At 39.8% G+C, this 57,671-nt stretch carries 43 protein-coding genes (1 of these 43 running past the window's edge); 24 read left to right on the forward strand and 19 right to left on the reverse strand.

The genetic code is table 11. From position 1 onward, the window contains the following. Positions 1-45: 45 nt before the first annotated feature. Positions 46-1,188 carry a fatty acid desaturase gene (locus tag F0226_RS12060; protein ID WP_171735870.1) on the reverse strand — a complete coding sequence of 381 codons (1,143 nt, stop codon included), beginning with the start codon at positions 1,186-1,188 and terminating at the stop codon, positions 46-48. Positions 1,189-1,352: 164 nt separating this feature from the next. Between F0226_RS12060 and F0226_RS12065 the strand changes: the two genes are divergently transcribed. Further along, positions 1,353-1,901 carry a GNAT family N-acetyltransferase gene (locus F0226_RS12065; RefSeq protein WP_171735871.1) on the forward strand — a complete coding sequence of 183 codons (549 nt, stop codon included), beginning with the start codon at positions 1,353-1,355 and terminating at the stop codon, positions 1,899-1,901. A gap of 145 nt (positions 1,902-2,046) precedes the next feature. On the opposite strand, the gene ylqF is transcribed toward F0226_RS12065, so the two are convergent. The 5 genes from ylqF to F0226_RS12090 form a co-directional block, all read right to left on the reverse strand. Continuing rightward, positions 2,047-2,982, reverse strand: coding sequence for a ribosome biogenesis GTPase YlqF (gene ylqF, locus F0226_RS12070; RefSeq protein ID WP_171735872.1), 936 nt, complete (start codon positions 2,980-2,982; stop codon positions 2,047-2,049). A gap of 343 nt (positions 2,983-3,325) precedes the next feature. Then, a complete protein-coding gene (locus F0226_RS12075; RefSeq protein WP_171735873.1) occupies positions 3,326-4,486 on the reverse strand; it encodes a DUF3500 domain-containing protein in 1,161 nt (386 codons plus the stop codon). Positions 4,487-4,957: 471 nt separating this feature from the next. Continuing rightward, positions 4,958-5,614: a class I SAM-dependent methyltransferase gene (locus F0226_RS12080; protein ID WP_171735874.1), complete on the reverse strand. Its 657-nt coding sequence runs from the start codon at positions 5,612-5,614 to the stop codon at positions 4,958-4,960. Then, positions 5,614-6,480, reverse strand: coding sequence for an ABC transporter substrate-binding protein (locus F0226_RS12085; protein ID WP_171735875.1), 867 nt, complete (start codon positions 6,478-6,480; stop codon positions 5,614-5,616). The genes F0226_RS12080 and F0226_RS12085 overlap by 1 nt, the downstream gene beginning before the upstream one ends. A gap of 48 nt (positions 6,481-6,528) precedes the next feature. Continuing rightward, the gene (locus F0226_RS12090) at positions 6,529-8,595 is read right to left on the reverse strand and encodes a TonB-dependent receptor (protein WP_171735876.1); all 2,067 of its coding nucleotides are present in this window, start codon (positions 8,593-8,595) and stop codon (positions 6,529-6,531) included. A 265-nt stretch (positions 8,596-8,860) separates the two neighbouring features. Between F0226_RS12090 and F0226_RS12095 the strand changes: the two genes are divergently transcribed. Beyond that, entirely contained in the window at positions 8,861-17,803 is an 8,943-nt protein-coding gene (locus tag F0226_RS12095) for a CHAT domain-containing protein (protein ID WP_171735877.1), read from the forward strand. A 144-nt stretch (positions 17,804-17,947) separates the two neighbouring features. Continuing rightward, positions 17,948-18,616, forward strand: coding sequence for a hypothetical protein (locus tag F0226_RS12100; protein WP_171735878.1), 669 nt, complete (start codon positions 17,948-17,950; stop codon positions 18,614-18,616). A gap of 157 nt (positions 18,617-18,773) precedes the next feature. On the opposite strand, the gene F0226_RS12105 is transcribed toward F0226_RS12100, so the two are convergent. After that, positions 18,774-20,426, reverse strand: coding sequence for an alpha/beta hydrolase (locus F0226_RS12105; RefSeq protein WP_171735879.1), 1,653 nt, complete (start codon positions 20,424-20,426; stop codon positions 18,774-18,776). A 205-nt stretch (positions 20,427-20,631) separates the two neighbouring features. Between F0226_RS12105 and F0226_RS12110 the strand changes: the two genes are divergently transcribed. The 5 genes from F0226_RS12110 to F0226_RS12130 all read left to right on the forward strand — a co-directional run bounded on the left by F0226_RS12110 (position 20,632) and on the right by F0226_RS12130 (position 29,791). Beyond that, a complete protein-coding gene (locus F0226_RS12110) occupies positions 20,632-22,686 on the forward strand; it encodes a caspase family protein (RefSeq protein WP_171735880.1) in 2,055 nt (684 codons plus the stop codon). A 79-nt stretch (positions 22,687-22,765) separates the two neighbouring features. Next, positions 22,766-24,121, forward strand: a complete 1,356-nt coding sequence (locus F0226_RS12115; RefSeq protein WP_171735881.1) for a CHASE2 domain-containing protein — start codon at positions 22,766-22,768, stop codon at positions 24,119-24,121. Beyond that, entirely contained in the window at positions 24,121-24,513 is a 393-nt protein-coding gene (locus tag F0226_RS12120) for a hypothetical protein (protein ID WP_171735882.1), read from the forward strand. The genes F0226_RS12115 and F0226_RS12120 overlap by 1 nt, the downstream gene beginning before the upstream one ends. Before the next feature lie 156 nt (positions 24,514-24,669). After that, on the forward strand, positions 24,670-28,821 hold the full coding sequence (locus F0226_RS22745) for a caspase family protein (protein WP_171735883.1): 4,152 nt from the start codon (positions 24,670-24,672) through the stop codon (positions 28,819-28,821). Between the two features lie 274 nt (positions 28,822-29,095). Then, complete coding sequence (locus F0226_RS12130; RefSeq protein WP_171735884.1) at positions 29,096-29,791, forward strand: VC0807 family protein; 696 nt, start codon at positions 29,096-29,098, stop codon at positions 29,789-29,791. Between the two features lie 120 nt (positions 29,792-29,911). Here the strand turns inward: F0226_RS12130 and F0226_RS12135 are convergent, their stop codons facing one another. Beyond that, positions 29,912-30,151, reverse strand: coding sequence for a PAS factor family protein (locus F0226_RS12135; protein WP_171735885.1), 240 nt, complete (start codon positions 30,149-30,151; stop codon positions 29,912-29,914). Between the two features lie 337 nt (positions 30,152-30,488). Between F0226_RS12135 and F0226_RS12140 the strand changes: the two genes are divergently transcribed. The 5 genes from F0226_RS12140 to F0226_RS12160 all read left to right on the forward strand — a co-directional run bounded on the left by F0226_RS12140 (position 30,489) and on the right by F0226_RS12160 (position 34,563). Next, entirely contained in the window at positions 30,489-31,007 is a 519-nt protein-coding gene (locus F0226_RS12140; RefSeq protein WP_171735886.1) for a TetR/AcrR family transcriptional regulator, read from the forward strand. Between the two features lie 51 nt (positions 31,008-31,058). Beyond that, positions 31,059-32,111 (forward strand): alcohol dehydrogenase family protein, encoded by a 1,053-nt coding sequence (locus tag F0226_RS12145; protein ID WP_171735887.1) that lies wholly within the window; start codon positions 31,059-31,061, stop codon positions 32,109-32,111. 240 nt (positions 32,112-32,351) lie between these two features. Further along, a complete protein-coding gene (locus F0226_RS12150; RefSeq protein WP_171735888.1) occupies positions 32,352-32,774 on the forward strand; it encodes an organic hydroperoxide resistance protein in 423 nt (140 codons plus the stop codon). Between the two features lie 323 nt (positions 32,775-33,097). Next, complete coding sequence (locus F0226_RS12155) at positions 33,098-33,865, forward strand: ribonuclease H family protein (RefSeq protein WP_171735889.1); 768 nt, start codon at positions 33,098-33,100, stop codon at positions 33,863-33,865. Positions 33,866-33,870: 5 nt separating this feature from the next. Then, positions 33,871-34,563 carry a pseudouridine synthase gene (locus tag F0226_RS12160; RefSeq protein ID WP_171735890.1) on the forward strand — a complete coding sequence of 231 codons (693 nt, stop codon included), beginning with the start codon at positions 33,871-33,873 and terminating at the stop codon, positions 34,561-34,563. Positions 34,564-34,716: 153 nt separating this feature from the next. On the opposite strand, the gene F0226_RS12165 is transcribed toward F0226_RS12160, so the two are convergent. Continuing rightward, positions 34,717-35,607 (reverse strand): EamA family transporter, encoded by an 891-nt coding sequence (locus F0226_RS12165; protein WP_171735891.1) that lies wholly within the window; start codon positions 35,605-35,607, stop codon positions 34,717-34,719. A gap of 136 nt (positions 35,608-35,743) precedes the next feature. On the opposite strand from F0226_RS12165, the gene F0226_RS12170 reads away from it, so the two are divergent. Then, positions 35,744-36,226, forward strand: a complete 483-nt coding sequence (locus F0226_RS12170; RefSeq protein WP_171735892.1) for a MarR family transcriptional regulator — start codon at positions 35,744-35,746, stop codon at positions 36,224-36,226. A gap of 51 nt (positions 36,227-36,277) precedes the next feature. On the opposite strand, the gene F0226_RS12175 is transcribed toward F0226_RS12170, so the two are convergent. From F0226_RS12175 to F0226_RS12190, 4 genes are all read right to left on the reverse strand, one after another. After that, complete coding sequence (locus tag F0226_RS12175) at positions 36,278-38,254, reverse strand: diguanylate cyclase (protein WP_171735893.1); 1,977 nt, start codon at positions 38,252-38,254, stop codon at positions 36,278-36,280. Further along, positions 38,251-39,417, reverse strand: coding sequence for an extracellular solute-binding protein (locus tag F0226_RS12180; RefSeq protein ID WP_171735894.1), 1,167 nt, complete (start codon positions 39,415-39,417; stop codon positions 38,251-38,253). Before F0226_RS12180 ends, F0226_RS12175 begins: the two co-directional genes overlap by 4 nt. A gap of 237 nt (positions 39,418-39,654) precedes the next feature. Next, the gene (locus F0226_RS12185; protein WP_171735895.1) at positions 39,655-40,530 is read right to left on the reverse strand and encodes an AEC family transporter; all 876 of its coding nucleotides are present in this window, start codon (positions 40,528-40,530) and stop codon (positions 39,655-39,657) included. A 142-nt stretch (positions 40,531-40,672) separates the two neighbouring features. Beyond that, positions 40,673-41,668 (reverse strand): homocysteine S-methyltransferase family protein, encoded by a 996-nt coding sequence (locus tag F0226_RS12190; protein WP_171735896.1) that lies wholly within the window; start codon positions 41,666-41,668, stop codon positions 40,673-40,675. A 232-nt stretch (positions 41,669-41,900) separates the two neighbouring features. On the opposite strand from F0226_RS12190, the gene F0226_RS12195 reads away from it, so the two are divergent. Together F0226_RS12195 and F0226_RS12200 are read left to right on the forward strand one after the other, a co-directional pair. Further along, positions 41,901-42,176: a nitrogenase-stabilizing/protective protein NifW gene (locus F0226_RS12195; RefSeq protein WP_171735941.1), complete on the forward strand. Its 276-nt coding sequence runs from the start codon at positions 41,901-41,903 to the stop codon at positions 42,174-42,176. Positions 42,177-42,601: 425 nt separating this feature from the next. Then, a complete protein-coding gene (locus F0226_RS12200; protein ID WP_171735897.1) occupies positions 42,602-45,766 on the forward strand; it encodes a glycosyl hydrolase family 18 protein in 3,165 nt (1,054 codons plus the stop codon). Positions 45,767-45,920: 154 nt separating this feature from the next. Here F0226_RS12200 and F0226_RS12205 read toward each other — a convergent pair whose 3' ends face one another. Further along, entirely contained in the window at positions 45,921-46,175 is a 255-nt protein-coding gene (locus tag F0226_RS12205) for a YgjV family protein (protein ID WP_171735898.1), read from the reverse strand. A gap of 348 nt (positions 46,176-46,523) precedes the next feature. Between F0226_RS12205 and F0226_RS12210 the strand changes: the two genes are divergently transcribed. From F0226_RS12210 to F0226_RS12235, 6 genes are all read left to right on the forward strand, one after another. Then, entirely contained in the window at positions 46,524-47,081 is a 558-nt protein-coding gene (locus F0226_RS12210; RefSeq protein ID WP_253820816.1) for a DUF4136 domain-containing protein, read from the forward strand. A gap of 433 nt (positions 47,082-47,514) precedes the next feature. Next, positions 47,515-47,907 carry a hypothetical protein gene (locus F0226_RS12215; protein WP_171735900.1) on the forward strand — a complete coding sequence of 131 codons (393 nt, stop codon included), beginning with the start codon at positions 47,515-47,517 and terminating at the stop codon, positions 47,905-47,907. Positions 47,908-48,220: 313 nt separating this feature from the next. Beyond that, complete coding sequence (locus tag F0226_RS12220; RefSeq protein WP_171735901.1) at positions 48,221-48,619, forward strand: hypothetical protein; 399 nt, start codon at positions 48,221-48,223, stop codon at positions 48,617-48,619. A 483-nt stretch (positions 48,620-49,102) separates the two neighbouring features. Continuing rightward, positions 49,103-50,023 (forward strand): permease, encoded by a 921-nt coding sequence (locus F0226_RS12225; RefSeq protein WP_171735902.1) that lies wholly within the window; start codon positions 49,103-49,105, stop codon positions 50,021-50,023. A 53-nt stretch (positions 50,024-50,076) separates the two neighbouring features. Then, entirely contained in the window at positions 50,077-50,469 is a 393-nt protein-coding gene (locus F0226_RS12230) for a metalloregulator ArsR/SmtB family transcription factor (protein ID WP_171735903.1), read from the forward strand. 65 nt (positions 50,470-50,534) lie between these two features. Further along, positions 50,535-50,924 carry a pentapeptide repeat-containing protein gene (locus tag F0226_RS12235; RefSeq protein WP_345776517.1) on the forward strand — a complete coding sequence of 130 codons (390 nt, stop codon included), beginning with the start codon at positions 50,535-50,537 and terminating at the stop codon, positions 50,922-50,924. Positions 50,925-51,080: 156 nt separating this feature from the next. Here F0226_RS12235 and F0226_RS22525 read toward each other — a convergent pair whose 3' ends face one another. Next, positions 51,081-53,240, reverse strand: coding sequence for an HD domain-containing phosphohydrolase (locus F0226_RS22525; protein ID WP_253820812.1), 2,160 nt, complete (start codon positions 53,238-53,240; stop codon positions 51,081-51,083). After that, positions 53,227-54,009, reverse strand: coding sequence for a transporter substrate-binding domain-containing protein (locus tag F0226_RS12245; RefSeq protein ID WP_171735905.1), 783 nt, complete (start codon positions 54,007-54,009; stop codon positions 53,227-53,229). The genes F0226_RS22525 and F0226_RS12245 overlap by 14 nt, the downstream gene beginning before the upstream one ends. Before the next feature lie 182 nt (positions 54,010-54,191). Between F0226_RS12245 and F0226_RS22670 the strand changes: the two genes are divergently transcribed. Further along, complete coding sequence (locus tag F0226_RS22670) at positions 54,192-54,707, forward strand: type II secretion system protein (RefSeq protein ID WP_171735906.1); 516 nt, start codon at positions 54,192-54,194, stop codon at positions 54,705-54,707. A 300-nt stretch (positions 54,708-55,007) separates the two neighbouring features. Here F0226_RS22670 and F0226_RS22750 read toward each other — a convergent pair whose 3' ends face one another. Both F0226_RS22750 and F0226_RS12260 read right to left on the reverse strand, forming a co-directional pair. Beyond that, on the reverse strand, positions 55,008-56,108 hold the full coding sequence (locus tag F0226_RS22750; RefSeq protein WP_171735907.1) for a GGDEF domain-containing protein: 1,101 nt from the start codon (positions 56,106-56,108) through the stop codon (positions 55,008-55,010). A gap of 9 nt (positions 56,109-56,117) precedes the next feature. Further along, the gene (locus F0226_RS12260; protein WP_171735908.1) at positions 56,118-56,603 is read right to left on the reverse strand and encodes a hypothetical protein; all 486 of its coding nucleotides are present in this window, start codon (positions 56,601-56,603) and stop codon (positions 56,118-56,120) included. 324 nt (positions 56,604-56,927) lie between these two features. On the opposite strand from F0226_RS12260, the gene F0226_RS12265 reads away from it, so the two are divergent. After that, a complete protein-coding gene (locus F0226_RS12265; RefSeq protein WP_171735909.1) occupies positions 56,928-57,386 on the forward strand; it encodes a TetR/AcrR family transcriptional regulator in 459 nt (152 codons plus the stop codon). A 220-nt stretch (positions 57,387-57,606) separates the two neighbouring features. Here F0226_RS12265 and F0226_RS12270 read toward each other — a convergent pair whose 3' ends face one another. Further along, positions 57,607-57,671, reverse strand: the 3' end of a protein-coding gene (locus F0226_RS12270; protein WP_171735910.1) for a LysR family transcriptional regulator. The gene runs 859 nt beyond the window's last position; 65 of the gene's 924 nt are visible here — the last part of the coding sequence; its start codon lies beyond the right edge, outside the window; its stop codon occupies positions 57,607-57,609.

Consider the following 57,671-nt stretch of genomic DNA (forward strand, 5'->3'; position numbering starts at 1 on the left):
CCTTAAAATAAGAGGCTTAATAATATTTGTTTGTAATAAATGTATTTACGCGTATTGTTCTACTGTCATAGCCCAATTCTTTTTTTGTTGCTCAAAGTTCATTTTTATTTGTTGATAACGAACTTTTAGTAATGAATGCTCGTACTTTTTAACGACATCATCACGTTTACTTTCTAGTAGTTGTTTCTTAACCGCGTAATACTCATTCATGTTGGAAACCAGCGCATCAAACTCTAGTTGAAGCTTTTCTGCTATTTGTTGCTTGTCTGCTCGGTGCATGATTTTTTCTTGGGTCACTTTGAGTAACATAGATGCTTCAGCTTTTTCAATTCGAGCTTGAGGCGTCACTCTTAACTTAGAAGCAAGCCCAACTAATGAAGAAAGCTTAATAACCCATTTGGTCGGATCATATTGCCACCAATAAATGCCATTTCGGTAATCATTCTCGAAGATATGATGAAAATTATGGTAACCCTCACCAAAAGTTAAGAATGCCAGAATCCCGTTATCTCTAGCCGTATTTTTATCTGTGAAAGGTTGGCTGCCCCAGATGTGAGCTAAAGAGTTAATGAAGAAAGTTGTATGGTGGTTTAGCACTAAACGCACCGCACCGACGATGAGAAGCATGCCAATCACGTCGCCATGAATAATACCTAAACCAATCGGAACACCAAAATTCATGATTAATGCGAGTGGAACATAATATTTATGTTGCCACATTAGAATTTTATCTTTCTTTAAGTCACGGCAGTTTGCGTAGTCGCTGGTTGCAGCTGTTTTATAGTTACGTAGCATCCAACCAATATGTGAATACCAGAATCCACGTTTTGCTGAATATGGGTCTTTGTCGTTGTTGTCAACATGCTTGTGATGAACTCTATGATCAGAAGACCAATGTAATGCACTGTTCTGCAGAGCAAAGGCACCACCTAAAGCAAATATGAATCGCAAACTTGAATGAGCTTCAAATGCTTTATGTGACCACAAACGGTGGTAACCAGTGGTGATGGAAAGGTTACAGAAGCTAAAGCATATCGCAAGCCATATCCAGTGCTCCATGCCATAGCCATTAAAGTATCCATAGATAGGCGCAGCAACCACTGCAAGTAACATACTGAAAGAAAATACAAAAATGTTAAGCCAAATTAACGGTGGCCTTTCCGTAGGTTGTTCATGAGCAGTCTTCATACAAAATTCCATTGAGCTTACAACTGTTCGCTAGAATATCAGCGTACACGTGTAAGTCAATATTGAAATTGTAAACTGTGATTAGTATGTTTTGCTTCAAATACCTGTATAGTTAGTATTAAATGTAGAATGAAGCAATAAATGGAAGTAGTAAGGGCTAATAAATGGAAATTAGAGTAGCTGAATATAAAGATTACGAGCGAATTGCACAGTTACACGCAGACAGTTGGAAAAAGTATTACCGTGGTATTTTGGATGATGAATACCTAGATAATGATGTGTTAGATGATCGATCCGTCATTTGGCAAACGCGCTTGATAAACCCTCCATTTAATCAACATGTTTTATTGATTGAAGAAGGTGGGTTGTTAATTGGTTTTTTGTGCGCGTTTGGTAACCACAGCTTTGAGCGTGGAACATTTATTGACGCATTGCATGTTGATAGCAACTTCCATGGCAGAGGGGCAGGGAAACGCCTTTTAGCAGAACTGACAGATTGGTTACAGCATTACTTTAATGATTCTGGTTTGTATTTAGAAGTGATGTCGGCGAATACTCAAGCGGTAGAGTTTTACCAATCTATTGGTGGTAAAGAAGAGTTAGAGCAAGTTTGGAACGCGCCTTGCGGAAGTAAAGTGAATGAGAAAGTGTACTCATGGGCATCACCGAGTGATTTAGCATCTAAAACCAAACAGGTTGAACTCTCTCAATAGTTAAATTTCGAGTAAGTGACTTTCAAGGTGACTCGTAAGCAGTAACCATGAGTCGTAATTGGTAACATTGATAAAAAAAAACCCGCAACTGAATAAGTTGCGGGGCTTTATTATTTGAATCCGGTAAGCACCTAAAAAAGATAACTTATCGTTTGTTCTTTAAGTAGCGTTTACGACGTTCTTCTTTCTTCTTGATTTGTTGTTCAGCCTTTAGCGCAGCAGCTTTTTCAACTTCAACCAATTCATGGGTAATCATCTCTGGCAGTTCTAGCGTTACTTTGCCTAAAGTACCGTTGCGAAGCTCATGAAGTAAAATTTCAGAACACTTGTGAATGTCTATATGACCACCTGCACGAAGTGCACCACGCTTACGACCAATTGCTTCCATTAATTCAATGTCAGATTCTGGCAGTTCTTCAATTTGGTAGCGTTCTTGAAGTAGGTGAGGGTATTGTTTTGCTAAATACTCGACTGTGTAAAATGCTACTTCATCGTATTCCATCGCCGTGTCCTTAACCGCGCCTGTTGCTGCTAAACGGAAGCCACTGTGAGGGTTTTCAACTTTAGGCCAAAGGATTCCTGGAGTATCGGAAAGGATTACGCCATTTTGCAGGTTGATACGTTGCTGGCGACGAGTTACCGCAGGTTGGTTACCTGTTACCGCAATTGTACGCCCAGCCAAACAGTTGATGATGGTCGATTTACCCACGTTAGGGATACCCATAATCATTGTGCGAATGTTCTTGCCCATCTGTTCACGGTGTGGTGCTAGCTTACGCACTAACTCCATGACGTGGTTGACTTCGTCTTTATTGCTGGTGGTAATTGCAATCGCCTTAACGCCTTGCTCTTTCTCGAAGTGCTCAATCCACATTTGTGTCAATTCAGGATCAGCAAGATCACGCTTATTAAGAACCTTAACAACAGGCTTATCGGCTTTGATATCCGCAATCATCGGGTTTTCAGAACTAAATGGAATTCGTGCATCTAGTACTTCAATAATGACATCAATTTTTGGGATAACTTCTTCGATTTCTTTTCGGGCTTTATGCATGTGGCCCGGAAACCATTGAATAGACATAGAGATAAACCTTGATAAATATATTTGCTGCACATTGTAAGGGTTCAATGGAAGCTGTAAAGGCATATATGTTGGCGTGTTTAGTTTATTTAATTGGTAAAAGGAAGCTTAAATGGCTTGGTGCGAGATTTTTCTGTTTTGGTAAGCATCCTATACATTAAGTAACTCAAGATAAGTTGCTATGAATTACATGATAATATAACTACTTAAACTTGTTTTGTAGCAGAAGTCTATGTATCTAAAAACAGAGGTAGATGCCCGCTCGTTATTTGAAAAATAAAGAACAGAACAGAACAGAACAAAACAGAGTCAGTAGGTAATTCCACTGACTCTATGATTTAACTTATAGTTTTTCAGGTCTTACCCCTTTCGTGTGGTGTTCACTGATATGGGTTTTCAACCAATTTTCGCCATAGTCATTTGAAGGATCTCGAACTATGGTATGTGGGTGTGTGTTCCAATCGAATCCTGTTCGTTGATCAACAAAATCAATGAGAATACTAGGGCTATTAACTCTAAAAAATACTTGCTCACTCCCATCGCTAGGACCCATCCACATGAAGTAGATGTTTTCCCAACCATCATTTTTAATTTTTTCTAGTTGGCTATCTGCTACATCGTGATCAGCGTTATGTACATACTCTTCGATAAGAATCCAAAGAAGCTCTTTTTGTTGAGCGTTGAGTTGATCTCCTCTGATCCCTCTTTTTTGTATTTCGCTGTCTTTGCTTCCAGGACCAAAGAAGTCTTTAGCTCCATATTTTGTGAAAGGAACCGTGTCATTAATAATTGCTATTGATTTTTGCTTAGGATCTAAGTTGTTAAGTAACTCGTAGCCTCGGCGTCGCTCTTGTGGCAAAAATTGATAACCAGCTTCAGCACCTTCGCTAATTACTGCTGGATCTGAACCATAGAACATAGGAACGAAAGTAGCTTTGCCATCGACAACAGTAAAGTTGGCGGCTAAGTGGTGACCTGTAAGCATGTAACCCCACTTACTTTCGCTTCTAGGATCGCCATAAAAGGAAACCCAGTAGTTGTTTGCTCCTAGACTTTGGTTTTTATTAAAAAATTTCTCTGAAGTTAACTCGCGATTTTCGCCTTCTTTCTTTAGCTGATTGTCACCTTGAATCGCGGCCCAGATTTTATAATAACCTTGAGAGCTGGTTGAGGAGATCAGAAGCTGATGTAATTGGTGGCGTTGTTCTATAGAGAGCCTACCAATAGGCAATCCATTTCTCGCTTGTGAATCAACAGGTGCGTTTGTCCAATAAGTTCGGTTGCTACTGTCACTGAACTTATACAATATGTCGCTTAATTGCTCGTTACTTAAAGCTTCAAGCAATTTGCTTGCTTCCATTGTCATCTGGTTTGAGCTACTGACACTTGTAGGTAGTGTATGTTCATGAACATGGTCAGAATGAGCTAATACACTGGTAGTGAAACCAGTGCTTACAAATGCAGTTACTAGTAGGGCACACTTGATTGGATTTAACTTCATCATTTTCTCTCAGTTGGGTTTGTTAAAATCTACTGAGAATTTTATAAATTACAGTGTGTATTTTTTGTCGAATTCATAACTATTGTGAATAAAAGGATGTGTGGATGATAAATAGATGTGAATTGTAGTGCTTGCTCTATGATATTTCCTCCATACAAAGCGAATAACACGAGGGTGTGATCAATTCGTTCATACCCTGAAATATGCTCACTGCCTAATACATAGCTTGGGTAAAGATGCATTTAAGGACCGTTACAAGTTACAAAAAGCAATTCTCTTTATTTTTAATCTGGAGCGATAAAGAGGCAGTTTGATGAGAAGTTCAATGTTTTACAGCAGTAAAGAAAGTGGCGATGATTGCCACCTTCTTTAATTGTAAACTCAAACATGTGTCGTAAGTATTAAACGATGAAAGTAACAGCCTCCTATCTGAATGAAGGCTGTAATGGTGAAATATAAAAGAGCTAAGCCTTGTTATTGTTTAACAATAAAAAGCATTCCGTCGCCAATAGGGAGAAGTGTTGATACCACGCGATCATCAGCGGCGACTTTATCGTTTAATAAACGTAGTGCTGAAATGTCGTTGTCGTTACGCTCAGGTTGAGCAACCGTCCCTTTCCAAAGAACATTATCAACAATTATGGTCCCGCCAGGTTTTAGAAGTTTATAAGCCATCTCAAAATACGCGTCGTAGTTGATTTTATCTGCATCAATAAAAGCGAGATCAAATGATTCAGAATTATCCATTTGGATTAGAGTCGACAATGTTTCGGTAGCTTCACCTAGTAACAGCGATATTTTATTTTGAACTCCCGCTTGTCTCCAAAAGTTTTGAGCGATGGCTGTCCATTCTTCACTGATGTCGCAAGCAAAAATATGTGCGTCATCAGCGATAGATCTTGCTATTACAGTTGAGCTATAGCCGGTGAAAACACCAACTTCTAAAATCTTCTTTGGTTTAGTTAATGCCACCAATGTACGTAAGAACTGAGCTTGGTCGCTTGATATCATCATACGACGACCTGTTTTTTGATAGGTCTCTAATCTAAGGTTCTCTAGTAACTCGTCATCCTGATTATTATGATCAGAGACATATTGATTTAGTGCAGCATTAAAATTTAGATATTTCATTAGTTTGTACCGTATATTTCATGGAACAGCTTTTTAGCTGTTTTGGGTGTGTTGATTCCAAGGTTTGTGTGAGAAATTGGAATCGTTGTAATTCGTTTGTTTATTCCTGCTGGTGTTGCTGAAATTGCAGGGATACTGAAAAACCTTTCCTTTCCATTTTCGCCAGACAATGCTTTGTCGACCGTAATGATCACATCTGGGTTAATGATTATTATTGATTCTGGTGTCATCGGCTTTATGCCATCAAAACTCGCCGGGTTAACTATGCCAGCCATATTGAGAAGAAAGTCGATGGGTGTTTTTTGTCCTGCGATTAGAAGGGAGTCTTTGCCATAAAGAAAAATTGCTTTCATGTAGGGTAGACTTCTCGTCTGTTTTAATATCGATAGTTCCTCTAGGTCGCTTTCTAAACCTTTAATTAGCGCTTCCCCTTGTTGAGGCAAGTCTAATAAATATGAGATTTCGTGGATTTGTGTATTTAACTCACTCATATTACTCGCTTGCTTAACAATGAGTACTTTGGTTCCTGCTCGTTCTAGTTGGTAGTTCAACGTTGGGTTTAAATATTTATCGTCGCTGATAAAAATGGTGGGTCTAAGAGATATAATTCCTTCAATAGATAGGTGGCTAGGGTGACCTAATGTTGCTATGGCTTTTGCCTGTGGCGGTGATGAGCTGGTTTTATCTGCACCGACAATTTGCTTTCCAGCACCTAGGGCAAATAAAATTTCAGTGATGTTACTTCCAGATGAGACAATACGCGCATTAGTGCTTGCGTTTTTGTTCGCACTTGGACTCGCCTGCGCTTTTGCATTAGCAATAGGCAATAGCGTGCAAAAAAATAATAAACATATGATTTTTTTCATTTGTATGTACCGATAGGTTTGTGCCCAAATAGGGCACAAACGCATTAGCTAAAATTGATAGGACAAGTCGATGTTTAGGCTTCGGCCTTCTTCGTAATATTCAGCTTTCGTATCTGCTTGGCTGTTGTTTTGGATGGCATAGGCTTCATCAAATACATTTGTCACAGACATAGAAAGCACCATGTCTTTAAGGTTTGAAGGAATGTACTCTGCATAAAGATCAACCGTTGTCCATGACGGCACACTTTGGCGCTCATCTTCAGGGATTGGAACAAGTTCACCGCCGCTTTCTATTGAAGCTGTCGGTACTCGGTGGCGTTCAAGGGCATGTGTGACGGTGCCACCGAGTAACCATTCGTTACTTATTTGATTGTTGAGGCTAAAGGTAAACTTATCCGACGGCATGTCAGATAAATAAAGCCCTGTTTGTGTATCTTCACCAACTGTCATCGCGTATGCGGCTGACGCATCCCAATTGCCGTAGAAATACTGGGTTAACAGTTCGCCACCGCGTAAACGTATTTTGTCTCGGTTTACTTTGACACCATCTTTGTAATTGGTGTCGGTATAATCTGTACCGATGTAGTCTTTAATATCGTTTTGGAAAACATTTACTTTCACAAGAAGACCATCATTCGTTGCGAACGCAGAATCCTTCTCAAACGTAATTCCGACTTCTTTGTTCTGAGAACGTTCAGACTTGAGATTCGGGTTCGGCTTAAACCCACGTCCAGATGTGAAAAGTTGAGATATTTGTGGTGCGGTTAATGCTTCGTCATAAGCAACAAATAATGCGAGTTGATCGGTGAATTGCTGATTTACCCTTATCCCTGTTGACCATTGGTTTTCAGCTCTGCCATCGCGTAGTAAAGCTTCACCTTCAAACTCGGCATTTTTTGATTCAACATAAAATTCATCATAGCGAATGCTTGGAGTGACAGTTAAACCATTGCCAATAGTCATTTGAGCATTTAACCATGTCGCCAGTAGATGAGATTGCGCTGAAGGTTCACTTTGCGCAGACTCATCAACCCAGTCGCCATTTTCTAAAGTGTTAATTTTACCGGTGTGAGTTGTGAAGTGACCTGATAGACCGTAGTGAAATAGAGTTTCTTCAAATAGTTGATTTGATAAAGTGTTGTTTGTAAGAATAAACCCGTACGAATCATCGGTAACATCTTGGATATCTGAAGCGACAGCTTCCGAAATATCAGTGTATTCAACCGTGTAATTATCTACTTGGTTGATATAAGCGTTTGCGTGAAGATCTAGCCAATCATTATTAAAGGGGTTGTTACTGTATGCCAGCACAGCATTAGTGTAGTCACGGGTGTTAAGTCCGTAATCTTGGCGAACTTGATTCCATTCTGAACTGTCTAAATAGACACTCAATTCGAGTCGTTGTGTGTCTGTTAGATCATAACCTGACTTGAATAAATAAGATTGATTTTCTCCCTCTGTTTTGTAATAGCGGTCTTCTCCATTAGGCGAATACCCACCGCCGATACTGTATGGTTCGCGTGTGCTATCTAACACTGAAAATAGCCAGTCAAACTTGTCACTGGCGCCATAGAGTGACGCTGAAAGGTTGGTTTGCTCATTATTAGTACGGTAGCCACTTCTCACCATTCCCCCAAATGACTGATCAGTTTTTAAAAGGTCGAGTGCTGATAGAAACTCTAGTTTTATTGCACCAGCCGCTGCACCCGATGATGTGCCATTAGTCACGGTTGCACTTTTCAAAAAGCTAGGAGCAATCGCCCAACTTCCTTTTTTGGAGTGAGAATAGCTTTGTCTTGCTCCATCAATTGAGACGTTGGCATGGTGTTGATCTAAGCCACGAATAGATAAACTTTTAACGGAAGATGTTGGCCCTCCGATAACTTCAATATTGGGGGAGTTTTTGAAAACATCAGTAATGGATTGAGCATTATCGTTTCGAATTTGATCGTCACTAAGAATGCTAATTGATTGAGTGGTTTCAGATTCATTCATGATCCTTGAACCAAGAACGGTGATTTTCTCCAAGTAAAGCATTGGGTTATTTGTTTCAGCGGCAGCAGTACCTGCTGCTAGTGCGGTGGTAATTGCGAGCGAAATATGGCTAATCTTCATAGCAGACCTTAATGTTAATGGTTATCATTTCGGTTGATGCTAATTTTCGAAGTGTGGAAAAAATGTCTAAATTAATAATAAATTTATAAATTGTGCCAATTGGTAGCCATTAGGGTATGGCTTGAGGCTATATTAATTCATCGTGAGCGGAGCGTTTATCTCTCAATTATCACGTATGTTTTGATGCTTTGAATTAACAGTATTGCTGAGTAGCTATTACAATTATTTGCAAAGGAATAATAATAGCTAGAAGGTTAGGTAAAGTATGTTGAGTTGGTTCAGGGCTTTACTCGGAGGATTACTGTATGTGTCCTTAACTATCACATCAGTGCATGCGCAATGGTTAGACGACCTTTACGACGGTAATATTCTCAGTGCAGAGCAAGCAATTATCGCAGGCGCTGATGTTAATGCCTATGATCCCACCTTTGAAACATTCCCCATTTTTGTCGCACTATATTCAGAGCGAATTGACTCTATAGAAATGCTTCACCACCACGGGGCAAACCTAGAGCAAGAAGACGAATATGGTCGAACGGCGATGTTCGCAGCATTAGAAAAAGGAGACTTGCTAGCCGCTCAAATGCTACAAAAATTGGGCGCATCCATTACCCCTAGAGAATCCAATGGAGTGACTGCCTTTCATTATGGAGTGCTTTCAGGTCGAGCAGATATTGTTGAATGGGTAATGTCTGAAGGTGTTGATGTTAACCAAGCGGCCAATGACAATTGGAACGTAATTGATAGCATTTTCATGCTGGAAATGGAGGAGGTTGATCCGCAAATAGGGGAACTCATCCATAGGGCTGGGCTATCTTCTAAAACTCGTTCAGAAGAAGGGTATTCACTTTTAGATTGGGCAATTTCTTATGAGCATGACGATCTCGCTTTAAAATTACTCGTGCAAGGCTATACACCTTATGAAGTGATTGAAGGTACCTCATTAGTTGATTGGGCAGTGGACAGTTCCCCAGTGGTTGCGAATGCAATTCTCCAACTATTGATTGATGATGCATCAAGAAAACAGCCATATCATGATTCAAATTACATGCGTTATCAGCAATTAAGATACAGTGCGAGGCTCAATAATATTGACGTTTTCAACGATCAATTTGACCCTCTTCTTATTGATGAAGTTGACGCCTTTGGCAATTCGTTGCTTCAGATTGCAACGTCATATCAATCAAAAGAAATTCTCGGAATTTTAATCAACAACGGGGCTGATCTAAATATTGAATCCGAGCAGTTAGACTCAAGTATTAACCTTGCATTCTACGGATCTCAGTCTTTTGCTAAATTCTTCACTGAGCAGTGTATTGCAAATGATCGTAGCGATGAATATATACACTTGGGGAGAAATGCTATCGCATTCAATTTCCCCAATATTTTTTATGAACTACTTCCCCTAATTAAGCCAGAAGAGCTACGTGAACTCGATCTCGACATGTTCTCATACGAAGAAGATATGCTAGCCATTTGGGTTGAAAGTGCATTGGTTCATAAAAATGCCCAGCAAAGTATTAACTTGCTTCGTCAATATTTACCAAACCTAGAACAAGACAATCTATTTATTGAAGCATTGAAGAAAACGGACGTTTCAACATTAAATTCGCTAGAACACAATGAATACCTAGCCCGGTTATTGGCAATGGATGTTGATTCACTATCAGAAAGAAATCAGGATTCATACCAACAAAATATTTCATTTCTGACTGAAAATATTGATCAGAAATTAAGCGTAGAAGAGATTAATAGGTTGGCAGAAAACCTTCTTTATAGCGGGCATTATTCAACAGTCATAGATTTACTTAAGGTGCACCAGCCACAAGATCCAACTTATTGGTTACTTAGTTTATTCGAGAGTGAACCGGAAGAGGACAAACAACACTTATATGATGAAATAGCGAATCAGTTAGTGACTTCTGGAGCACAATTGATAACCGAAGATATCGATGACTCCAGCCCATTGATATTGGGTTTTGGGCATGTTTCTGATTTGATTTGGGAAGGATGGCTTAGCCAAGTCGACCTCGCCAAGTTGACAGAAAACGACAGCGCTTCATTGATACGTACCGCGATAGAGAAAAGTAACACAGCAATCGCCAAGCTTATTGAACAAAAAAAGTTGGTATATCAACCGAGTTGGAATGAGCTACTTTGGCGTGCGATTGATAAAAAACAATACCCGCTAGCATTCAGTCTTTGGAGCCAAGGTGCTTATAGTGAGTCTTGGGACAGTTTTGGCATCCCGCTTATAACCAAATTATATTTAAGCTCTAATGATATTGCTTTCGAGCGTTGGGTGGCTGCAAGCCCAGTGGCTATCGAAGTGCTTGCTTTTGCTCCAGACCATCAGGAAAAATCGTTGCTTAGCTACGTGCTCAAAAACAATGATAGCGATTCATATCAAATACTTGTCGATAATGGATTGCAGATGTCTGTCGAGGTTGTTGGTGAAATTGCACAATACTCATCAGCTAACATGGTACTGGAACATCTGCCAAAATTGTCCAAAAGTGAACAGCAATTCTTGCTACAAAAAACCATAACTGCCAATAATTTTGAATTGGTTAATGCGTTATTGGAGCACGGAGTCAACCCGCATCAAAGAAATGAAAGCCGTCGAAACTCGTTTGATTTAGCGATTGATCAAGCAAATTCACAGATCATGGCGTTGTTAGATAGTTACTACCAAGTACCAGACGCTAAGTCGACTTCAGGGGAGTTGTTTGATGACCCCCATGTCAGATACTGGTCATGGTTAAATAATTTGGGTGATTACCAAACGCTTATTTCAAGTGTTGAGCGAAATGTACTCTCAGGGAATCCTCACCCCTTCGCTCGACATATTTGGTTAACTGTGCACGATAATCAGCGGGTGTTACCTAGCTCTTTCGATGATGTAGACGAGGGCTTAGTGAATGCCATGGGGGCGGGTTTTAAAGCTGAATTCTTAGCGACTGAAGGGAAGTGGACAGAGGCGATTACCGAATATGAAAAGGTCACTCTCACCGAACAAGACTTGTGGTTGGTGAACAGAATCTCAGGTCACTACATCGATAATGGTGTTTTAGAAAAAGCGTGGGATTCATTAGAACAAGGGATAAAAATCAGCCCTAACTTCTGGCAGCTAAACTGGCGCTATTTTGGCAGCGATTGGGTGAATAATGAAGCATTCAGAACTCGTCTAAAAACACTGATTTCAGACATTAGATTGGAAGGTACGATAGCTGTTGATATGGGTGAAAGAATCCTAGCAGACAGAGCTATCGACGACGTGAACTTACGAGAAATGAAACATAAGTGGCTAGATAAAACTTATGACTCTCGCTTAGCGACCTCTTTAAGCTACTTCTATTCAGGACGTGATTTTCAAGAGCGTTCATTGTCTTTACTTCAACAAGCGGTATCGAGTTACCCGTTTTATTCAAATGTATCGAAAATGCATGAGAATCTAGCCACACTCGGGCGTCATGAACAACTCGCCGCTAGCGCATTACTTCGTGCCCGATGGTATAGCCAATTATTGGATACTTGGGCGGATAAACAACAACGTTATACTGCTTCAGCTTATCGCCAGAGCGGAGATAAAGGCCGCGCATACGACATATTTTCCTCTATCGAAAACCCAGATTCTGTTTTACTGGCGCTCAATCGTGCAGCGCTTTATATGACAGACAAGCATTACGCTAAAGTTGTCCGTACGCTTGAGCCATTTTTGACGTCTGGTGAGTTAGGAGAATATGAATGGAGGATTTATATTCAGAGCTTGTCCTATATAGGTGAAACCGCTTTAGCGATAGATGCATTCAAGAGCGCATTGTCGTTTATTTCTTATCCTGAAGCTCGTTTATATCTCGAAGGAATCAAGCAATACAACAAAGCAAATATGCCCAAACAAGCCAGTGAGTTACTTGAATTGGCACTGAAATCTCACCCAACAAATGTATCTCTTAATCAGGAATACGCTAAGCAACTGATTAAAGAGCACCAAGCTGACAAAGCCGTAGAGCTTCTCAATAAGGTAAGTGATGTATACCCAGAAGATAAATCACTCCTAAATGCCTTATTTAACGCCTTGGTGGCTCAAGATACTGAGCTGTCAGCGAAGCGACATTTTTTTGAGAGAGCAATGCAACAGGCTTGGAATGACACCTTGCTTGATTTGGTTGCCGATAAATCAAGTGATGCATCTAAAGTCTGGTTAGCGTTGCTTGAGTCAGACCCTACCAACTTTAATGCAACGTTACAGATGCTAGAAATTGAAGCGTTAAAAGATGATTTTGATGCTGCGTTGAACTGGTTAAATAAAGCCGCCCTGATTATTAATTCTGCCTCAGAGAAAAATGATTGGGTATGGAATAAAACTTGGCTAGTGAACCGCCAAAATAAGCGTTTTAAATTGCCTAAAGAGGATTTACAAAAACACCTGAAAGATTGGGAAAGCTATAAAGATAACTTCGGATATTTAGTGACTTACCATCGAAATGCGGCTGAGATTTATTTTGCGATGGATGATTTCGCAAATGCAGGAAAGCATATCAAGCTCTATAGTGAACTGTACCCTGACAGCACCAATGTATATACGATACTGGTTCAGAATTACCATAATTATCTGCCTAACTCTTCTGTTTATGGGTATGGCTATCGAATGGTAAAACGAGATCCTTATAGCGGAGGGAAGGTAAATACTTTTGCAAGAAATGCGCTTTATTGGGGACAAGGGACGGATGCGATAGCACTTAAGTTTTTGAACGATGCAAGAAGTCGAGGCGTAAAAGTAAGCAAGAAGCTAGAACAAAAAGCATTGAGTGATTTAGGTGACCATTTAGCTGGATTTCTAAGTTACCGATTCGATAGAGGTATCTCTTCTTCACTGAGATATGTTGGTTGGTTTGATTCGATGCGTGAAGAAGCGTTATCTGGTGAAGGTAATATTGTTCGACAACGAGATTATAACGGTTTGGCTGAAGTAGAAATCGTTCTGCCAAATGGCGAAGTTTACCTACAACGAGATGATCCTAAAATTGGAAAACCAGTCTACATGAGCAAGGGTGCCTCTTATTTAGAAATTGCTTACGACGAGCGAGGAAACCTCACGCTAATTAAGAGTGCTAATGGCAACTCAGTTGAATTGATATACGACCTAAATGACAATATTTCCTTAATGCTCACTCCAGAAGTCGAGATGTCATTTCAATACAATGCGAATAATAAACCGATTGAAATCGCGACGAAGGGGCTAGGATCTTTAATAGTTGAGTACGACAGTGCTGGTGACATTACACGCACCTATAGCGAAGAAGGGCACAAGCTTGCACTGCGTATAACACAAAGCTTTCAAGCGATGATGTCACTTGTTCAAAGTACTCAAACTGCGCAAAGAGAATACCGATTACCTGAGATCAATAGGCAAGATGATCAAATTGAAAAACTCGAATTTGATTATCGTAATGCATTCTATTCTGATGCACCCGAATCTACGCAAGCTATCTTCAATAGTGGATTAGCCTTAGCGATTCATTTGTCAGAAAACCTGACCCACAACAGTTCGTATGCTTCAGAGCTTCTGGAGATAAGTTACGAGACTTTTGAAAATTACCAAGCGGATGATAAATGGCAAGAATCCGTTGCTCAGTTCGTTAGGTTTTGGTTTGAAACTCAAAGTAAAACTCGCCCTTTAGGTTTATTTGAAGAAGAGCTAGCCACCGTTCAAAGTATGCGTGTTTGGTTAAACCGTCACAGTGATAACAGTGCAATTAAAGCGATTAGTGATTCCATTAGTCATATTGCCTTCAGAGAAATCCAAGAACAGAGCTGGCGACAAAATAGCATTCTCTCAAATACTGGTTATTGGTACAGAACCTCATTGCCTGATATTGAGGGGTTAGAGCTAGATGCTTCTGAAGTTACGTCAATGCTGGCGCTTGAAAATGGTGATGTTTTGGTTGGTACGCAAAATGGGCTCATTCTCAAGCGAGACAACTTTTGGAGCTGGTTCAACTATGACGGCGTAAGTCGTAAGCTGATTAGAAGTGGTGACAAGCCCGACTCTGCAATGCGAATGAATGTAGAGAATATCGTTCAGTCGAATAGTGGGTTTATTTACATCGCAACTCAAGGTGGATTATTTGTTAGCGACAGTGAAGATAAAGTCGTTCGCTGGAATGGTATTGAAGATGACCTGACTTCTGAGCTCATTGCTCATGTTGAAAATGATGACAACCAAATTTGGGTAGCAATTGAAAGTCAAATTATTCAGTTGGATGAATCAAAAAGCTCGGCATCTACCGCGCTAGAATTAGACTTTACTATAGATGAATTCAAACGCCTTGATGATGAGCACTGGCTCGTGCTTTCTGGAGAGAATTTACATTTAGTGGCAGAAAGCGGTCAATCAATATTGATAACGGCGGGCGTTGAATTTTATGTGTGGCGAACCGATGAGAGCACATTGTGGTGGTGGGATGGAAAAGTTCTCCAATCTCGCGAGTACTACGCTGGTGAGCTTGATAGCGTAAATATAATTGCAGACACAAGCACTTTACCGATGAGCCAGCGTGTTATTGGATTTACCGAATTAAACGTTCCAGAACTAGGGAATTCACCTGTCGTTTTAACCGATAAGGGGCTCGGGGTTTGGCATAAGCAACGTTTTCATTTGATTGAACTGCCATATGAGGAATTACGTGGTGGGCTCAGTGTAGGACCGATTGCGGCTGCCAGTAACTCAGCTGGAGACTGGACTTTGCTTACTCAAGAAGGAGTTTATGATTTTGCACTAAGCCGTAGTAGCCGCTTTGATAGCTTAGGTAAAACAACCGACCTGAGATACATCGAAGAATTTGGGATGACATTTGCCGCCACAGGCAGAGAGATCTATGCCTTCTTCGAAGAGGAAGAAAGTATCGAACCTATAAGATTCAGTGGTGTTAACGCGAGAGTGCTTCGTCAAACGTCATCAGGCGATTTGATAACTCACGATGGGCGAACGGTGGTTAAGATTGAAGTCGGCTCTTCAGATACTATTGAATTATTTGATGCAACCAGTGAACATGAAAACCGAAAAATTGAAGACATATTTGTAGATACGGATGATTCAATTTGGGTCGTTGCAGGCGCCGACTTATTCCATTGGAATGAAGGAGAGCTTGAACATTTCAATTACTACATAGACCCTAAACGTTTCCCTTCTCGCAGTAACATGCTGGTTAAAGTCTTTAGAGATTTACAAGGGGACTTGTATGTAGTGGCTTCCGATGAAGGGCATTTAGATCACCAAGGCGTTTACTTAGACGGCGGGCTATTAAAGCTAGGGGAATTTGGCTTTGAACGAGTAAAAACCAGTGAGAAGCCTAATTGGTTTACGCTGGGTTACACACCAATATCTAATGATAAAGCGATCGTTTCAACGGGAAGAAGTTTCTTACTTGATAACAAAGGCAAATGGCGTTCATTCGAGACGGCAGGAGATGTGAGCTATCAAGAACTTCATGATCGTACACAAATGCTATTTCTTGGTCGACAAGGCGTAAAAATGGGCAGTGATGATGCTTGGTTATTCCCTTCGGCTGCCGGGGTGGTTATGTACCAACAATCAGGATGGCTTTACCCAGATAGGCTCAACCAGCTCTTGATCGAAGATCAATCATTTGGTCAATATGGTGCTCGTGTTGTTCATGCAGTGAGTGTGGATGGGCAAGGTAGGGTCTTTGTTGCCACCGACCTCGGTGTAACCTTGTATAACGCTGGTGGATTGGCTTCATTGCTCAGTGATCATGATATGGGAACCCAAGTCTTTTTAGCTTCCAATACCGATATTCAAAATGAAATATCTTCAGTATTTTTAGACAACATCCCTAAAGATTCGGAGCAAGGAAAGCTGATTTCAAAGTATCACTCCGTAGAAGATGAAATTGAGTTGTTGGAGGTTGAGCTAGAAAGCCAAACCGACAGAGAAAATTCGGTAATGACCGAGATCAGCAAGATAGAAAACCCAAAAAACAAAACGGCTAAGCAGTTACAAAAAGAACTTAAGCGTAAAGAGCGGTCAAGACAAAGGCTACTTGCGAATTTAGAACGCGATCATACCGCTTTGTACCAAATGCTACGTGTTGACCCACGCGAAATCAGTGCTCTGAACGATAAGCTCAATTCGGAACAATTACTGGTTCAATTCATCCCAACTCCGGATAAATTACTGACTCAAGTGGTTTCCAAAGAGGGGGCTAATGTGTTCGAGATAGCCGTTAAACAGAGCGAACTGAATCGTCACATTTCGCTAGTGAATTATGGGCTTCGTCAACAAGCGCTAACATTAAATGTCGAAGTCGAAAATGCACCATTTGAACAAGTTCGAGGGTTTATAAAATCGGGTCCTACGGGGAGTAAAGAGGAAGTGATGCAAAGCCTATCATGGCTTTACGATAAGCTTCTTCGTCCGATAGAAGGGCTGTTAGATGATAAACAGGAGATTTACATCACCCCTGCTGGTCAATTGAACTATGTGCCATTTGCTGCGCTCATTCGTTCAAACGAGCCTAGCCTAGAGTACGCCATTGAACGGTATCCAATCGGTATATTACCTTCTCTTTACCATTTTAATTTGATAGCTGATGGGGAAGAATCCTTAAATGATATGGCGCTGTTTGTGTCTGATCCCGATGGGTCGTTACCAGGCGCAAGGCATGAGGTACAAGCCATTGAAAGTATTTATTCTGATGAATCAATCGTGCTGGAAGGCGAAGAAGCATCCATTGATGAACTTGAAAGTTACGCATTTGATAGCCAAGTAATCCACTTTGCAACACATGGGGTTCTAGATTCACAGGATCCAGCAGATAGCTTCTTGTTAATGGCTAATAATCAACGTCTCGGTGTTATTGATATATCAATGATGGACCTGCAAGAAACTGACCTTGTTGTGTTGTCTGCTTGTGAATCGGGAATTGGGATAAAAGGCTTAGAATATGCGTCTATGGCAAGAGCATTTGCCCACGCTAAAGTGCCTACGGTGGTGGCGAGTTATTGGCAAGTGAATGACGCCGCAACATCAGAGTTAATGCGCATTTTTTATAATGAACTGAAAACGCCTAATCAAAATAAATTTGTCGCGTTAGCTAAAGCGCAAAGAGCGATGATAGCCAAGCAGGGAGATCTTGCAGACCCTGCCGCTTGGTCGAGTTTCGCTGTGTTTGGTAAGCCCTAGTATAAATTCGGTTAATTATTAAGCAAAAGTGTGATGCTTCACTCACTGAATTATTCAAAGTGATTCATTATTAAATAGACATCACCGAAGTTATCTATCGATTTTTTCTATCGAAGCACCTATTAATTAGGGAAGGACCTCTATATGAAATTGAAAGCGCTTAGCATACTTATCGCCTCAAGCTATGCCTGCATGGTTACAGCCGCGGATATGAATGTGAATCAAGAAGCAAAAGCTGCTAAAGATCCGCACATTGCAAACTTGTCTCTTGTCCAACAATTAGCGGATGTAGGTTTTGAACAAAAAGATCCATTGATACTCATGACTGCCGCGAAAATATATGCAATGACACCGACTAAGGAAATGGAGCGAACTAAAGAGTCTGAAGGCGGTGTCGAATCTAAAAAAACTACGGATATGACCGTTGATTTTGATAGCTTGCTTGATTATGCCAAAGAGTATTCTGGGGATAATGAATCTTACTTAGCAATGATCTCAGAAATTGAGAGTGTTAAGACGAGAGGTAGAACAAGCGGCCCTGCGATTTCTACTGACAGAGTCGAAGCGGGAGCGACAGATACTTATTATATTCGTTATAGAGGAGACCGACTCGCTGAATTAATGATAATTGGTGACGGTGATACCGATCTAGATGTGTATGTTTATGATGAGAGAGGCAATAGCATCTGCAAGGATGATGATTACTCAGACAAAATGTATTGCAGCTGGGTACCGGCATGGACTGGTGAGTTTGAAATCAAAATAAAGAACCGTGGCAATGTTTACAACGTGTACGACATCTTGACTAACTAGAGTAGCTTAACCCCACCAACTTTGGTTGTGTTGGTGGGTGAAAATCAGATTCTGTGAGTACTTTGGGCGTATTGCGTCCATATTCTATTTTGACTTATGTTAACTAATTAACTAATTAACTAATTATCCAAATATCAATTTTCCCTTCTATCTATGCTTATTGTGCTTCGTTATCAACGAGCATCCAAAAGTGACCCGCTTGATTTTCTATAAGCAGCAGCTCTCTTTCTTCTGGGGGGATTCCGCGTAAATGAGAAACTAGATCTTCAATGACTGGTAGCTTATTTGCATAGTAAGAGTGTGACTCAGGTATGCTCCAAGGCGCGGCATTTAATTCGCTCGTGTCAATGATATCAATGCCGTCAACAAGGCTAACAGGCATTCCCAATCGTTGAACTTGATTGACTTTCTCAGAAGCAAGTAGGGCACCATCATTTTCAGAAGTGTAAATCGCCCAGTTATCAGCCAATGACATAATTCTTGGGGCTATCTGGTGCGTGAACCACTCACTATCAACATCAGGCGCTGCAAGAATGACACTCTTAAAAATCGACGGTTTTATTGTTGAGCCCTGCACCGATTGCAAAGCCAGTTCATTCAAACCATTTAGAAGCACTTGATTACCCATGCTGTGAGCAACAATATGAATGTTTGCATCACCGTGTTTAGATTTTAGTTCTGTCATAAATTGAGCAAAGTGGGTGGCACTCCACATTGCATCTTCCCTGTCTGATGCGTAGTCGAGAAGCGATGCATTCGAAGGCCATGAAAATAAGATAGGGACGCCAGAAAAATTGAAATCATACGCCATTTGAGCGGTTCGCTTTATTGCAGACTGAAAGGCAACGTTATAACCATGTATGTAGACAATAATGCTCTTTTCCCAATCACCAGTTGCAAGTTCGACAGGGAGTTCAGACCAAAATTGGTCTGGGCTATATTCGGTAATGTCTTGAATAAGAATATGAGAGTCAGCTTGCTTAAGCCATTTAAGCGTGAGGAATGGCTGCTCAATTTCACCTTTCTTGTGATTTCTAGGAATGGACACATTTGCTTTGCCGACGCGTAACGGCTTATCTAGGTCACGCTTGCCATTGTAATACATATTTTCATTAGCGAGTTCTGGCTGACGAGTGGTGGCGTAGAAGACAGTTTGAATGTGAAACTCACTGTCATTAATACTACGAGACGTGAATTTTGGGGATATTTCTAAATGATGAGCAAGTTCACCTACCGTTTCATACAACTCATCTGGTTGAGCTTTTTGAGCGGATTCAAAGGCGGTGTGGTGTATTTGAGCAATTTGGTCAAATGAGAGTCCAAGATCATTTACATAATGGGTTTTAGGGGAAAGAGCTATTAAAGAGCCAACCAGGGCGCGGCTTGAATTTAGCGCAATCATTAACGAATCAGTTAATTGCTTACACTCAATTGCGATGACCGTGAATGGCTGACTTCCCTGTTTATCAATTTTAAAAATACCTTCTGTATGCTTTGTTATCCATAACATTGGATGACTACGATTATTATTGTTTGATATGAACGGGCTTTCGGAGCTGGTAATGGTCATGGGCTTTAATTGATGAGACCCGAACAAAGGTTGTAAAAAGTCATGGCTTTGAGGACAGTCTGCCGAAGCCGAAGCCGAAGCCGAAGCCGAAGCTAAAACTAAAGCTAAAACAGAAGCGAAAGCAATACTTGGCAATAAAAGAATAGGAATAACAACGTGCGGTAGTTTGAGCTTTAGCTTTCGCCCTAGGCTTGATCTTAGCCGATTAGAGCGAAAACCTGTCCATGTCGTAATACGCATAATAAGTCATTCCTTTAATAAGGGGAGCACAACGGTCGTGATGAATGATGTGTTTTCATAATTATAGTAAATGACGATCTACACTATGACTATACTGATATTGAGTTCTAAAAAGAGCTAGATAATTAAAATTAGTCACTTAATAGAAGCAATGCAGTCAGCATGGACTTTGACTGGCTTCAGAAAGGCTTAAAAGGGGAGTTATATGCGTCCGTTGTTCATTATCTTTATCGCGCTGTTTTCACAAATGATATTCGCGGCAACAAATCATGCTTTGGTTGTGGGAGTGTCTGAATATCCTAACTTAGAGCCTAGTTTATCTCTGAATGGACCAAAGTATGATGCACTAAGAGTGCAAACTATGCTCCTTCAACAAGGTATGGTGGAGGGTAATATTGAACTGCTAGCTGATGGTGTCGAAGGTTCTATGTTACCAACCAAGCAAAATATCATTGATGCGATTTTTGCTATTGAGAAAGATCTGTCGGCAGGAGACTTTGTTTATTTACACTTTTCTGGGCATGGAAGCCAGCAGCCAGTAAAAGATTTACAAGATAGTACTGATGCAATAGACGGGCTTGACGAGATTTTTTTACCAAGAGATGTGGCGAGTTGGTCGAAGGAACGAGGAGAAGTGCCTAACAGTATCACTGATGATGAAATCAATATCTTAACGACTAGGCTTCGTAACAAAGGGGCGAATGTTTGGGTTGTCTTTGACTCGTGTCACTCAGGGACTATGACTAGAAGTATTACTGGTCAGAGTGTTAGGTCAAGAAATGTGAGCCTCGACCAGTTAAAAGGCAGTGGACCAACTGAAAAACAAAGTATTACAAGAGTCGGCAATGATTTTAATCTTTCTCCAGTGACTCTTACGACTAATGCGGGTGCATTGATCAGCTTTGGAGCCGCACAAAGTAATGAAGAAGCGCCAGAAATGGACTTGTCATTTGGCGAGTCTAAATCACCTCAAGGTCTGTTCACTTACACCTTAACCTCCCTAATCAGCCAAAACCCCAACCTGAGCTACAGGCAGCTTGCCCAAAGTGTTTTATCGGCTTACAACGGTTTTCCTTGGTATCGCACTACACCATTGTTCGAAGGGAAAGAGCTAGATACGCCAATTTTTCACCGCTCTGGCGAAGTGCATGTTCGTTACCCCATGAAGAAAGCGAAAGGGCAGTATTTTATTCAAGCTGGTCAAATTAATGGTCTCGAAAAAGGCGCAATTGTAGAAGTGTTTGCTGATGTATCTTCTCAAGAGCCATTAGCGGTTATGGAAATAACTAAGAGTGATTTGGCAACCAGCGAAGCGATATTACGTAGTGGAGAGGTCAATAAAAAACGCGTCTTTGCACAGCTACAAAGCCCTGCTTATCCATCTGCAATAACGTTTAAATGGCAAGAAAGCCCGAATGAAGCATGGCAGAGTGCTTTGTCCAGCCATCTAAAGACAAACGATTTTTTGAATAGAACCATCGAATGGGTTGAGGAAGATAAAAGCGCAGATGTTTCAGTTTATGTGGCTGAAGATAGAGTCTATTTTTTCACTCTAGCGAATATTGAACTCCCTTGTGAGCTAGATAGTACTAAAGAAAAAGCGTGTCAGGTTTCTAATCCAGAGTCACAAGAAAGCTACCTTTCATTACCAATTTCAGACAGTACCCCTTCAGATGTCCTGAATAATGGATTAATTCGCTTGGTTCGTGCGCATAATTTGAAACGTTTATCGGCAAAGTTGACGGGGAAATCCAGCATCTTATCTGAAGTGTATCTTAATGAGGATCCAGTCGAACTTGATAACGTGGTGGTTGCTGGTGATGGGGATGAGCTACAAATGAGCTTTGTTAACCAAACTCGTAAACCCGTTGATCTAATTGTTATGTTTATCGACAGTGGCTTGGGCATCACACAGGTATTTCCTGAACCTGGTTACAGTGGCCGATTGTTTGCTGGTGAATTTGCTGAATTCGAAGGTGTGGTAAGTAGTGAAGAGACGACAGGAGAGGAACAATTCATTGTCATTGCGGTTCCAGCAAGTAGAGAAGCGCCGACTGTTTCCTTAGCGCATTTACAGCAAGAACCTTTAGAGAGCGGTTCATTTGAAAAACGAGTACAGACAAAGTCCCGCTCTTTGGGAAGTACTGAAGACTTATTTGCACAAGCTCTGGGTGATCTCCCTCAGCAAAGAGCGTTCAAAAAACGAGAAAAGTCATCCGACAAAGCTGCCATCAGTGTCATTCGCTTGCAGACTCGCTAAGAAGTAAGAAGTAAGAAGTAAGAAGTAAGAAGTAAGAATAAAAAATAAAGATAAAAAGTAGAAATGGGAAGGTTCAACCGTGAATAAGTGGCACACCAGGTTTAATGTTTGGATTAATAAACTTTACCGTCGATTTGCTTTTTCTATGCAGTGGCTGTTTTTGGCTCTGATGGGGGCATGGCTTATCTATGGAGACCCATATGGTTTGGGCAGTGCGAGTGAACGTGCCGCAGAAAAAGCAATTTATCGTGTTGTTTCTGGTCAATATGATGCATCTGAAAGTGAGCCTGGAATTTTAGTCATCCTTTTTAACGATAGAGCCATTGATAATCTTTACCCCTACTTATGGGAGTCAAATGATTGGCCGCTATCATACAGCGATCAGGTCAATTTACTTTCAACAATCATGGTTAACCAGCCACTTGCCGTTTTTTATGATGTTATGTGGATGAAAAAACGCTCTCTAGATCCAAGTTATGATCGAGCTTTAAAAAAAATACAAGCAATCAAAACGGAAACGAACGTACCGCTGTACTTTGCAAAAGGTACCGACAATTCCAATATGGATGAACGCATTAAAGCGGACATTTCTTCGTTTGCACAGTTAGCTGTTAACGGTTGGGAAGGGGAAGGGGATTTATACCCGCTATATGTGGGTGATGGAATACCCACAACAGCGACTGCCCTTTATGATGCATATTGTCGTGAAAAAAAATGCTTACCTATTTCAGATAAAGGTGCCTCCGCGATGAGTGTCCGTTGGAACTCGAATGCGGCGGAAGTTCTTCTGCCACATAGAAATACTCAGTGCCGTGAGCGTGGCACATTAATGGATGTATCGACTCGAGTTGTCTCTTCCGTCGTACATAACATTGTGCCTTGGTTGACTAAAGAAGTTTACTTACAACTCTGCCCGCCGCAAAGGGTGCTCTATGCTGATGAGTTAATGACAATGGTCCGTTCAACTAACCTTCAAGAACGAGAGCAAGCTAGGAGAATAGTACAAGATTCAATTGTATTAGTTGGGGGACAAATAGAAGGGATACATGACTATGTAGTTTCTCCTGTTCATGGTGCTTTACCAGGCGTTTTTTTCCACGCAATGGCGCTTGATAACCTGATTACCTTTGGTCATTCGTATACAAAAGAAGATGACAATGTTGACCATATCAACTTCATGATTTGGCTTGTGTATATCACCTTATTAGTCGTCATTAAAACATTCGCGGAAACGTCAACGGTATTGCAATGGTTACATACAAGGCTATGGCTGATGAGCAGTGTCTTCGTCATTCTTGTTTTAACCGTCGTTTTCGGTTGGTTTAATTATGCGCCATCCAGTTGGTTGGCTATTTTGGCTCTAGGTTGGGTCGGTAATGAACTACTTGACCGGCTCGATAGCCATTATGGGGAAGAATTTGAGGAAAACCGTTAATGATTACATTAAGACGTACAATCAAGTTTCTACCTTGTTTCATCCTGACTCTTTTAGCATCATTCTCTGCAAACTCATCGGTAATGATTGAAGAATGGCTGGAACCTGTTATTGAATTCAAAAATTTAGAAGGTGAGTGGTCGTTAAAATCAGCAAAGAAACTGCCACAACCGCCGCTTATTGTAAAAGACGAAAAAGGGAATCTGCTCTTGGTTAATATAAGGAGAGTTGGCATGGTGTGGGTTCCTCGAACCTCCGTTCGCTTGAATGAAGAAGCATTGCAATTAGCTTGTCAGGAAACCAGTACAGTAAAAGCCAAGGATTACAAAAATTTTGGTATGCGTGGTGAAGACGATAATCAGTTTACTTGTCTAGCAGTAACTAAACAGTAATCGTTAGCGTAAGGATACGTGATAAAGATGAATCGATACGGAATGTTGAAACATAGATTTACTATTCATTATAAAGCTCTAATGCATGAACCGTTGTTGAGTAAGGTTCTGATGTGCAAAGAGTTTACACTTAATGAGTTTGTATTTAAGGGGCTTGTGTTTAAGAAATTAGTATATAAAGAGATTACGTATAAAGCATTAATGTACAGCCTGTTATTCCTTTCATCCTTTCCTGCATTTTCTGAACAAACCATCACCATTCCACATTTCCAACTAGAAGTTGGAGATTCCATGCTAACCATGCACAGTCGAAAGACGACATTAAGAGAACGCGATGGCAGCCATAAGCGATATCATGATGTCCGAGAGGAAGGGTTCGTTCGTTTTGTGCTACGTCAAAAGCCACAAACAAATGAGCAGCAACGTTGGAAGGTTAACTATTTAGAAAATTTCAAAGGCAGTGGTCAATATCTAAATATGAGTTATGAAAACCGTCGTTTGATGGGCTCTTCAGCAGTAGCATTACTGCAAGATAACCATTGGCAGCTTATTGAAGAAGACCCTGGTGATGAAATCTATGATGGCTACACCGATGATGATAGACAACATTTCATTAAAGCGGTAAATGCTGGTAATTTTTATGACGTAATGTCGACAATCATATCTAGTCACAGCTACACACGGGATAAAACTTACCCTGTGGATGAAAAATATACTCGAGGTCTAGGAGGGAAATCCACGGTTAGGTTAGCCGATGTGACTGAAAAGTGGGGCAAGCCAGTTGCGGAATTTGTCATCGATATTGAAACCTTTAAAGGTAAAGAAACATTAACGCCATGTCGCTATCAACTTACTGTTTTGAAAGATGATGGAAGAATTACGGACATTACCTTTTCCTGCGACCTTAAGCTGGTTCAAGAACCAAACTGGGTAAGCGGGTTTATTGTTGAAAGGTTAAGTTACTCTTATGGGAATCGCTCAATCAGTGAATTTTCACCTGAACCAGTACTTAATGTTCACCCTCAGGGAGAAGTCACCGCAATTCAATTTATTCCAGAAACCAACTTACTCGCATATTTAAGTAAAGGGAGAGACAGCAATAGCTCAAACTGGCTCACTTTTTGGGATTTAACTCAACGTAAAACGCTCTATTCAAGCCCTGCCAGTGGTGATCAGCTTAAGTTCGACGCTGAAGGCAGTACGCTTTCCGTGGTTAGCGATGACCGGTTTATTGAAAACTATGTATCCATTTCAGATAAGTTTAGACCATTTGGACAGGTTGTTGATTTCGATCTTGAAAGGGGAATTAAATCGGCAACTTCATTTGGTCATTACACATTAACCCTTAATGAAAAAGACGAAATTGAACTCTTTAACTCTGGTTATAACTCTAAACAGACGCTGCTAGAACTTAAAAAAACCGCGAGTCAATTAACGGCGAGAAATGATGGTCGAGTTCTTGTGGTTTCTGATGATGGGCACACCAGTTTATACAAATTGAACGTTAGTCACGAAAGCTGTAAGGGCGGCCGGGATTTTACTCAATCATGGTGCTCGAAACCTGATGTAACGTTTGAGATAGAGCAAGAAGCTATAACATTAGGGCAGCTGTTCACTGGCGACTCACAATCAAACCCTAGATTAGACTATCTGGAACTTCATCCTAGTTTACCTAAAGCCATTTATTGTTCTTCAGAATATGAACGATGCGGATTACTGGACTATGAGCAAAAATCGATAATTGAAATCAACACAAAACGCCTCAGTTTTAGTCGTGATCATGATTTGCTAATCAGCCGGAATGGTCAATATAACTATCAAGGTGAGTGGGAGTTTGGTTACGAATCGCCATGGTCTTTGGTAGAAAATAAAGCTCAAGCACTCGATGATGATAAAAAAATACTTTTTGCTGGTGGTGAAAAAATCATAGGCAATAATTTTGAACCAGTGATTGAGCTGATCGATAAAGATGAGGGGATCGTGCTAGACCAAATTCACTCTCAGGTCGATCCCATTGCCGATATTTTTCATTATGGTTCATCGCTTTACTTAGTCAGTCATGATTATCTTGCCGGTAAAACTGAAATAAAAGAGGTCAACTTAGACACTCTGGAAGTGATCAGTGAAAAATTGCAATTTATTGCAAACGAGATTTCAATAGACAATGACGTCATGCTGATTCGATCACAGGCAGTGAACCTGCTCATTAGTATGGAAGGCAACTTTCCACCAGTCCATTTACCCAGAAAAATAGTCGATTTGCATTGGATTAAAAATGGTCTCCTGTATTTAAGTGATGATAATGCATTATATAAATACTCTTTACTGGATGGTATGGAGCACTTAGTGCATCAGTTTAGCGAAGCCGTGTATGAGGTTGTTTCCCTGAATAAAAATGGGACGGATTACGTTGTACGAGCCGCTGGAGGGCGGTTACTTTTGCCTAATCACGCAAAAGAGCTGAAAGTTGGCTATGTAAATGCGCCATATTCAGCATTAATCAGTAACGGAATTGAAGACGGCTTCATCGCGACTGGTTTGATTGAAATGGGTGACTTCTATAATGCCTCGATTCCGTTGATTAGCCGATTTAATGCAAAAGGGGAGAAGGTCGATACCTTTGAAGCAAATTGGGGAACGACTACCGCTCAACTGGTCACTGATAACAAACAGCTTTGGTTAGGGGACGAAAAAGGCTCGATTACAGTAAGAAATATGGCGTCTGGGACCATTACAGAAAGTTTTCGCGCCCACAACGGACAAGTAACCGCGATGCTTGAACTCGATAACAACTTGATAGTATCTGCATCGGCGATGGGAGAAATTAAGTTCTGGCGATCCGATAGAGTTGGGTTGTTACCCATTCATCAGAGGATGTCTACATCCTTCCCTTTACTTGAACATGATATTGCAAATAGGCAGGGTAAGCTTGCGCTGACAATGGTCGTTGATAGTTCCGGCGAAATCGTATTGAGTACTCCAGAAGGTTACTATTGGGGAACTCCCAAAGGCATTCACAGGGCAAGTTTCGTCAATAAAAAACAGCTATTTGATTACCGTCGCTATGATCTTTGGCTTAATCGACCTGATATTATTTTAGAACGCTTGGGCTATTCAGATAAAAGCCAAATCAAAATGTGGCGGAGTATAGTGAAAGCTCGTCAAAACAGAAGTCCCGGTTTTAAACCTGAATTGAATTTTAAAGACACTAAAGACTTTCAATTTACAGTTACAGGTGAGGCAAGTTTTAAACAACAAGATGATGTGACATTAGAGTGGACGATGTCAGAAGACTTTAATGGGCAATTACACGTTCTAGTCAATGAAACGCCTGTATTTGGTTCAAAAGGGCAACCCATTTCAGGAGCGTTAGGAAGTCTACACATTGAACTCTCTTCAGGATTGAATACGATACGCCTTTTTGCCGAGGATGAAGCGGGTAATAAAACAAGAAGCCAAACAGTAAGCTATTTCCGGTCTCAAATAAAACGTAAACCTGACCTCTATATAGTAAGTGTCGGTGTTTCTAAATATCAGCATCAAGAACTTAATTTAGACTATGCACGCAAAGATGCAGAAGACATGCTGTCACTATTCCAAAACAGCCAAGCTTTCAACAAAGTAAACAATTTGTCACTTCACGATGAAAACGTAACTCGTGAATCAATGGAACAAGTCAAACAATTTGTGAGTCAGGCGAAAGCAGATGACCGCTTAGTGGTTTTCTTCGCTGGTCATGGATTTCTAGATAAACAGGAAAAGTACTATTTTGCAGCACATGATGTTACCCCTGATAATCCAGAGGTTAGGGGGATAAGTTATCAGACTATTAGTGATGTTATTGATGCTTCTCCATCTCGTTACAAGTTATTGATGCTGGATACATGCCATTCTGGTGAGGTGAACGCATTTGCTTCTAGCAACACTTCAAAGCTTGCAGAAGGGGTTGTCAGTCGAGGTTTTAAAGTGAAGGCTAGAAAGCCAACCCAGCAGGACGGATTGAACCAGTCATACCAAAAGCTACAAACGGCATTTGTGGATTTACGAGCATCAACGGGAGCGGTTGTCATTAGTGCTTCAGGAGGTTACGAATTTGCTCTTGAAAAAAGCAATATTGGTAATGGAGTGTTTACTTCTGCCGTTATAAAAGGGCTATCTGATCAAGCTGCAGACTTAAATAACGATGGAATTATTCAAACATCCGAACTTCGAGAATTCACTTATTCTGAAGTGAAAAGGCTAACTGATGGGCAGCAGCAGCCCACGACAAGAAGCTATAATTTAGACACGGATTTTGCACTTTATTAGCGTAGCGACTGCGATGCCAGTCTGAGGCAATACCTAAAGTCGAACGCCTTTTTGATTAACGCTAACAGCAGCGAATTAGTTCCACTGACCAAACAGCCCATCGTCTAGCTATCGCAATTATTTGATTTCACTTTATACTATGCGACTAGATGACATGCTCTATGACTTGTATGTCACATGCTGTTACATTGCATGAAGGCATAAGGCTTTACATATTGGGCTGGGCAAAGAACAATCCCAGAAAATACCCCTACAAAATAATGTACTTGGAATTATGAATAATACTAGTAACAAAAAATCGAACCCATTGTTCGAGATTCTTTTTAACGTTTTTCTACCTTCATTTATCCTAATGAAGTTCAGTGGTGATGAGCACCTAGGTACGGGTTTAGCTCTTATCGTCGCATTAGCATTTCCGATTGCTTATGGTGGTATGGAGTTAATCAAAAACAAGAAGTTTAATTTTATTGCGGCTCTTGGTTTTGTTAGCGTGTTACTGACGGGCGGAATTGGTTTATTCGAGTTAGATACTCGCTGGCTTGCATTGAAAGAAGCATTAATTCCTGGCTTGATTGGTTTAGCGGTTCTGGGGTCTACCTTCACTCGTTACCCATTTATTCAGAAAGTTATCTTTACACCAGCTCTTCTAAATATTTCTCTTATCCAGGAAAAATTGAGACAGTCAGGTTCAACGGAACGTTTTGAACGCTGCTTAATGACATCAAATTATCTATTTGCCAGTACTTTTGCTTTCTCTTCAGCAATGAACTATTTCCTTGCGACTTGGATTGTCACCAGCCCATCAGGTACTGCTGCTTTTAATGAAGAACTTGGTAAGTTGACTCTTTATAGTTACCCTGCAATTGCCATTCCGAGTATGTTGATGATGTTGGGGATTTTCTATTACATTTGGCGTCAAGTACGTGCAATGACATCGCTAGAAACAGAACAAATCTTTATTACAAAGTAGTTTTAAAGTCTTCATAAAAAGCCCAGCAGAGATGCTGGGCTTTTTGTTTTTACAGAATAGGCAGTGTAGTTATTTTCAGAAATACCTTTGGGGGAGGTAAAGATATTTTCCATACGCAAACTACTTACTTGGCTGTTGTAATACTTCAAGTGCCAAACTTACTGCTTTATCTATACTTTCTCCGCCTGATAACTTACCTGAACTAAATGGACCCAATACGCTAGCGTACAGAGTTAGTTGTTTATTAAATGGTAGGCTTAATTGCTCATATAAAGCTTGGCGGATTTGGGCATGTTGTTCAGGAGCATGAACAGAAAGCCCTTTTAACGTGTCATAAATCAAAGTAGTGGTTGCGTTCATTGTTACCGTAATCGTTTGCTTGGGGGATGTTAATTTTATAATCACTCGATACCATTTTACTGTGATATATGTCATACAATAGTGCAAATGTGTTTTTGAATGAAAAACTACCACTTTTTATACCTTAACAGAGTTACCTCACTATCTTATTGCTCTCCTAAACCCCTCTTGGAAATACATCTGTTTCTAACGCTTAACCCCTGAATAACGCCTAGTCTCTAAATATTGAATGTGTACGTCCATTTGACATAAGTAGAACAAGTATTCTACCATGCGTGTAGAATACTTGTTCTACCAGCGAGTGGTGAACCACAAAGGTTAGATATTAAGGAACGTTATGCTTAGAGAACAACTTGCAGCCAGTCTAGAGGAAGCATTTAGCCAATGGGGCTTTGCAGAACCTAGCGTGGCACAGCTTAAAACAGCCTGTAATGTCAGCCTTCGAACGCTGTATAAATATTTTCCATCTAAAGAAGCGATGATCGTAGGTGCATTAGAGTTCAGGCATCAACGTTACCTACAACTGTTACGAGACAATGCTCCCGAGCAAGGTAAAGAAGCCATCTTTTTTATATTTGATCAGCTTGAAATGTGGATGGAACAGTTTGCTCCTCATGGGTGCTTGTCTATGAATGCTATTTCGGCTTTTCCAGATAATGAACTTATTAATTTAGCGGTAAAAGAACACAAAAAAGAAGTCCAGCTTTTACTCGGAGAGCAAAGCCAACAACCCGATTTATCGGTCGCCTTACTTCTATTGCATGAAGGGGTGTCGAGCGCATGGCCTATTGTCGGTAAAGAATCCGTAATATCAGCTAAATCTGTCGCATTACAATTACTCCATACACCTAAGTAGCGTTTACTGAATACAGCTAAGTAGTGTTTAAGACTATATTTGAAGGAAACAATGATGAATACCGTACCAAGTGAAATGAAAGGGTTGCAGCTTGTAGGGCATGGCGGGCCAGAAATGTTGGATTTTAACGAGCTGATTCCAGTACCTCAACCCAGTAAAAATGATGTCTTGGTGCGAGTTACTGCGGCAGGTGTAAACAACACCGACATTAACACGCGTATTGGCTGGTATTCAAAAAGTGACGACAGTGATGACGCAAGTTGGTCTGGTGAAGCTTTAAAATTCCCACGTATTCAAGGGGCAGATGTGTGCGGAATAATCGCGGCTGTTGGATCAAACGTTAGCAAAGAGCGGATTGGTGAAAGGGTATTAATTGAACCTTGCTTAAGAGAAGTGAATAGCAAAGAGTTAGAATCCCCTTGGTATTACGGTTCAGAGTGCGATGGCGGATTCGCAGAATATACCGTTATTGCTAGCCAGCATGCGTTTGCTATTGATAGCGATTTGACTGATTCAGAACTCGCTTCATTTCCTTGTTCTTATTCAACAGCCGAGAATATGCTTACAAGATCTGTCGTGACAGCAAAAGATACGGTTTTGATTTCTGGTGCTTCTGGTGGTGTTGGCTCTGCGGCTATCCAACTTGCTAAGGCGCGCGGTGCATATGTTATTGCAATCACTAGTCCAAGTAAGAATCAGCAAATTTTGGATCTTGGAGCGGATAAAGTAATCCCTCGTAATGCAAACTTGGTGGAGGCATTAGGCGAAAATAGCGTTAATGTTGTGGTTGATCTTGTTGCAGGTGACCAATGGCCACAGTTTTTACAAGTCCTAAAGCCAGGCAGTCGTTATGCCGTTTCGGGTGCAATTGCAGGACCTCTTGTGGAGTTAGATGTAAGAACACTCTATTTAAAAGATTTAAGCTTCTTTGGCTGTACAGTGTTGGAACCTGAAGTTTTCCCAAATGTAGTCAAGTGTATTGAAGAGAAAAAGATCAAACCAATTGTGGCTCAAACTTTCCCATTGCAGGAAGTTGCAGCTGCACAAGATACGTTTTTGAAAAAAGATCATGTTGGTAAAATTGTACTGACTGTTTCTCAATAACGTTTGGATTGTTCGTTAAATTTAATAATAATCATATGGTTATATTCAATTGTTAAGTGAAAAAGGTCATTGCTTTAAACGAGCCGTGACCTTTTTTATATCTAATAGGCATTTTAATTGTGTGCAATTTACTTGTGTGATATTTAGTTTGCGATTAGTATTGTTTTAAAGATTGGTTGTGCGCAATTTAATTTGTGTTCTTTAGCTAATCACCAATTAAAAATATAAGGAAAACGCATCATGCAAGCACTTTACACAACATCAGCAACAGCTTTAGCGGGTCGCAATGGTCAAGTATCAACAGATGACAATAAACTATCTTTAGACTTGAGTTACCCAAAAGAAATGGGTGGCACAGGCGAGGCGACAAATCCTGAGCAACTGTTTGCCGCGGGTTACTCTGCATGTTTTTCAAATGCAATTTTGCACGTAGCGCGTGAAACTAAAGTAGCAATTAAGGCTGCACCAACGACTGCAACTGTTGCAATTGGTCCTAATGACAATGGTGGTTTTGCTTTGGCTGTGAGCCTATCTGTAGAATTAGAGCTTGATCAAGAAGACGCAGTTCAACTTGTAAAAACGGCACATCAAGTATGCCCATATTCAAATGCGGTACGTGGCAACATTGATGTAAAACTTACAGTGAACGGTGTTGCGTTATAATCTCAGTATGTAAAGCCTATTGATTTTAAGTGATAGGCAGCTGACTGAAATCTGATTACGACGTTTAGACAAATTTTAAAGGCTCATACTGAACGACTCTTTTGAGTTAAAACAGTATGAGCCTTTTTGTGTTCGTAAACCTTTGGTTAATCAGTACAAATAAGAAACAGTTAAAGATGAAAGATCTGATAAAGAGAAATATATCGACTGATTTTAGTAGGAGGCATCGCTAAGTAAGTAGATAGTGGTAACATTATTCCTTAGGATTATCGAATACACAGTTATTATCTTTCTCGTATTCCCTCAACTTAAGAGATTCAGCTTTGGCTAAAAAATATTATGTAGTTTGGAAAGGTCGTAAGACGGGCATTTTTGATACTTGGGCGCAGTGCCAATCGCAAGTAAACGCGTTTGCGGGAGCAAAGTTTAAATCTTTCCCAACCTTAGCTGAAGCTGAAAGCGCATTTGGAAATAAAGCTGGCGATGCGAATGGTTCTGCTCCCACAAGTAAACCTAAGTCATCAAGTAAGCCCAAGAAACCTAAGCTCACTCAGACACAAATTGAGAGCATGCCGCTAGATGTGAAAATCTTTACCGATGGGGCGAGCGAACCAAACCCTGGTGAAGCGGGTTCTGGTATCGCTATTTATCAAAATAATACATTGACTGAACTGTGGTATGGAATCTATCAAGAGATGGGCACTAATAACACGGCTGAGTTGAATGGGCTATACCAAGCCTTGTTAATTGCAAAAGATAAGATTAATCAAAATTTGAGTGTGGGAATTTTTTGCGATTCTATGTATTCAATTCAATGTATTACTCAATGGGCCGCAGGGTGGCAAAAGAAAGGTTGGGTAAAAGCAGGGGGCGAGATTAAGAACTTAGATTTAATTAAAATGATGTTTTCACTTTACCAAGAACTAGAAAAATCTATCGAAATTCATCATGTGAATGGTCATGTAGGTATTGAAGGTAATGAATTGGCGGATCGCATGTCTATCATCGCAATTGAGTCAAAAGAACAAGATCTAAGTTTGTACCGTGAAACCATGGATATTGCAGAAATTCTCGCATCACGTAGAGGCTAGCAAGGATGCGTTTAGATAAGTTCATCTGTAAAAGCACGGACCTTACAAAAGAAGAAGCCTTAATTTCCATCAACAAAGGTGAAGTTGCCGTAAACGAAGTGGTTTGTTTGGATGAATCAAAACAAGTTCACAAAAATAATACCGTAACTCAGAATGGAAATGTTCTTATTGTCCGCCCGTTTCGATATATCTTGATGAATAAACCATCGGGAACGATTTGTTCAAATGTCGATGAAGCATACCCATCACTTTTTAACTATGTAGACGTAGATAACTCATCAGAGCTTCATATTGCCGGTAGGTTAGATGCGGATACAACTGGCTTGGTGTTAATCACGGATGATGGACATTGGTCTTTTAATATCACAGTACCGACTAAGCAATGCCATAAAGTATATCGAGTAGGGTTAACTCGTCCTATTGCTGAAGATGTAGCTGAAAAATTTAAGCATGGAATTAAGCTACAAGGTGAAAATCACCTGACTCGCCCAGCGATTTTAGAAGTTGTGGGACCGAAAGAAGTACTTTTAACGATTACTGAAGGCAAGTTTCATCAAGTTAAGCGTATGTTTGCTGCCGCTGGAAATCGTGTCGCTTCTTTGCATAGAGAAAAGATTGGTCAAGTTGAATTAGATGTTGAAGTTGGTCAATGGCGTTACCTGACGAGTGAAGAAGTCGCTTCATTTATTCAAAACTAGATTTTCTACTGCTCGTATTGAACAAACTCTTCTGAATCACGGGCATTCAGAAGAGTTTGTTTAAGCTTAAGCTCATCTTCAAAAAAACAAGTATTATAAAATCCATTCTCGCAAACCTTATTCTCTTAGAGTTCAGTCTCATAAAGCTTCGTCTCATAAACCTTTGGCTTGGACTCTCGCTTGCTTGATTGAGGTAATGACTTGAGGCAGTAAAGACATCATAATCATGCCGAACATTAGGCTGTATTGCGTGATAGTAAATGACTCACCTAATAGAACCATTCCCGCTGTAATGCCAGCAATCGGATTCGCAATTCCCCCAAATGTAAAATCAACCACCGACATTCTTTGCAGCAACCACACATACATGCCGTAGCCCAGCGCAGTGTTCAGGCAAATTACCCATAGCAAGCCTAACAAATTCCGGCTGTCGAAACTCGCGAGTGAATTGACATAAGGTTGAGGGTCTATAAATGCATGAATCATAGTGACGACTGAAAGGATGACTCCACCCATGATGAGTTGCCATGTTAATACCGTCCACCAATGCATACGGTCACCAAGCGATTTGGTAATACTGCTGCCGATAATAATGCACAAAATAGCCGCAAGCATTGCTCCCAGACCAATAGGGTTAAGGCTGATTTGACTTGGGTTGAACAACATCCATGCTAGGGCGATAAGACCAGTTCCTGCGATAGCTTGTTTTAAATTCGGTCGTTGCTTCTTTACAATCCAATGAAATAACATGGCAAATACCGGAACTGAAATCATCCCGACGCCGGATATTGCAGAAGGTAAGGTCAGAGCCATAACGAAAATTAGCCCGAAGAAGGTCGCAATGTTGATTAAACCTAAGCTGAATATGATCGGCCATTGCTCTCTTTTAGGCAAACTAGGTTTGATCATGAGAAGTAATAAACCTGCGGGTAAAGCACGTAGAGCGCCTAAAAGTAGCGGTGACCAGCCTTCAAGTGTGTATTGAGTTACAGCATATGTTGTACCCCAAAAAAATGCGGGGATCATGGCAAGTAATATATTCATTTTAACTATCTTAACGTAAAGATAAATCGATAGTTGAACTCTATACCTCTAATATGTGATTGTAAAGTATCTTCATGTTAAGATACTTTGGTATTTTATTTTAGTCTTTTATCTTATTAGTAGGGTGCTGTTTTATATGGACGCAATTGATCGAGTGATAGAACAATGGGCAAAAGAAAAACCAGATCTTGAAACTGAACCCATGGCGATGATGGGACGAGTAATGCGTATTGCTAAATATATGGAAACAGCAGTTGCTGAACTTCATAAAAGTTACGATTTGAAGTTAGGCGAATTTGATGTGTTGGCGACACTCCGACGTTCTGGAGAACCGTTTTTGTTGACTCCATCAGAACTAATCGGCTCATTAATGCTGACATCCGGCGCTATGACAAATCGTCTGGATAAACTTGAAGGTAAAGGTTTAATCGCAAGAGCACACAGTAAAGAAGATAGAAGAAGTGTCACGGTTGAATTGACTGAGAAAGGTCTAGCTTTGATCGATGAAATGATTCTTGAGCATGTCGAAACGCAAAAGCGATTAGTTCAACCTCTCACCGACAATCAGAAACAAAGCGCGAATGCACTCCTAAAAGTATGGTTGAAAGAATACGAGTAGTTCATATGATTTCAAAGCACTTGATGCACATTCTATAGCTTGATGCATTCTCTATAGCTTAGTGTCTCCGTTATAGAAGGATTGTTTGTTTTTGTACATCATCTCATCTGCTTGCTTGAATAAATCACTGGTATTAAGTTGTATGTCATGAGCTGATTTATCATTATTCGCCCAACCAATTGAGAAATTGGCAGAGTGCTGCTTTCCTTTACCGTCAGTTAGAGTCAACCCTTCTTGCGATTGGCTTAACCGTGCATCTAAGTTACTGCACTCTGCGAAAGTGTGGTGATTCGTTAAAATTGCAAGCTCATCCCCACCAATTCTATATAAAGTGTCTTCAGGTGCGAGTTGCTGCTGAATCGTATTGCAGCATAATTGAATTAAGGCATCACCAAGGTCATGACCATAGTTGTCATTAATTATCTTTAAACCATTAATATCTATAATAAATAAACCGATATTGCTTAAATCGATGGTATTAAAATCTTCATTAAAAGCTTTGCGATTTTTGCAAGGCAAAAGCCCGTCTTTTCTTGCAATTGTCAGTAACTCTAACCAAGCAGATAACTGTTTTAAAAATAACCTAAACACTAAATTCTGTTCTTTTAATTCTAACGTTTCTTCATAGATTAAAGACGCTAACCACTCTCCTTTACTCGAATGTAATGAAAGACCGTGTTCGATTTCTGAAGATAAGACTAAATCGAATGGTGTATTAGGAAAAAGAACTGTGAGTTGTTCTTTTATCTTCACTGGTGCAAGCCTATATGGAATGTCGCTATATTGTGAAGCAAATTCAATGACTGCCGCCAGGTTGTTTTTATGTTGTTCTTCTCTAAATAAAGCTTCCGATATCTGAGCCGTTTGTGTTTGAACTTGATCCTCTAGCTCCTGATTAAACATAGATAATTTATGGTTAGACTCTTCAATCATTTTTTTTGAATACGCTAATTGTGCATTTTGATTTTTGAGTTCTGATAATTGTCTACGAATGGTTGTACTCATTTTTCGTAAAATCATCGTGATATTCATGAACTCAGTAAATTGGAATTTTTGTCCACTTGGATCTTCGTTTTTAGCGTAGCTCACAATGGTTTTTTCCATCAGTGTGAATTGTTTTTTAATCCATCGATTAAAGAATAAAGCAATAGTAAAACTGACTATGAGAGTAAATCCGAAGATAATTGAAAGGGTTTTTCGTGATTCATTCATCGCTTTCAAGCGGTATGTATTTGAAAATCTATATTCAAGATTCAGTGTCAAAGGTTTGAAAAGAGATGTGGAAGAGTAATGAAACGGTTTATTGAACGCTTCATTGTCTTTATCAGATTCAATAGGGTGAACAATACCAAATCGGTCTGAAGAAGAGATGGAAAAGTATTCTTCTTCATATAGGAAATGAGAGAAAGAATGCTCAATATCAGCAAAATCAATTAACAGAATAATATAACCAAGTGCTTGGTAATTTTTATTACGGTCTAATGTATAGGCCAGCATTGGGGAAGCAATAGCGACACCTGACCCCGATCCTTTATTCTTTTGGTGTTGGGCGATTTTGGGTTCAAAAAAAGTCGAATGAAACATTTGCCCCTTTTTATAGACATCCGTTTGTTGCTTCAATTCAGAATATAATTGGCTTTGCTCAAATTGGTAATCACTGCCATTGAAGTTGTACAAAGGTTCCCAGTCGGCATTTACAATATACACACTATTAATGAGATTAGAGAAGTTTCTAAAGCGATCAAGGTTTTGGTTGATAACCGATGAATACAAAATATTATCAACAGCTTGGATGTTAAAGCGGTCGTGTGAAAGCCAACTTAAGCTGTGTTCAATGCGTGCAAATTCTTCCTTTAGCTGACTATCTATGCTGCCAGCGATATTGGAAATCTGTTTTTCCTTTTCCTGCATATCGGTTTGTACGATACGTTTTGTAATACTGTTACTGGCAAAGATGAGCGGTGCTACTGAACCTATAATAAGAAAGTAGGCAAGGACTTTTCTAAGGCTTAACTTGGGAAATCTCATCGCGAGGACTCAATTTTTGATTCAAATTGATGGACAAGAGTATCCATGTAAAGAGTGACCTCTTTAGCAGGCATACCATCAAAATAACGATAAAACCCACGAGACAGGACTTCCCAAACAAATGAAAGGCGAAGAGTGGTTGGCATAGGTTGCGCTACGAGGTATTCATTGTAAATAGCAAATGCGAGTTCATCACTGGCAGTAAAAACCTCTTGGTTTACTTGTTTGAATGAAGAAATGTATTGGTATTTTTGACTTAAACGTTTTAGAAAAGCCTCATCTTGCATTGACTGAATAAAGCGTTTAACTAATTCTCGTTTCTGTGGGTTTTGGAAAGCCCCTTTAGTTACCGCTATGACTTTACTGCCGGAAAGCGACTGCATGGCATTACCTTCATAAGTCGGTAAGTTTGTAATGCCTAACTGAGCGCCGAATGTATCGTTCAATGATTCAAATGCCCAGTCACCATCGATTAAATATGGGACTTCGCTATTCAAAAATTTGTTTCGTGCACAGTCAGAATTGCATTCGAGTTCAATATTGAGCTTGCTTAATAATTGGCGATAAAACTTCAAAGATTGCAGCATTGACTGACTGGTGAAATCTAATTCGCCAAGTGGCTCTTTTTGGAAGAATAGCTCCATAAAAGCGACAAAAAAATACATGTCTCTTGCAGGAAAGCTGAGTTGTTGTTCGTTGGGCTTAGTGACTGCATTTAAGAAAAAATCTTCCCATGAGGTAAGGGGTGGATTGACCAGTTTTTTGTTGTAAAAAAGCATCAAATGATTACCTAAGAATAACGGCAAGCCCATATATTGCTGATTTACTTGAACACCTTTAATGGCAGTTGATTCGAGTTTATTGTGATCAATCCATTCTGAAGGAAGTGGGTTTAGGTCAATGTACTCATGGAGCCCTAAATAGTCAGAAGGAAGGAAAATAAGGTCGGGCATATAATTTCGGTTTTGTTTTGCTAACAACAATTCAGCTTTTATATTGCCATTCGCAAACTCACGAGTTGTGATTCTATACCCTGTTGTTTCCTCGAATTGCTTAGCGATCTGATGATTCACTTCACCGTTGAATGCGCTCCACAGCTCTAAAGTCTGAGCGTGTAAATGAGCTGTAAAAACGAATGTAGCGATAAGCAGGAGTTGCTTCAAAATCAGTCTCGGGTTCGGTTTAATATGCAATTGGCTATTTTAAAAGCACTCATCCAAACATACAACACGATAGGTTGTAATGTGTCGTGTTTTCCATATTAAAGTGTTGACTTCGTGCTTAAGCTCACGAAATTCAAATATGTGACAGGGTCTCTTTTCTGAATGCTAATTGCACTTCATATACTTACTGTACTTAAAGCATTGAGTTGGATCTGATGATTACTATCTGAGCTAGAACTAGAGCGAAAGGGCGAATATTAACAGTATAGGTAAAGTAACAATACTCAGAAAGTTACCAAATAATACCATTGAGGCGACATTATTCGGCTCTACTTGAAAGCGCTCTGCAAACAAGTAATTCATGACAGCTGGTGGCAACATGCTAAAAAGCACCATCATCTGTAAGTGAAGAGGAGGGAGTGGAATAAAGTAATAAATAATAGCAAACGACACAGCTCCAGTAACGATAGATTGCAAAGTGCTGATTAGCCCAACCTTGAATCCACTTAGCTTTAGGTTGACCATTTGAGAACCAAGAGAAAGTAGCATAATTGGTACTGCTGCTTGTCCAAGTAACGACGTTGCTTCATAAATCGGATTCCAGACTGAAATACCGGACAAATTTAAGAACATTGCTATTGCGGCAGCTATGAATATCGGCATGGAAATGATTTGCTTGATAGGGTTCCCTTTACTGAGAAGAGCTAACCCAAGACTAATGTGCACGCAGGCTGACACCACGAACAATAAAACGGCTGGTGCGAGTGCTGACTCTCCAAAAGTGTAAGTAAACAGTGGAATGGCTAAGTTGCCACTATTACGAAACATGTGGGGCGGAGCCCAAGCTTTGAAGTTTAAATGCCATATTTTGCAAATGGGCACCATCAACAAGCCTGGGACTAGAAGGGCTACCAGAGAAGCAGAAATTAAAGGAAGTTGTTCAGTATCAAGAGGCATCATCGTCAACGAAGCAAATACCAACGCAGGTATGCACACATCCATATTGATGCGGTTGATTGGTGCAAAATCAGGTTTAATCCATAACCCAATAGCAAATCCAACCCCTGCTAATGCAAAGACTGGGAATAGAATACTGACAACTTGTTCGAACATAGAATTCCTTTCTAAAGTTCAGAGCGATGCACTGTTTAAGCGTTAATAGTGCACCTGTCACTAGAGCTAAATTAATCAAGCAAATGTTTTAATGAGGCTAATGTTTAATGAGACTAGCGGCTAATGAGGTCCATCAAGCTGGCTAAAGAGAATCATCAAACGACAGGGTTTGTTGCCACTCACTCAGCGCTTTTATATGAGATGGACCTATGCCACAACACCCGCCAATAATAGTTGCACCGAGCTGATACCAACGTTTGGCATAAACTAAATGTTCTTCGGGAGTCATTTCTCTCATGGCTTGTAAAGTACCATTGGCTTTGTGTTCTGCTTTAATCGGCATAAAGTTGTTCGCATAAACGCCAATATCAATATCAATATCACTATTTGAATGAGAAATGACGTCTTTTGCCGTGATGATTGCCTTCTCCATAACTTCAGGAACGGAGCAATTAAACATTATCCCTTTAGCACCAGAAGCACAGACCATCTCTGTGGCTGTTTTTACACATTGACCGGATCTTAATGCGGCATGCCCATGCGCTTCGTCACTTAAACTAAAAGCGTAATAAGCATCTAGTTCAGATTGCTGAAGAACGGACTTAATGGTTTTGAACTCTTCTAAACTAGAAATCGTTTCGACAATCCATATATCAACATAACGCTCTTGTGCATTAACTAAAGTTTGTATGATCGTTTTTGCTTCTTCAGCTTTAAATAAATCAGGTCGGTAGCTACCGAACGGAGGAGGGATTGCACCGGCAACAAGTACCTTTGAGTGACAAGCTCTGTTTTTCTCAGAGTTATTGCTTCCATCCAGCTTGTTATTATCGGTAATTACCTCAAGGTCGGGATTTGCAGAAGTCGCCGCGACATCATGTGCAATTCTGGCAGCATCTCGCGCAAGCTGTGCGCCTTGAGTTTGGTATAGGTCATCACCCAAGTGAAAAGGAACGCATGCATAACTGTTGGTAATAATAATTTCTGCACCAGCATCAATAAAATTTTGATGGGCTTGTCTTACATGTTCAGGTGATTCAATGAGTGCTTGCGCACTCCATAACGGTTGTGAAAAGGGGGCTCCAATATCTTGGAGTTCACGACCCATTCCGCCGTCTAAAATAGTGAGTTTTTTCATAGTGTAATACAGATAACCAGTTCTTAATTGCAACAATACCAGACGGTTTGCTTTAAAACCAAGAGCTGTTGTGAATTTAGTCACTCTTAAGTCATCATTGACATTTTTAAAAGGCTAATATTCAGATAAGTGCTTCGGGAACAGAGCTAATGATTATTGAGAGGATGTTGATCAATGAATATAAAAGTAGGCTGGTTTAACCTTACTGCTTAACCCCCAAATTCTTAAGATGATGTCACAAAACGAAATTCAGAAAACCATTGCGAGTTTTACTTCGATTGAGCAAGCTCTGAAATATTTTGATATTGGATTTGATAGCAAATTTATTAATGAATATCGACTTGAGCTGACTAAACGTTTTAACGGCTATTTGATTCTAACAAAACCGGATGATTGGTTTTCGGCTCGTCGAGCATTAAAAAATGCATACTGCAAGATACAAAGAAGCCGATTAGATAAGCAATCGCGTTCAGCATGCCGAGGTTGTACTTCATGCCAACGTCGCTAGCTGCATCTTGATAGCCATTTCTTCTAAGCACTTTAAAATTCATTTAGTAATTATAAATTAATAACCCTCAAGCCGACCAAGTAACCATTCCTGCTAACATAAATCTAAATACTCCTGTTGGTGCATATTAGGTATGACTAAGTGTAAATAATGGTTTTTCCTTCTAATTCACTCCCCATAATTACGCTTTTATTTCAGTATTATTTAGCGTAATAAAATAAATGAATAATTAGTTGTTGATGCAAAATAAGTCCTCTCTTATTACATAAGGACGACAAATTCTTGCGAGTAAATTTATAAATATAAGATCTTTTAGGTGTGTTAATTAGCTATTAGCCTAAGGTTGTTTTGCAAAGGAATTTAAGTGACTTGAAATTACTCACTTTCATTTCTCTATTGAAACAATAACTTAAGGAATTGCAATTATGCATTTGAATCAAGGACGAGTGGCTAAGAAGGTCTTTACACTGAGTACCTTAACAGCATCGTGTCTTATGGCTTTTAATAGTTATGCAGCGGTTGACTGTACAACGTTAGAAACATGGGATTCATCGGTTGTTTATACTGGTGGTGATCAAGTCGCTCATAATAATACGGCTTATAAAGCTAACTATTGGAATCAGAATAACGATCCTAGCCAATTTTCTGGTGATTATGCTCAGTGGAAAGTGGTAGATGTGTGTTCTGGCGGTGGCGTTGTTGAAAATGAAATTCCAACCGTAGCATTAACTTCTCCAAGTTCAACGGCTGTCATTGCTGAAGGTGAGACGGTTCTACTCAGTGCAAATGCATTAGATAGCGACGGTACAGTTGCATCGGTTAGCTTTTCTGTTGACGGTGTAGTCGTAGCTACTGCAACGCAAGCACCATATGAAGCGGCTTGGGTCGCATCTTCTGGTTCGCATACCATTTCTGTTACCGCGTTAGATAATGAAGGGGCTACTAGCCTTGTTAATAGCGTATCAGTAACCATCGATTCAACACTTCCAGTCAATGAATTGCCAGTTGTTTCACTATCGGTATCGGCTTCATCAGTTGATGTGGGTGGAGTTGTGACGTTAACGGCGGCTGCTTCTGATTCTGATGGCACAGTTGATAAGGTTGATTTCTATGTAGCGGGTACTCTAGTTGGTACTGCGGCCACTGCTCCTTACGCGTTAGACTTTACAGCGACAGCTGCTGGATCTTTGTCTGTATACGCGAAAGTGACGGATAATTTAGGTGCCACTGCTGATTCAACGCCAGTTGCACTTACAGTGATTGGAGAGCCAGTTGCGAATAACTGTCGCCCTGATGGACTTTACCAAACCGAAGGTGTGAGCGTTCCTTACTGTACAATTTACGATGAAGAAGGTCGTGAAAAAATGGGTGTTGATCACCCACGTCGTGTGATTGGTTACTTTACTAGCTGGCGCTCAGGGGATGATCCGCAAGCGGCATACCTAGTGAATGATATTCCTTGGGAACAATTAACGCACATTAACTACGCTTTCGTGAGTATTGGTGCCGACGGTAAAGTGAATGTTGGTGATGTAAATGATCCTAACAATGCGGCTGTTGGTAAAGAATGGCCTGGTATTGAAGTTGATCCTGCTCTTGGATTTAAAGGTCACTTCGGCGCATTAGCAACGGCTAAGAAGAAGCACGGTGTTAAAACACTGATTTCAATTGGTGGTTGGGCTGAAACAGGTGGTCACTTTGCGACAGACGGCAGCCGAGTAGCCGATGGTGGTTTCTACACCATGACAACCAATGCTGATGGCTCTATTAATCATCAAGGTATTGAAACATTTGCTACTTCAGCCGTTGAAATGCTTCGCAAATACCAATTTGATGGTTTAGATATCGATTATGAATATCCGACCTCAATGGCTGGTGCTGGTAACCCTTACGACAAAGACTTCATGGAACCACGTCGTCAATACTTGTGGGCTTCTTACCAAGTATTAATGAAAGTATTACGTGAAAAATTAGATGCTGCGTCTGCTCAAGATGGCACTCACTACATGCTAACTATTGCAGCACCATCATCAGGTTACTTACTACGTGGCATGGAAACCTTTGATGTTACTAAGTACCTCGATTATGTAAACATCATGTCTTACGACTTGCACGGTGCTTGGAATGATCATGTAGGTCACAATGCTGCGCTATTTGATACAGGTAAAGATTCTGAATTAGCACAGTGGAATGTCTATGGTACGGCAGCTTACGGCGGTATTGGTTACCTAAATACAGACTGGGCATACCATTACTTCAGAGGTTCAATGCCTGCTGGTCGTATTAATATTGGTGTTCCTTACTATACTCGTGGCTGGCAAGGTGTGACAGGTGGCGAAAACGGTCTATGGGGCCGCGCGGCTCTTCCGAACCAAGCCGAATGTTCTGCCGGTACTGGTGAAGGTGAGAAGAATAACTGTGGTCATGGTGCGGTTGGTATCGATAACATGTGGCACGACACCGATCCAAAAGGTAATGAAATGGGCGCGGGTTCAAACCCAATGTGGCATGCGAAGAACCTAGAGAAAGGTATTTGGGGATCGTATGCTGACGCGTATAAACTTGATCCTGTGAACGATCCAACGGATGTTCTTAAAGGTACGTATACTCGTAACTACGACAGTGTGGCAGTTGCCCCTTGGCTATGGAATGCAGAGAAAGGCGTATTCCTTTCAACAGAAGATAAACAGTCTATCGATGTTAAAGCAGACTATGTTATCGACAAGGAAATCGGCGGCATCATGTTCTGGGAGCTTGCAGGCGACTATAACTGTTATGTACTAGATGCAAATGGCCAACGAACTTCAATTGATACGACTGAACAAGCGTGTACAAGTGGTAATGGTGAATTCCACATGGGTAATACCATGACTAAAGCCATTTACGATAAGTTTAAGTCAGCAACTCCTTACGGAAACAAAGTCGCGACAGGTGTACTACCGACTGAAGCTTTGGATATTTCGGTATCAGTTGGCGGATTTAAAGTAGGTGACCAAAACTACCCAATCAATCCAAAAATTACGTTTACCAACAACACTGGTCAAGCATTGCCTGGTGGCACTGAATTCCAATTCGATATTCCAGTATCAGCTCCGGATAATGCTAAAGATCAATCTGGTGGCGGTCTTCAAGTTATTGCTTCTGGGCATACACGTGCAGACAATATTGGTGGCTTAGACGGAACCATGCACCGAGTAGCCTTCACACTTCCAGCTTGGAAAGAACTGCCTGCTGGTGGCGTATACGAGCTTGATATGGTTTATTACCTGCCAATTTCTGGTCCTGCAAATTATGCAGTAAACGTGAACGGCGTGGATTATGCGTTTAAGTTTGAGCAACCAGATTTACCACTAGGTGATATTTCAGGTGGTAATGGTGGTAACCCTGGTGATGGGAATACAAATCCGGGTACATGTGACACTGCTGGTATTGTGACTTACCCTGACTTGCCGCAAAAAGACTGGGCGGGTAACCCAAGCCATGCAAATACTGGTGACCAAGTGATACATAACAATGTTATCTACAAAGCTAACTGGTGGACGAGTTCTGTTCCAGGAAGTGATGGTAGTTGGACAAAAGTGTGTTCATAGCTAAAGCATGAGCAAAACTTGTTTTAACGAAGCTTGTTCATAAATAAAGTTTGTGAAATGGTATGTAAATAATGTTTGATGCTTAAACTTATGAGTACTTAAACGAAAAAACCGCCCTAACTTAGGGCGGTTTTTAATAATATGTGATGAATGACTAAGCTTTCGCTTCTTTCATTGATTCAGCTTTTTTTTCTTTTTGCATTTTGGTTAGGAAGTAAACATTAACGCAAGCAATGAATGCATTCGTTACTACAACCGGCCATGCTTCAATCATAAGTCCGTATGCTGTGAACAGTCCACAACCAACAAAGTTAAGAACACGTAAGCGTACGATGTCTTTCATTGTTAGTGAGATAGCTACCATAATTGAAGCTGCGTAACCTAAAATTTCAACCATATTGAATTCCATTATTTGATCCTCTAATTTTGCCGATTGTCTGTCGGTACCAATCCTTCTCATCATGAGATTATTGAGGTAGCTCCGTGCCTCGAATGGTATGGTTATGTTTAATTGATAAGAACTATAACAAGGCTAAATGTGTGATGAAACCCCCAAAACGGGCATAAGTGAAGGTTAGCGATTACGCAAACGTTTAATAAGTTTCCACTGTTAATAATTACCGGATATGTTGGTAAACAGAATTCATATATATCAGAAAAAAAGCAAGGATAGCTTATGTTTATTGAAAGTGAAAAACCGTTAAAGGGAAGTATATTGAAAAGTAATGTATGGAAATTGAAACGATTAAAACCTGGAATGTACAAGAGTCTTATTTTAGGTGGTTTATCATTAAGCTTATTAGCTTGTACTACAGTAGAAAAACCAAGAGTGAATGATTATGGGGTTGTGACGAGTGGTGATTTCACATTTATGGAGAAAGGCATCAAAACTTATTCATGGCACTCAAAATCAAACAAGGCTTATCTTTCTAGTAAATACAATCAAACTCAAGTGACAGACTTAGTTCGTCAATCCATTCAACAAGAGTTATCGGCACATGGTTTTCAATTGAAAGCCAATAATGCGGTTGGCGATATGATTGTTGGCTTTGGTTTGACTGAAGAGTCAATCCTGAGTGATGAACAAATATACGAAGCGATAAAATTGTCTACGGGCGTTCCATTTTATGATGGCGATGGAAAGCTTGCTGAAAAAGGTTCTATGTATATCTTCTTCATGGTTCCTAATAATGCAGCCCCTCAATGGCAAGCGTTTGCACAAGCTGCACTTAAAGATGGAAATGAAATTGGAGAGACAAAAAATCGATTGGATCATTTCATTCAAAAATTATTTAAAACCTTGCCACATATCTAAGCCACTATTAACTTTTAAATTCCTATCCACCGAAGCTAGATATTCAACGGATCAAAGCGCTTAATTTTTTGATCGCCTTCACTGGCTTTCAGTGATATGGGTATTCTAGCGATACTAACACCTTGCATTCTTAGAGCAGAAATCATAAACCTTTCATTCTCAGTGAGGTGTTTATATTTCATTTTTTTTACTTCTTAGCGGGAGCAAACTTTATGATTATTGCACCTTACTGTCATTATGTTCAGAGGTGCCGTACTTAGAGTTTGAATTCAATAGTTGTATGAATGTTAATGGTGCGCCGTTCCATTAACTGGCTGTTTTTATAGCTATTTTTTGTGTTTATCTGATCTACTTCAATGTTCCGCATTACAAAATTGTATTTTTATTCGATAGAAATATCATTGTAATTTATATAATTACAATGAGTTATCAAATGAAAGTAATACTTCCTTGCATGCTTTTGGCTATGTCCTTAGTTGGTTGTGCGAGTACAGGTCCCCAAAAAGATTACGTCTATATACCTAATCAAATATCAGACCCTTTAAAAGGTAATATGAATAAGCTGGCTGATGAACTAAGTAAAGAACAAAATTTAGTCGCAGAATTTGTAGAAGAACAGACATTATTAAAAATCGAAATAAGGGCAGGGCGCGACTCTCGTTTTGCTTGGGGAGTACCTAGGAACGACCTTTATGAGCAACTATGTTTTAGTGATGACGGATTCTATAAAGCAATCCGTGAAGCAGGTATTGGTGTTGAATACACATTGATCGATGAATCGAGCAAGCAAGAATTTGGCCCATGGAATGCTGCTGCTTGTTTATAGTTTAGCTGATCTAACACGTACATATTTAATGTGCGTGTTTGTAGTTTATAACTCATCTATCAATATTGGGGTTATGGCTTATCCATATTAGGAAATCATATCAATTATAAATTGTAATCATCAGATAGAAATGTGTAAGACAGATTCATAACACTTGGTATTTCAGTTTAGTTCAGGTCAGTTTTGTACTTATGGTACATGGACTCATTAGAATGAAAGAATTACTCACTATTTACGTGTAGTAAAGCCTCTGAGTAAGATCTTACATTATTCAATAATAAGAAATTTAGTAGTATAAGAATTAGGATAAAAAGTGAAGTACTTTATAGCAGCAGTTTTAGCTCTTTCGATTATGGGATGCTCTAAGAGCAGATATCCGAATCAACTATCAGTGGATATTGTGACTGAAAAATTACATGAAAATGGACCTAATATTTTTTGCGACCAGCCTGGATATTCAGCATGTTTCGACATAACTCAAACACAATGTTTAACTGACATGACTGATATTTCTACCAGTTGTATAAAAAAATTAGATAGCAAGTTTGGGAAAACATCAGTGAATAACATGGATGAGTATGCCAAGCATTATTCAGCATGTGTTGTTACGGAGCACTTCTTTCAATACATGGATACCATTGATGGGGTAGCTAGCTGTGTACAAGATTTGAACTATGATGAAAAACAAGGCATGCGTTCATTATTCAAATAGCATAATGACCCACCTTCAGAGAACATCATTTTTTTATGCCTTTTTAGGCGAGTTAAAACTGGCAGGTCTTAGAACATAGCGGGACAAGGCTTTGAACAAAGTTTGAAGAATTAAACTACTACAGAACTTCTGTGTTATATGCGACATCGAAGTTCGCTTGGTCAATCTTTTTATATCATCCTTCCGCATTTTTATTAGTCCAATTGCCTGCTTAAATAGCAGTTCATAATGCATCCGGTTTTTGACGACTCGAACGGTTTTTTAAACTGTTTTTAGTAAGACTTTCATCAGTTTAACTCGAGTAAGTCATAGTGCTTATTTATAGATGAACAACTAAGCCTATAACGAGCTATTTGGTGAGAATGTAGCTTGCTTGGGGTTCTTTTTATAGCTTGATTAATATCAATGCCGACCAAACACTTGCATAAATGCGCAAGCGTGAGTGTTGTCTGCGTCTCTTATCACTTGTTAGAGATTCCAATTGTGGATGATAAATTAGTTATTGCGTTAAATGAGTTTTTTTATGTGGCTAAAGGTTTAGTCCTTATCATTGCTGTTGTATCTGTATTGACGGGTATAATGCGAGAATATATTCCTCAAGATAAACTCCAAGCTACCCTCACAAAACATGACAAATGGGGAACATTACTAGGTGCTCTCTTTGGAATGCTTACACCATTTTGCAGCGCAGCTGTTGTTCCTGTAACTATGGCAATAGCATCAATGGGAGCATCACTTGGTACGGTAATGAGTTTCATCATTTCAGCACCATTATGTAACTTCATCGTACTGGCTATGGTTTACGCAGCTTTTGGTTTAAAGATCACCGTGGTTTACTTCTTAATAACTTTTAGCGCGGCGGTTATTGGCGGTTATTTGATTTCTAAATCTCCTTGGAGAAACGAAATTAAACGTGATGGTGAACTTGAAGACACTAAAGGTAAAAGCTGTGGCTCTGAAAAGATGAATACCTGCGGTGGTGTTCCTTCCTCAGCTTCAAGAATGCGTAATGCGATGGGCGGGGCATGGGCTTTATTTAAGCGTATTATCCCATATGTGTTATTGGGCGCGGCAATAAGTGGTTTTTCTGCGGCTTACTTGCCTGCTGATCTTGTTGAGAAATATGTTGGTGGCGATAGTTTTGAGTCGATAGTGATTGCTTCACTTATTGGTATTCCACTCTATCTGCGTATTGAGATGGTAATTCCTTTGCTTAACGTATTGATAGCGAAAGGAATGGGCTTAGGTGCTGCGTTAGCACTAATTATTGGCGGTACTGGTGCAAGTTTGCCTGAAATCGCGTTAGTATCAGCTGTTCTTAAAAGAAAAGCAGTGATAGCGTTTGTAGGAATAGTCTTAACGACTGCCATTACAGGCGGTGCTATTTTCCAATACGTGCTGTAGAAATTTTGCGCCACTCGATTTGAGTGGCGCTATTAGTTGAAAAGGTAAACACCATGATGGATGAAAAATATATTGATGCGTTAAAAGCGTTATCGGAACCAAACCGATTACGATTGTTTTGGCTTTTTTTGCATGTAGATGAATGCATGGCAGTGGCTGAAGCTATGGATATCATTGGTGAAACTCAGTACAACGTTTCTCGTAATTTGAAAATGTTATATAAAGCAGGGCTGCTTAACCACGAGAAGAAAGGTAAGTGGGTGTTCTATACCTTAAAAGAGCAAACTGCACCACACTGTAAAGCTCTAGTTGATTCAGTGAGATACTTACCAGAAGACGACTTCAAAGAAGTTGTTAGGCGTTGCCTGATTCGTTTATCAATGAGAATTGATGGCGAGTGTGTTGTCGGTCCTGATAGTGAAATGTGGCACAGTAAAATTAAGTAGTAATGGGTATGAATACATACAATAAACAGGAATTGGATGCTGTTTTAGAGTAACATAAGTTGTGGTTGGAGGGCAAAGGAGGTTATCGAGCCGACTTAGGATACGCAAATTTAAGCCAGCTTGATCTTCAAGGTGTCGACCTCCGCAGAGCGAATTTGACTAGAACTAATTTCAGCAATAGTAACTTGTCTGGTGCAGATATGAGCGATGCTGATATTACTTACGCGAATTTCCAGAATGCTTGTCTAGACCATGCTATTTTCCAAGATTCTGATTTGCGTAATGCCAATATGAGTCATGCGCAAATGTTCAATGTAGATTTATTGCGAGCAGATTTGTATCACACTGATTTTAGTCATGCTTGTATCAATGCAAGCATACTCAATCCTCCGAACCTGGACCAGGCGATAATAACCTTACGAGATACTAAAAAGTTAAGTTGCCTTTCGCTTTAAAAAGCTTATGTATAAGGCATCTTTAGCGTTTGGTCTATTTCATATCTAATTCACAATTTTGAATGAAGATTAGGTGACAAGGCAGATACTTGAATGCCCCTTGCGGGGCGTATTGCACTTCAAACGTTTTACTAACCTTAATCTAAAAATCCAGGGTTAAGAAAGTGGATTACACTGGACGTCCATGTATCGCTTTTTTATTTCAGCTAAGTCGTTATACGAAAGAATGAATGCTTTAACTACATCTGGATCAAAATGGCAACCGGACTCTGATATGATTAAATCTTTCGCTTCTTGATCTGTCCATGCTCTTTTGTAAGGTCGAGTAGAAGTCAAAGCGTCATAGACATCAGCAATCGCAATAATCCTAGCGGAAAGCGGAATCATTTCACCTGATAGTCCATATGGATAGCCAGAGCCATCCCATTTCTCATGGTGTGCTAGAGAGATATCTTTTGCCATTTTTAGAAGAGGGCTGTTGTGATCTCCAATTATTTTGGCACCGAACTCAGGGTGTTCCTTCATTCTTTCCCATTCTTCTTTGTCTAATTTATCAGGTTTGTGCAGGATTTTATCTGGGATTCCTATTTTCCCTATATCATGCATTGGGGCTGCGGTGAGCAAGTCTTCGCACCATTCAATTGAGCAACCATAATTTTTTGCTATCGCTTTTGAATAATGGCTCATTCTTATCACATGCATTCCTGTGTCGTTATCTTTGAACTCCGCAGCATTGCCAAGTCTTTCAATGATTTTTCGGTTTGCTGTTGTTAGCTTTCTGTTTGATCTCGTACTGATTGCAATTGTTAAAGTGATGGTGCCAACCGTAAATACAGTCATTGCTCCGATGATCAAAGTAATACTGTTTCTAAAGCCATAGTGATCCGCGAGTACTTCATCAACGTCCATTTTTGCAACAAAAACTGCTTCGAATGAATCTTGCCAACTCGCGACTACAAACACGTCATTCCCAATATGATCTTTTGTTTTTATTAGCTGACTTAAATCTCCGTTCTTAGAGGGCATCGGAATTTGGAGGTTACCTTTGCAATTACCTGTTTTACAACGAGATAAAATAGTACCACTTAAGTCTACAGCAATGACTTCACCTGTATTCTGGAAGTACTTTTTATAGCTATCAGGGAAATAAATTTCATCGGTCACAATATTGGTTACGATAACACCAACTATTTCGCCTAAGTTCTCATTGATAATCGGCACTAATAAATACAGGTGACCTAGGTATCGTTTAAGATCTTGGTCATACCGTCCACGCACAGGGAATAGTGATGGTTTACCTTCTAGCGCGCTTAAAAAATGAGTATAGATGTCAGCATTGAAGGTACTTTCCCCTACTAAATCGCCATAGCTTGCTAAGGTTGCGCCTTTAGTATTCATCACAGAAAAAGAACCGGCTTCACCGATATGCAAAGAAGAATACTTTTTTAATATATGAATCATTCTTTGTTGTTCAGCAGCAATATCACTTGTGAGTGGTAAGCTTGATGTATCGAGCAAGGATTGAAATGTCTCTTTGAACTGAGGAGTGCTGGCAACATAATAATAAGTAGACGCCATTACCTTCATTTTTTCTTCAACACTCACTTTGTAGTCAACAATAACTTGGCTTAATTCGCTGTAAGCTTTGTTTGTCTCATAGCTCTCATTTGAGTCCGATAAAGAAGCACCAACAGCAAATATTATGGTGACGAAAATAGTGACAGAGAACACCGCCATTCTAGTGAAGTTACTTGATGAAAAGTCGACATCAATATCGCTAGATTCCGATATTCGTGAAACCACTTTGAATACTGCCCACAGAATAACGATGACTACTCCAAAGACGGCAGCAAGATACCAAATTTTAAATCTGTCCCGAGAACTGTAGACCTCATCCTTAAGATATACCTCAACCTTACCAACGATCATGTTGTTGTAAACGATCTCTGAGTAACCATAAATGAAGTAAGACCGCAGATTGCTCGGCACATTTGCACCATATCTGGGAACCTGACCATCCAATAAGTAGCTAGCAATTATGTCACCACTGACAGAATCCGTAATGGCAAGGGCTTTGATTTCTTCATCACCACTTGCCATAGATTTAATTGTTGATTCAAGGCTTTTCTTATCTAGGTTATAAACCATGGCGGCGGTTATTTTAGAAATCTTATCCGCGGTTTTAGTTGCCGTATTGATGTTGTGATTTAAAGTCGTTGTATTACTGTCTAAAGATAGGGAAACGAGATAAAGCGCGGTAACAATAGAAACGATCACTATCGCGTAAGAGAGGTTAATGGTTTTAGATAGAGTCATACTCTTCGCCTTCTTGAATATATGAAGCAAACAACTTATCTATGTATCCATCACTTATAAGAGTCGAAATAGCTTGGTTTATTTTTGGTACAAAATGCTCATGTTTTTTAGCGAGCCTTATTCTTAGATCATAGGTTTTTATCGTACTCGTAATATCTAAGTGATCGCTCAACTTCCCTTTTGCATTGAGCACGACCTTTGGCATCAAAGTGTAATCACATCGCCCTAATTCCATCATTGTTAAAGAAACGGATTCTGCCGTTATATCTACGTCTTTTAGTGCGATATCCATGTCGTGAAAACCGGACATGGAGCATGAAGATAGTGCTTCAAAGTCTAATTCCTTGGTTGGTATGAAGCTAAGTGAGGTTTTTCGATAAACAATGACTTCTTCTGATTCATAAAAGGGGAGCGTATATACACTGTTTTCAGTTTCTCGTTCTTCTGTTCGCCAGCCCATATCGATGCCAGGCTCTACATCTAGTTTCTGATATTTCATTAAGTGACGAATTCTTGGTTGAGGTAAGAACTTGTACTTAAATTCTATGTTGGTCATTTTCCCCACTTGATTGAGAAGGTCGATGTAGATGCCACGATTACTTGCTTGTCTTGGAGAGTTGACAAAATACGGATAACGACCTTGGTTGATTAATCCGACTTCTAAAATTTGTTTTTCACTTTTGGATTCAGGTGGATTAACGGATGCAAAACTGGTGGCTGAATGCAAGAAATACAGGGCTAGTGCTGACTTAATAAGCCGCTTTTTCATGTTAAACCTTATCTAAATCAGTTTGTTGGTAATAAATAATTGAACGTTACCTCAATAGGTTAACATTTATTTGCCAAATAGTGAATGTCGTCCACTATTTCTGTTATTATTAGATCTCATCGATAAATTCAGGCTACCAATAGCAACATATTTAAATTTTTAGACAACAATAGGTACTTACATTGAAAGTAAATAAGGGCTTTACTCTAATAGAACTTGTGATGGTAATCGTCATATTAGGCATATTGTCTGTTCTTGCTGCGCCTCGATTTCTTAACCTACAGACAGATGCAAGAAATTCAGCCTTACAAGGTTTGAAAGGCTCGATGGAAGGTGCATTTAGTTTAGCTTACGGAAAACTTGCCATTGCTGGCTATGAAAAGCTGAGCTATTTTGATTTCGATGTGGAAGATGTTTTCCCTGGCTGTACTGGGAATTGTAAATTTTCTTATGGGTATCCAGTTCCAACAGAGGAAGCACTGTCTTACATCGTAAACGGGATTGGTACTGATTTTTCTGTTGGTATGTTTCAAGGTACAGGTGAAAAACCATTTGTGTTTATCTCGTCCCCTGAAAATATGACGGATTCTGGCGCTTTAGTGAAGGAGTCATGTTACTTAAAATATTCTATGACTACGATTATAGGTGATGGAGAAACTATTTCGCCTGGAGAAGTGGAATTTTTTGAATGCAAATAATTTCATATAATTTGTTCTTAGTTAATCGGGTATGAGCAGATAACTAGGCACAGAGTTAGCTATATTCTTTATCAAATATTTGAAATATGACTCATCAAAAAAAAGCCACGTCCAAGAGTAACTCAATAGGACGTGGCTAGCTAAGTCAGCTATTAATGATATACAGAGTAGTTATCTACCGAAGCTATTATACATAGTTTCGGTAGATAATAAATGACGTCCATTATTTTAACTGAATTTATCAACAGCACACAATCAATAGATTAGTGCAGTAAAATAAAGCTTCATGAGGGTTAAGGACTAAGCTCGATAATGAACGAATGAACTTCTTGTCGTCATTTTGGTTTTCTTTGCGCTGTACATTGCTGAGTCGGCTGCTGAAACAAGAGACTCCATATCAATGAGTACTGCATCATTGAATGCGATGCCAATTGATAATCCAACTTCTACTTCTTCACCGTCTATTTCAATTGGTTTGTGAACCTCATCAATTATGCGCTGAGAGATATTTGAAGCGGCTTTTTCATTAATGCCATCTATAGCGACTAGAAACTCATCACCACCAATTCTTGCACATATATCAACTGATTTGACACTTGATGAAATACGGTTTGCGATTATCTTTAATAGCTGGTCTCCTGCATCGTGCCCAAGGGTGTCATTGACTTCCTTAAAGCCATTCATATCCATAAATAGGCAACACAATTTCTTTTTATCCGCAATTCGCTTACTCATTAGCTCGTTACAGTGCTTCCTATTCGATAAGCCTGTCAGTGCATCCTTTCTGGAAACTTCTTTCACTCTTTTCAACATAACTGCCATAAAAGCCAGTGAGCAAAGCATAAAAAGGGAAGCAATAGTGACGCTGTAATGGAAAACAATTTCTCGCCTGTCGAGTGCTCTACGTTCTTTCAAGAATTTATCAAACTGTCCACCCTTGAGCTGGAATCGAACAACGGATGCGTAATTCATTTTAATGTTATTGATAGCGGCAAGAGTCGCCAGTTTTGACTCTTTGCTATTTTTTGTATCAGCAGCTGACTCTGAATAGACGATTTCTAATGTATTGATACTTTCTTCTAATTCGTGTTTTGCGACAACTCTAAGGCTCTCGATAACGTGTGGGCTGGTGGTTAGAAAATCGTAGGTCACGTATATAAAATCAATACTATTAGCTTCTGTAGTACCTTGCTCTATGAGCATAGCATTCAGAACCTTGGACTCGTACTTGTACACTTCTTTTATGAACCGCCACGAAGCCCAGTATGAAGCTCTTGTTTCGTCAATATAGCCAATGAACTGTTCTTCTTTAGCGATTTGCGCTTTATGGATGGAATTAAGAGTGACAAAGAAAACAGACAGTGAAAATAAGATTCCAACGATGATTAAAATTCTTCTCACTTTTGCTTCCTATTTTATGATCTTGAAGTCGCTGACAAACCAGACTTGATCGTAAGCAATGTCCAGGAGGTTGTTACCTTGAGATTTGTCGGTGAAGTTTAAGATTAGGGTAATTGGCCCTTTTTGACGAACTGAGATTCGTTTTCCGTTTCTCTTGAAAGTGACGAAATATTGCTTATCTAATAAAGATGCTTGGGGTATCTCAACTGCATAATCATTAAGAGCTGTGACTTTTATACCGCTGATATTTTGTACATCATAGCCGGACATTTTGACTAAATCGTTTAAGTATATTCCGTCATAGACATCTTCTTGCTCTCTCCATGGAGTAACGGTAGTCATTTTTTCTGTTGGTAGGTTTTCTAGCTGTTCAATTGAATAGCGAGTTATTTTTTCATTGATGTTGTTAGTTACAGAAAGATCACTGGCCAATAAAGAAATAGGGAAAAAAGTTAACGCAGACAGGGTCGCCTTTATCATTTTAATCTTGGTCATATTATTTACTCATTCTGTAACAGTGTGAATTATTTTGTCGCATTTTAGGTGTAAGGCGCCATGTTACATAAAAAATAGAAGACAGCATATACTATTTTTGATCTCGTTAAATTTACTCTTAAACTACTAGTACAAAAACTAGGGGCTGACACGTTATTTTTCACGCTATAGCCAAATATCCCATCATAACTTAATGGATTTTATATTCTAATTGATTGAAATTTAGTATGAATTCTTTAAGTAAGCTTTAAGGGGGTGTCATATAAGCAAAATGACAAGTGTGCGTTTTTATGTATAATCACCAGGCATTATGGAGAGGGAAATATGCCAAGAGTTAACAGAGCAACTTCAGACAAAACTAAGGAACGGATTATTGAGACAGCGGTTCGTATCGTACTCAATGATGGTTTTGAACACCTTACTTTTACGAACATAGCCAAAGAAGCTAATGTTAGCCGTTCCAGTACCAACACCCATTTCAAAAATAAAGAAGAGTTAATTGAGGCTATCAAACCTAAAGTGGGTGAGGTAATTGTTCCTTTATTTTGCTATGAAAGCCCAGAAAAATTCTTAGAGTCATGGAAGAAAGTCTACTCAACAGACCATCACGCTCAAAAGCTTCTTTACAATACTCGCAATTTAGTAAGTTCGAGTGATGGTATTAAAGGGCTAATCAGCTTGATTCAAGGTGAAGACCGAGAAAAAGTAGAAGAAGTGGTGTTGTACTGTATTGGTTATTCTATGTACAAAGGCATTTACGGTCAAAAGCCTGAACCAGCCTAAAGACCAAGATAATATAGTCTGCTCATACTATCTGCCCTATAAGCTGATGCTTAGTTTTATTTTGTTTAATAGAAAATTTGTGTAAGCCGTCAATTTAGAGGGCATGATTGGCGGAGTATTGTTTGAATATACGCTCTTACATAACTTGATGGTTCTTTCTTTACCTAATTTACTGTGTTTGACCTTTTTTCCCAAAGCCACCTTACCTTATTTGGTCCATTTAACTCTTCAATATGTCTTTCTGCTTGAGTTGAGAAAGAATCTCTGCGGTTTTCTCGCGGAATA

It is taken from the genome of Vibrio sp. 99-70-13A1 (assembly GCF_013114625.1).
Lineage (GTDB): Bacteria > Pseudomonadota > Gammaproteobacteria > Enterobacterales > Vibrionaceae > Vibrio.

What these genes read in the sequence shown, in the direction of transcription:
- F0226_RS12060 (WP_171735870.1), bottom strand. Translation starts at nt 1,188, where the DNA reads ATGAAGACTGCTCATGAACAACCTACGGAAAGGCCACCGTTAATTTGG.
- F0226_RS12065 (WP_171735871.1), top strand. Translation starts at nt 1,353, where the DNA reads ATGGAAATTAGAGTAGCTGAATATAAAGATTACGAGCGAATTGCACAG.
- ylqF (WP_171735872.1), bottom strand. Translation starts at nt 2,982, where the DNA reads ATGTCTATTCAATGGTTTCCGGGCCACATGCATAAAGCCCGAAAAGAA.
- F0226_RS12075 (WP_171735873.1), bottom strand. Translation starts at nt 4,486, where the DNA reads ATGATGAAGTTAAATCCAATCAAGTGTGCCCTACTAGTAACTGCATTT.
- F0226_RS12080 (WP_171735874.1), bottom strand. Translation starts at nt 5,614, where the DNA reads ATGAAATATCTAAATTTTAATGCTGCACTAAATCAATATGTCTCTGAT.
- F0226_RS12085 (WP_171735875.1), bottom strand. Translation starts at nt 6,480, where the DNA reads ATGAAAAAAATCATATGTTTATTATTTTTTTGCACGCTATTGCCTATT.
- F0226_RS12090 (WP_171735876.1), bottom strand. Translation starts at nt 8,595, where the DNA reads ATGAAGATTAGCCATATTTCGCTCGCAATTACCACCGCACTAGCAGCA.
- F0226_RS12095 (WP_171735877.1), top strand. Translation starts at nt 8,861, where the DNA reads ATGTTGAGTTGGTTCAGGGCTTTACTCGGAGGATTACTGTATGTGTCC.
- F0226_RS12100 (WP_171735878.1), top strand. Translation starts at nt 17,948, where the DNA reads ATGAAATTGAAAGCGCTTAGCATACTTATCGCCTCAAGCTATGCCTGC.
- F0226_RS12105 (WP_171735879.1), bottom strand. Translation starts at nt 20,426, where the DNA reads ATGCGTATTACGACATGGACAGGTTTTCGCTCTAATCGGCTAAGATCA.
- F0226_RS12110 (WP_171735880.1), top strand. Translation starts at nt 20,632, where the DNA reads ATGCGTCCGTTGTTCATTATCTTTATCGCGCTGTTTTCACAAATGATA.
- F0226_RS12120 (WP_171735882.1), top strand. Translation starts at nt 24,121, where the DNA reads ATGATTACATTAAGACGTACAATCAAGTTTCTACCTTGTTTCATCCTG.
- F0226_RS12130 (WP_171735884.1), top strand. Translation starts at nt 29,096, where the DNA reads ATGAATAATACTAGTAACAAAAAATCGAACCCATTGTTCGAGATTCTT.
- F0226_RS12135 (WP_171735885.1), bottom strand. Translation starts at nt 30,151, where the DNA reads ATGAACGCAACCACTACTTTGATTTATGACACGTTAAAAGGGCTTTCT.
- F0226_RS12140 (WP_171735886.1), top strand. Translation starts at nt 30,489, where the DNA reads ATGCTTAGAGAACAACTTGCAGCCAGTCTAGAGGAAGCATTTAGCCAA.
- F0226_RS12145 (WP_171735887.1), top strand. Translation starts at nt 31,059, where the DNA reads ATGATGAATACCGTACCAAGTGAAATGAAAGGGTTGCAGCTTGTAGGG.
- F0226_RS12150 (WP_171735888.1), top strand. Translation starts at nt 32,352, where the DNA reads ATGCAAGCACTTTACACAACATCAGCAACAGCTTTAGCGGGTCGCAAT.
- F0226_RS12160 (WP_171735890.1), top strand. Translation starts at nt 33,871, where the DNA reads ATGCGTTTAGATAAGTTCATCTGTAAAAGCACGGACCTTACAAAAGAA.
- F0226_RS12165 (WP_171735891.1), bottom strand. Translation starts at nt 35,607, where the DNA reads ATGAATATATTACTTGCCATGATCCCCGCATTTTTTTGGGGTACAACA.
- F0226_RS12170 (WP_171735892.1), top strand. Translation starts at nt 35,744, where the DNA reads ATGGACGCAATTGATCGAGTGATAGAACAATGGGCAAAAGAAAAACCA.
- F0226_RS12175 (WP_171735893.1), bottom strand. Translation starts at nt 38,254, where the DNA reads ATGAGATTTCCCAAGTTAAGCCTTAGAAAAGTCCTTGCCTACTTTCTT.
- F0226_RS12185 (WP_171735895.1), bottom strand. Translation starts at nt 40,530, where the DNA reads ATGTTCGAACAAGTTGTCAGTATTCTATTCCCAGTCTTTGCATTAGCA.
- F0226_RS12190 (WP_171735896.1), bottom strand. Translation starts at nt 41,668, where the DNA reads ATGAAAAAACTCACTATTTTAGACGGCGGAATGGGTCGTGAACTCCAA.
- F0226_RS12195 (WP_171735941.1), top strand. Translation starts at nt 41,901, where the DNA reads ATGTCACAAAACGAAATTCAGAAAACCATTGCGAGTTTTACTTCGATT.
- F0226_RS12200 (WP_171735897.1), top strand. Translation starts at nt 42,602, where the DNA reads ATGCATTTGAATCAAGGACGAGTGGCTAAGAAGGTCTTTACACTGAGT.
- F0226_RS12205 (WP_171735898.1), bottom strand. Translation starts at nt 46,175, where the DNA reads ATGGAATTCAATATGGTTGAAATTTTAGGTTACGCAGCTTCAATTATG.
- F0226_RS12210 (WP_253820816.1), top strand. Translation starts at nt 46,524, where the DNA reads ATGTACAAGAGTCTTATTTTAGGTGGTTTATCATTAAGCTTATTAGCT.
- F0226_RS12215 (WP_171735900.1), top strand. Translation starts at nt 47,515, where the DNA reads ATGAAAGTAATACTTCCTTGCATGCTTTTGGCTATGTCCTTAGTTGGT.
- F0226_RS12230 (WP_171735903.1), top strand. Translation starts at nt 50,077, where the DNA reads ATGATGGATGAAAAATATATTGATGCGTTAAAAGCGTTATCGGAACCA.
- F0226_RS22525 (WP_253820812.1), bottom strand. Translation starts at nt 53,240, where the DNA reads ATGACTCTATCTAAAACCATTAACCTCTCTTACGCGATAGTGATCGTT.
- F0226_RS12245 (WP_171735905.1), bottom strand. Translation starts at nt 54,009, where the DNA reads ATGAAAAAGCGGCTTATTAAGTCAGCACTAGCCCTGTATTTCTTGCAT.
- F0226_RS12260 (WP_171735908.1), bottom strand. Translation starts at nt 56,603, where the DNA reads ATGACCAAGATTAAAATGATAAAGGCGACCCTGTCTGCGTTAACTTTT.
- F0226_RS12265 (WP_171735909.1), top strand. Translation starts at nt 56,928, where the DNA reads ATGCCAAGAGTTAACAGAGCAACTTCAGACAAAACTAAGGAACGGATT.